At 64.7% G+C, this 48,480-nt stretch carries 49 protein-coding genes and 1 other RNA gene; 46 read left to right on the top strand and 4 right to left on the bottom strand.

The window, feature by feature from the left end; all coding sequences use genetic code 11:
* The first annotated feature begins 221 nt into the window (after positions 1-221).
* The 6 genes from ruvC (at position 222) to U1E26_04375 (ending at position 4,446) form a co-directional block, all read left to right on the top strand.
* A complete protein-coding gene (gene ruvC / locus U1E26_04400; protein MDZ4168882.1) occupies positions 222-731 on the top strand; it encodes a crossover junction endodeoxyribonuclease RuvC in 510 nt (169 codons plus the stop codon).
* The gene (gene ruvA, locus U1E26_04395) at positions 728-1,315 is read left to right on the top strand and encodes a Holliday junction branch migration protein RuvA (GenBank protein ID MDZ4168881.1); all 588 of its coding nucleotides are present in this window, start codon (positions 728-730) and stop codon (positions 1,313-1,315) included. Before ruvC ends, ruvA begins: the two co-directional genes overlap by 4 nt.
* A gap of 31 nt (positions 1,316-1,346) precedes the next feature.
* Positions 1,347-2,414, top strand: a complete 1,068-nt coding sequence (ruvB, locus tag U1E26_04390) for a Holliday junction branch migration DNA helicase RuvB (protein ID MDZ4168880.1) — start codon at positions 1,347-1,349, stop codon at positions 2,412-2,414.
* 157 nt (positions 2,415-2,571) lie between these two features.
* Positions 2,572-2,775: a cold-shock protein gene (locus U1E26_04385; GenBank protein ID MDZ4168879.1), complete on the top strand. Its 204-nt coding sequence runs from the start codon at positions 2,572-2,574 to the stop codon at positions 2,773-2,775.
* 170 nt (positions 2,776-2,945) lie between these two features.
* The gene (locus U1E26_04380) at positions 2,946-4,070 is read left to right on the top strand and encodes a hypothetical protein (GenBank protein MDZ4168878.1); all 1,125 of its coding nucleotides are present in this window, start codon (positions 2,946-2,948) and stop codon (positions 4,068-4,070) included.
* 19 nt (positions 4,071-4,089) lie between these two features.
* Complete coding sequence (locus tag U1E26_04375) at positions 4,090-4,446, top strand: hypothetical protein (GenBank protein ID MDZ4168877.1); 357 nt, start codon at positions 4,090-4,092, stop codon at positions 4,444-4,446.
* Positions 4,447-4,518: 72 nt separating this feature from the next.
* Here the strand turns inward: U1E26_04375 and U1E26_04370 are convergent, their stop codons facing one another.
* A complete protein-coding gene (locus U1E26_04370; protein MDZ4168876.1) occupies positions 4,519-4,869 on the bottom strand; it encodes a desulfoferrodoxin family protein in 351 nt (116 codons plus the stop codon).
* 148 nt (positions 4,870-5,017) lie between these two features.
* Between U1E26_04370 and U1E26_04365 the strand changes: the two genes are divergently transcribed.
* Genes U1E26_04365 through U1E26_04345 form a run of 5 tightly spaced genes read left to right on the top strand, consistent with a single transcriptional unit; the run spans position 5,018 to position 8,011 of the window.
* Positions 5,018-5,614, top strand: coding sequence for an isochorismatase family protein (locus tag U1E26_04365; GenBank protein ID MDZ4168875.1), 597 nt, complete (start codon positions 5,018-5,020; stop codon positions 5,612-5,614).
* A 1-nt stretch (position 5,615) separates the two neighbouring features.
* Positions 5,616-5,789 (top strand): formate--tetrahydrofolate ligase, encoded by a 174-nt coding sequence (locus tag U1E26_04360; GenBank protein ID MDZ4168874.1) that lies wholly within the window; start codon positions 5,616-5,618, stop codon positions 5,787-5,789.
* A gap of 19 nt (positions 5,790-5,808) precedes the next feature.
* Positions 5,809-6,669, top strand: coding sequence for a bifunctional methylenetetrahydrofolate dehydrogenase/methenyltetrahydrofolate cyclohydrolase FolD (folD, locus tag U1E26_04355; protein ID MDZ4168873.1), 861 nt, complete (start codon positions 5,809-5,811; stop codon positions 6,667-6,669).
* A complete protein-coding gene (locus tag U1E26_04350; GenBank protein MDZ4168872.1) occupies positions 6,666-7,400 on the top strand; it encodes a hypothetical protein in 735 nt (244 codons plus the stop codon). Before folD ends, U1E26_04350 begins: the two co-directional genes overlap by 4 nt.
* Complete coding sequence (locus U1E26_04345) at positions 7,397-8,011, top strand: epoxyqueuosine reductase QueH (GenBank protein MDZ4168871.1); 615 nt, start codon at positions 7,397-7,399, stop codon at positions 8,009-8,011. The genes U1E26_04350 and U1E26_04345 overlap by 4 nt, the downstream gene beginning before the upstream one ends.
* Here U1E26_04345 and U1E26_04340 read toward each other — a convergent pair.
* Positions 8,008-8,799, bottom strand: a complete 792-nt coding sequence (locus U1E26_04340; GenBank protein ID MDZ4168870.1) for a CehA/McbA family metallohydrolase — start codon at positions 8,797-8,799, stop codon at positions 8,008-8,010. The two genes, U1E26_04345 and U1E26_04340, sit on opposite strands and share 4 nt — an antisense overlap.
* Before the next feature lie 93 nt (positions 8,800-8,892).
* Here U1E26_04340 and queA point away from each other — a divergent pair, with 93 nt between their 5' ends.
* Entirely contained in the window at positions 8,893-9,924 is a 1,032-nt protein-coding gene (queA, locus tag U1E26_04335; protein MDZ4168869.1) for a tRNA preQ1(34) S-adenosylmethionine ribosyltransferase-isomerase QueA, read from the top strand.
* 11 nt (positions 9,925-9,935) lie between these two features.
* Here queA and U1E26_04330 read toward each other — a convergent pair whose 3' ends face one another.
* Both U1E26_04330 and U1E26_04325 read right to left on the bottom strand, forming a co-directional pair.
* Positions 9,936-10,976 carry a hypothetical protein gene (locus U1E26_04330; GenBank protein ID MDZ4168868.1) on the bottom strand — a complete coding sequence of 347 codons (1,041 nt, stop codon included), beginning with the start codon at positions 10,974-10,976 and terminating at the stop codon, positions 9,936-9,938.
* A complete protein-coding gene (locus tag U1E26_04325; protein MDZ4168867.1) occupies positions 10,973-11,521 on the bottom strand; it encodes an RNA polymerase sigma factor in 549 nt (182 codons plus the stop codon). Before U1E26_04325 ends, U1E26_04330 begins: the two co-directional genes overlap by 4 nt.
* Positions 11,522-11,611: 90 nt before the next feature.
* Between U1E26_04325 and tgt the strand changes: the two genes are divergently transcribed.
* The 34 genes from tgt to U1E26_04155 all read left to right on the top strand — a co-directional run.
* A complete protein-coding gene (tgt, locus tag U1E26_04320; protein ID MDZ4168866.1) occupies positions 11,612-12,733 on the top strand; it encodes a tRNA guanosine(34) transglycosylase Tgt in 1,122 nt (373 codons plus the stop codon).
* A gap of 144 nt (positions 12,734-12,877) precedes the next feature.
* The gene (gene yajC / locus U1E26_04315; protein ID MDZ4168865.1) at positions 12,878-13,261 is read left to right on the top strand and encodes a preprotein translocase subunit YajC; all 384 of its coding nucleotides are present in this window, start codon (positions 12,878-12,880) and stop codon (positions 13,259-13,261) included.
* Positions 13,262-13,314: 53 nt separating this feature from the next.
* Positions 13,315-14,688 (top strand): protein translocase subunit SecD, encoded by a 1,374-nt coding sequence (gene secD / locus U1E26_04310; protein MDZ4168864.1) that lies wholly within the window; start codon positions 13,315-13,317, stop codon positions 14,686-14,688.
* Positions 14,681-15,583, top strand: a complete 903-nt coding sequence (secF, locus tag U1E26_04305) for a protein translocase subunit SecF (GenBank protein MDZ4168863.1) — start codon at positions 14,681-14,683, stop codon at positions 15,581-15,583. The genes secD and secF overlap by 8 nt, the downstream gene beginning before the upstream one ends.
* Positions 15,584-15,661: 78 nt before the next feature.
* Positions 15,662-19,291, top strand: coding sequence for a single-stranded-DNA-specific exonuclease RecJ (recJ, locus tag U1E26_04300; protein MDZ4168862.1), 3,630 nt, complete (start codon positions 15,662-15,664; stop codon positions 19,289-19,291).
* A gap of 28 nt (positions 19,292-19,319) precedes the next feature.
* Entirely contained in the window at positions 19,320-20,423 is a 1,104-nt protein-coding gene (locus U1E26_04295; protein ID MDZ4168861.1) for a RelA/SpoT family protein, read from the top strand.
* A gap of 21 nt (positions 20,424-20,444) precedes the next feature.
* A complete protein-coding gene (locus U1E26_04290) occupies positions 20,445-21,539 on the top strand; it encodes a TGS domain-containing protein (protein MDZ4168860.1) in 1,095 nt (364 codons plus the stop codon).
* Entirely contained in the window at positions 21,536-22,183 is a 648-nt protein-coding gene (locus U1E26_04285) for an MBL fold metallo-hydrolase (protein MDZ4168859.1), read from the top strand. The genes U1E26_04290 and U1E26_04285 overlap by 4 nt, the downstream gene beginning before the upstream one ends.
* A gap of 102 nt (positions 22,184-22,285) precedes the next feature.
* Entirely contained in the window at positions 22,286-23,566 is a 1,281-nt protein-coding gene (gene hisS / locus U1E26_04280; GenBank protein ID MDZ4168858.1) for a histidine--tRNA ligase, read from the top strand.
* A 54-nt stretch (positions 23,567-23,620) separates the two neighbouring features.
* Positions 23,621-25,390 (top strand): aspartate--tRNA ligase, encoded by a 1,770-nt coding sequence (gene aspS, locus U1E26_04275; GenBank protein ID MDZ4168857.1) that lies wholly within the window; start codon positions 23,621-23,623, stop codon positions 25,388-25,390.
* 69 nt (positions 25,391-25,459) lie between these two features.
* Positions 25,460-25,636, top strand: a non-coding RNA gene (ssrS, locus tag U1E26_04270) — 6S RNA.
* A 22-nt stretch (positions 25,637-25,658) separates the two neighbouring features.
* On the top strand, positions 25,659-26,249 hold the full coding sequence (locus U1E26_04265) for a hypothetical protein (GenBank protein ID MDZ4168856.1): 591 nt from the start codon (positions 25,659-25,661) through the stop codon (positions 26,247-26,249).
* 14 nt (positions 26,250-26,263) lie between these two features.
* Complete coding sequence (locus U1E26_04260) at positions 26,264-27,562, top strand: replication-associated recombination protein A (GenBank protein MDZ4168855.1); 1,299 nt, start codon at positions 26,264-26,266, stop codon at positions 27,560-27,562.
* Between the two features lie 121 nt (positions 27,563-27,683).
* Entirely contained in the window at positions 27,684-28,133 is a 450-nt protein-coding gene (locus tag U1E26_04255; GenBank protein ID MDZ4168854.1) for a hypothetical protein, read from the top strand.
* Positions 28,130-28,525, top strand: coding sequence for an ATP-binding protein (locus tag U1E26_04250; GenBank protein MDZ4168853.1), 396 nt, complete (start codon positions 28,130-28,132; stop codon positions 28,523-28,525). The genes U1E26_04255 and U1E26_04250 overlap by 4 nt, the downstream gene beginning before the upstream one ends.
* Positions 28,515-29,300: a SigB/SigF/SigG family RNA polymerase sigma factor gene (locus U1E26_04245; protein ID MDZ4168852.1), complete on the top strand. Its 786-nt coding sequence runs from the start codon at positions 28,515-28,517 to the stop codon at positions 29,298-29,300. Before U1E26_04250 ends, U1E26_04245 begins: the two co-directional genes overlap by 11 nt.
* Before the next feature lie 7 nt (positions 29,301-29,307).
* Positions 29,308-30,531, top strand: a complete 1,224-nt coding sequence (locus tag U1E26_04240; GenBank protein MDZ4168851.1) for an AI-2E family transporter — start codon at positions 29,308-29,310, stop codon at positions 30,529-30,531.
* A complete protein-coding gene (alaS, locus tag U1E26_04235; protein MDZ4168850.1) occupies positions 30,528-33,158 on the top strand; it encodes an alanine--tRNA ligase in 2,631 nt (876 codons plus the stop codon). The genes U1E26_04240 and alaS overlap by 4 nt, the downstream gene beginning before the upstream one ends.
* A 12-nt stretch (positions 33,159-33,170) precedes the next feature.
* Positions 33,171-33,629, top strand: coding sequence for a Holliday junction resolvase RuvX (gene ruvX, locus U1E26_04230; protein ID MDZ4168849.1), 459 nt, complete (start codon positions 33,171-33,173; stop codon positions 33,627-33,629).
* Entirely contained in the window at positions 33,571-34,683 is a 1,113-nt protein-coding gene (mltG, locus tag U1E26_04225) for an endolytic transglycosylase MltG (GenBank protein MDZ4168848.1), read from the top strand. The genes ruvX and mltG overlap by 59 nt, the downstream gene beginning before the upstream one ends.
* Complete coding sequence (locus U1E26_04220; protein MDZ4168847.1) at positions 34,680-35,636, top strand: ABC transporter ATP-binding protein; 957 nt, start codon at positions 34,680-34,682, stop codon at positions 35,634-35,636. Before mltG ends, U1E26_04220 begins: the two co-directional genes overlap by 4 nt.
* The gene (locus U1E26_04215) at positions 35,633-36,367 is read left to right on the top strand and encodes a hypothetical protein (protein MDZ4168846.1); all 735 of its coding nucleotides are present in this window, start codon (positions 35,633-35,635) and stop codon (positions 36,365-36,367) included. Before U1E26_04220 ends, U1E26_04215 begins: the two co-directional genes overlap by 4 nt.
* Complete coding sequence (locus U1E26_04210) at positions 36,367-37,047, top strand: hypothetical protein (protein ID MDZ4168845.1); 681 nt, start codon at positions 36,367-36,369, stop codon at positions 37,045-37,047. Before U1E26_04215 ends, U1E26_04210 begins: the two co-directional genes overlap by 1 nt.
* On the top strand, positions 37,048-37,536 hold the full coding sequence (locus tag U1E26_04205) for a YqeG family HAD IIIA-type phosphatase (protein ID MDZ4168844.1): 489 nt from the start codon (positions 37,048-37,050) through the stop codon (positions 37,534-37,536).
* A gap of 44 nt (positions 37,537-37,580) precedes the next feature.
* Positions 37,581-38,474 (top strand): shikimate dehydrogenase, encoded by an 894-nt coding sequence (aroE, locus tag U1E26_04200; protein ID MDZ4168843.1) that lies wholly within the window; start codon positions 37,581-37,583, stop codon positions 38,472-38,474.
* On the top strand, positions 38,471-40,144 hold the full coding sequence (locus tag U1E26_04195) for an ATPase, T2SS/T4P/T4SS family (GenBank protein MDZ4168842.1): 1,674 nt from the start codon (positions 38,471-38,473) through the stop codon (positions 40,142-40,144). Before aroE ends, U1E26_04195 begins: the two co-directional genes overlap by 4 nt.
* Before the next feature lie 168 nt (positions 40,145-40,312).
* The gene (locus tag U1E26_04190; protein MDZ4168841.1) at positions 40,313-40,900 is read left to right on the top strand and encodes a roadblock/LC7 domain-containing protein; all 588 of its coding nucleotides are present in this window, start codon (positions 40,313-40,315) and stop codon (positions 40,898-40,900) included.
* A gap of 44 nt (positions 40,901-40,944) precedes the next feature.
* Complete coding sequence (locus U1E26_04185) at positions 40,945-42,936, top strand: DUF4388 domain-containing protein (GenBank protein ID MDZ4168840.1); 1,992 nt, start codon at positions 40,945-40,947, stop codon at positions 42,934-42,936.
* 14 nt (positions 42,937-42,950) lie between these two features.
* Positions 42,951-43,478 (top strand): ATP/GTP-binding protein, encoded by a 528-nt coding sequence (locus U1E26_04180; protein ID MDZ4168839.1) that lies wholly within the window; start codon positions 42,951-42,953, stop codon positions 43,476-43,478.
* A 7-nt stretch (positions 43,479-43,485) separates the two neighbouring features.
* Positions 43,486-44,817 (top strand): hypothetical protein, encoded by a 1,332-nt coding sequence (locus tag U1E26_04175; GenBank protein MDZ4168838.1) that lies wholly within the window; start codon positions 43,486-43,488, stop codon positions 44,815-44,817.
* 98 nt (positions 44,818-44,915) lie between these two features.
* Positions 44,916-46,586 carry an ATPase, T2SS/T4P/T4SS family gene (locus tag U1E26_04170; GenBank protein ID MDZ4168837.1) on the top strand — a complete coding sequence of 557 codons (1,671 nt, stop codon included), beginning with the start codon at positions 44,916-44,918 and terminating at the stop codon, positions 46,584-46,586.
* A 31-nt stretch (positions 46,587-46,617) separates the two neighbouring features.
* Complete coding sequence (locus U1E26_04165; protein MDZ4168836.1) at positions 46,618-47,826, top strand: type II secretion system F family protein; 1,209 nt, start codon at positions 46,618-46,620, stop codon at positions 47,824-47,826.
* A gap of 41 nt (positions 47,827-47,867) precedes the next feature.
* A complete protein-coding gene (locus U1E26_04160) occupies positions 47,868-48,200 on the top strand; it encodes a prepilin-type N-terminal cleavage/methylation domain-containing protein (protein MDZ4168835.1) in 333 nt (110 codons plus the stop codon).
* Positions 48,201-48,322: 122 nt separating this feature from the next.
* The coding region (locus U1E26_04155) for a type II secretion system protein (GenBank protein ID MDZ4168834.1) at positions 48,323-48,480 on the top strand (158 nt) is incomplete at its 3' end.

The raw sequence follows: 48,480 nt of genomic DNA, 5'->3' as shown, positions 1-48,480 counted from the left end.
GCTTCTCAGCCATCGTCAAAGGCACCTTTGTCGCGCCTCCTCGTCGTCGAATGACCCGACGAGACCGACGCTACGCTTCGACGACATTCTTATGTGAGGCAACGAATCAATTTGGACGACATTTTAGGTGAGGCAACTCGGTCGCTTTACGGTGTCACCCCTGTGCGCTACCCTGAACATATGTTCGATTGGAGCGCCGTCGCGCACGAGACGCGGGAGGGATGACCCTGATAGTCCTCGGCATCGACCCGGGTCTTGCCAACACCGGCTGGGGTGTCGTGCGAGTCGAGGGTCCGCGCTGTGAGCCGCTCGCCTACGGCTGCATCAAGACCGCCGCGAGCCAAGAGCTCCCCGCGCGCCTGACACTCATTCACGATGAAGTGCGTGCCGTGGTCGGGCGATTCAGGCCCGACGCGTGCGCCATCGAGAGCATCTTCTTCGGCACGAATGCGAAGAGCGCTTTCGCCACGGGGCAGGCCAGAGGTGTGGCGCTGCTCGCGTTGGCGGGCCACGACATCACGCTCGCCGAGTACTCGCCTGTCCAGATCAAGAGCGTCGTGGTCGGCACGGGCACGGCTGACAAGCGCCAGGTCACCTACATGGTGCGCGCGGCGCTCGGACTCGACCACGACCCGAAGCCCGATCATGCCGCTGACGCGCTGGCGGCCGCGCTCACTCATGCCCGGCTTCACGGGTGGGGTATCGCGACCGCAGAAGCGGTGGGCGCATGATCTCCTTCGTCACGGGACGCGTCCATGCGCGGGCGGCGGGGTATGCCGTCATCGAAGTCGGCGGAGTCGGACTCAGGTTGAACATGAGCACCAACTCGCTTGCCGCACTTCCGACGGAGGGGGACACGGCGACGGTTCACACCCATCTTCATGTCCGGGAGGATGAGCTCACCCTGTACGGCTTCGGTTCGGAGGACGAGCGTGAAGCTTTCGGCGCACTACTCACCGTCTCCGGCGTCGGCCCGAAGGTGGCGCTGGCTGTGCTTTCCGCGCTCACGCCCGACGCCCTGGCCGAGGCGGTCGCTACCCAAGACGTCGCCCTCATATCCGGCGTTCCGGGCATCGGCAGCAAGACCGCTCAACGCATCATTCTCGACTTGGCAGACAAGCTCGGCGCCCTGAGCGGGCCGACGTCGCCGGGTGGCGCTCCTCGCGCTGGATCGGCTCCTGCAGCGGACGCACGAGAGGCGTTGCTCGCGATGGGGTTCAGTGCAGCCGAGGTCGCAGTGGCGCTCAAGGGCGCCCGCGGTGATGACTCCGCCGCGTTGGTGCGCACGGCACTGACTCGACTGGGCAGTGCGTGATGACGGCGTGCGGCGCGGGGGGCGAAGTGCGATGAGCACGGTTTGGGAGGCCGGCAGTACGGGCGATCCCGATGAGGTCGAACGCCTGGTCTCTGCCAGCGTGGTCGAGGAAGACCTGGAGATCGAACGCTCGCTCAGGCCGAAGCGACTGGCCGAGTATCTCGGGCAGGCGCGGGTCAAAGACAACCTCGCCGTGCTGATCGAGGCTGCCAAGCAGCGCAATGAACCTCTCGACCACATTCTGCTGTCAGGACCGCCCGGGCTAGGGAAGACGACGCTTGCCGGGGTCATTGCATCGGAGCTCGGGGTCCGGCTCAAGACGACGAGTGGTCCGGCGATAGAGCGGGCCGGTGACCTCGCCGCAATACTGACGAACCTGGAGCCCGACGACGTACTCTTCATCGACGAGATTCATCGATTGAATCGCGTCGTCGAGGAGATTCTCTACCCTGCGATGGAGGACTTCGTACTCGACATCGTCATCGGCAAGGGCCCCGCCGCGCGCTCACTGAGGCTCGAACTCCAGCGTTTCACTCTCATCGGAGCCACAACGCGGACCGGCCTGCTGACGGGTCCGCTACGCGACCGCTTCGGCATGGCGTTCCGACTCGACTACTACAGCACCGATGAACTGCAGGCCATCGTCGAGCGGTCTGCAGGCATTCTTGGCGTCCAGATTGACTCGGAGGGCGCCACGGAGATCGCTCGTAGAGGCAGAGGGACCCCTCGTCTGGCCAACCGTCTGCTCAAGCGCGTTCGTGACTACGCCCAGGTACGGCACTCAGGTGTGATCAGCGAGGATATCGCAGCGGAGGCGCTCGGTTTCTTCGAGGTCGACCACATGGGTCTTGACTGGATGGATGTGCGAATCCTCACCACACTGGCTGAGACGTTCGCCGGTCGGCCGGTCGGGTTGAGCACGCTGGCGAGCGCCACCGGAGAAGACCCCGAGACGCTCGAGGACGTCTACGAACCGTATCTGCTTCAGTTGGGCTTCATTGTGAGGACCCCTAAGGGACGGCAGGCCACGGCGCGCGCCTACGACCATCTGGGCCTCCCGCGGCCTGCATCCGCACCCGAGCAAGAAGGTCTGTTCTAGGTCACTCGACAAGCCCCGTTATGTTCGCCCATAATCTCGGCGGAGCCGAAAGCGGTTCCTTAGGTTTGCGGCGTGCGACTCGCGCTGGCGATCCTGACAGCACGGGGGAGCGCGTCGCTATGTTTTGCCCCAGCAGGGGGCGGAAAGTAGGGTTTGCATGGCTACCGGTACCGTCAAGTGGTTCAACCCGGACAAGGGCTACGGCTTCATCGAGCGTGAGGGCGGAGAGGATCTTTTCGTCCACTTCAGCGAGATCCAGGGCGACGGCTTCAAGACCCTCGACGAGGGTCAGGCCGTTGAGTTCGACGTCACCCAGGGCCGTAACGGCAAGGATCAGGCGAGCAACGTTACTAAATCCTAGTCCTCGAGCTACAAGGGCGTTTGATTGACGAGTGCAAGGGGCGGTCCCGCGAAGGGGCCGCCCCTTGATCGTTGGGTCGGGTCCCCCGTTTCGTCGGCGTGCCGTGCGAGCATGCTGTCTGACGTGGGCCGGCCGCTGATGCTCTAGAATCCATCGTGAGGGGGTGGCACGTGACCGGCGACGAAGCGCGAAGGCTCAGAATCGAACCGTTGTGGCGGCGAGTTGATGCGAATCGCACTAAGATCGCGGTCTTCGTCGTACTGTTCATCCTTGGCTCGGCGGTGTTGCTGGAGTTTGCCATGATCGTGGTCCCCGGGACGCTGTTGTCGCTGCTGGCCAGCGATACCGAGGTGTACTTCTCCCGGCTTGCCATCGTCGTCGCTTCGACGTTTGGTCTTCTCCTTGCCAGCGGAGCGCTTCTTGCCGCGATCCAGCTGTCAAACGCTGAGGATTGGGTTCGTGCTCGATTCAAGGGGCGCGACTTCGCTCCCGGCGAGGCGCCAGCGCTTGAGATGGCGGTGGCCGACATGGCGCTTGCCGCGGGGCTGGCCGAGCCGCCACGCATCGTGCTGCTTGAGGGTCCGGCTGACGGGGTGAACGCTCTCGCACTGGGCACCACGCGCTCCAAGCCGTTGATCGGGGTGACTCCGGGGTTCCTCTCGGCGATGTCGCCTGACGAGCAGCGTGCGGTTGTGGCGACGCTCACCGCGCGTATTCTGGCCGGCGACATCATGTTCGGGACGGCGCTGGCGGCACTCATGGGTCCGATCAAGGCGATCCGGGGGTTCAACCGGGCAGCGGGCGGCGTTGCGGGCGCGGCCGCCGATGCCGGTTGCGCGAACGGAGGATGCGTCGACACCGGCTGCGTGAACTCAGGGTGTGGCGACACGAGTTGCACGGGGTGCATCGACCTCGACGACGCTGACGCCGGAGGATGCTTCGGCATCATCGGCATCGTGCTGTTCCTCGCCGTCGTGGCGGCGATCACCTACGTGGCCGTGCTGACGGCTGCGTGGATAGTGACGCTCTGGGGCCGCGTTCTGCATCGAACCGCCTACGAGAAGGCCGACGCCGAGGGAATGCTGCTGCTCAAGGATCCGTCACCGATGCTCACCGCGCTGTCGAAGGCGAGCAGGACGTCCAACGCCACCGTCGAGGGCGATTCGAGCTACGACGGGATATTCTATGTGGGCACGAGCGGTACTCCTCGTATCGAGAAGGCCGAGCGGCGGCGCTACGATCGGCTTCGAGAGGTGCTTGGCACCGAGGGAATCGCAGCGGCGAAGCTCGAGTAGGTCAGCAGAGAGGCACGACGTGCAGTATCAGTCTGACTACATCTTGCGTCTGATCGAACAGATGGGTTCGCTCATCCGGCAGGCGCTGTCGCGTGTCGGCGTCCGCGACAGCGAAGAGTCACTCGAGCTCATCGATCAGGCGGTCGTCCTCGCGCTCGCTGTCGACCCTGCCGTGGCCCGTCGGCTTGCCCCCGAGTCGCTGGCGGCCCTGATCGAGCTCAACGTCACCGATGACCGAGTCATCGCCCTGCTGGCCGAGGCGCTCCATGCCGAGGCTGAGATCCTCGAGGGGCAGGCCGAACTGATGGAGGCGTCTCTCAGGCGCTCGCAGGCCGAGGCGGTGCAGGCGCTACTCGACCCCGGTCGCGCCAACTGACGCCCCCCGCGTTGCGGTGAGGGGCGTCAGTGGTTGTGGTGGAAGTCAGGCCCTTCGGGATGACCCTGAGTGTCAGGGTGCCACCGTCTCGGCTACCCACACGCCGTGCAGGTTGCAGCTCTCCATCGCGGCCACATGCGTCCCGGGATCGACGTGCAGCACGCACGACACCTCGGGGTCCATCACGACTGCGGACAGGTCGAACCGTGCAACAGGCACGCCAGCGGCGTGAACCGCAATCCACTCGATGAAGTGGTCGGGCATGTTGGGGTGGCCGACGTAGTGGCCCACCTTCACGCGGACGTGTACCGAGTCGCCGTCACGCGTGCACTCGATGAACGGGGTGTGTTTCTTCTCGTAGTCACCGGCTGAATCGATGTCGTCGACCTTGTTGAGGCCGGCGAGGACGGGTGCGTCACTCATGTCTGCTCCTTATCGGTGTCTTTCGCGGATTGCTGCCGGCCGCTCGCCGGCTAGGGAGTTCTTACCCCTCGTCGGACAGGGATACAATCAGTCCACTTGATCGCTCCTCGCGCAGCGGTCGTCGATCTTGGGCAGGAGGCGCACACCCGTGATACCCCCCATGAGCGTGGCCGACCGTGATCAGGCCATGGTGATCGTCATCGACATCCAGGATCGGCTCGCCACGGTGATGCAGCGCCGAGAAGAGGTCGTCGCGTCCTCCGGTCTCGTCATGCGAGCCGCAGGAATCGTCGGGGTTCCGATCGTCGTGACCAGACAGTACCCGCAAGGCCTCGGCGACCTCGTGGTTGAGATCGACGGGGTTCAAAAGGAGATCGAATCGGCGGGAGCGTCGGTGACGCGTGTCGACAAGATGAGCTTTGACTGCTTCGCAGAACCGCACTTCGCCGAGGCGGTCGGTGGTGCCGGGCGTCGCCAACTGGTACTTGTCGGCATGGAGTCACACATCTGCGTCACCCAGACCGCGCTCTCGGGGATCCGCGAGGGCTACGACGTGCACGTCGTCGCAGATGCATGCTGCAGCCGGGATCTCTACGCTCACGCTACGTCGATGGAGCGGCTCGGGCGCGCGGGTGCGGTCATCACCCTGGCTGAGTCCCTTGGCTACGAGTTGGTAGGCGTGGCTGGTACTCCGGAGTTCAAGTCGCTGCTGTCCGCGGTCAAGGCCGCAGACGCGTCGCGCTGAAGTGGTTGCTCAGGCGAGTGATAAACTGTCCGTCTCCGATTCGGATCATGCGAAGGCGCTCGGGTTCCTTTACGCACGGTGTGGCGACATCATGACCTTACCCGGTCTGCCGGCACGACCCGCAGGCGAGAGGATCGATATCGAGCACGACGGTACGATTCGCCGGCTCTTCTAGAGACGAAGGGACTGTGACAGTGACGACGACCATAGATGGGCGCCTGGTGGCCGAAGCAACTAAGGCGCGCGCGGCACGGCTCATCGATCGCGTGCGGCAGGCGGGGGTCGAGCCCGGACTTGCGGTCGTACTGGTGGGCGATGACCCCGCGTCGCACAGCTACGTCCGGATGAAGGAGCAGGACTGCGCGGACGTCGGAATCAGATCAATCGATCATCGGCTGGCAGCTGAGACGACGCAGGAGGAGCTGATCGCACTCATCGATGAGTGCAACGCCGATCCGATGGTGCACGGAATCCTCGTCCAGCTGCCGCTGCCCTCACATCTGGATGAAGAAGCTGTGCTGGCACGCGTCTCGGCCGAGAAGGACGTAGACGGACTGCATCCTGAGAACCTTGGACGCCTGGTGCGAGGGCTGCCCGGCCCGCGGGCCTGTACGCCGTGGGGCGTGATGGCGCTGCTCGACCACTACGGGATCGACGTGGCCGGCAAGCGTGCGGTGGTGATTGGTCGCTCCGCCATCGTCGGCAAGCCCCAGGCGCTGATGCTGCTTGAGCGAAACGCCACCGTGACCATCTGTCACAGCCGTACGGCCGATCTGCCTGCTGTGTGTCGCGAAGCCGACATCCTCGTGGCCGCTGTCGGTCGAGCCGGAATGGTCACCGCTGAGTATGTGAAGGAGGGAGCCGTGGTCATCGACGTCGGCATCAACCGTACGCAAGCCGGGCTCGTGGGCGACGTCGACTACGCGGACGTCTCTGCGGTGGCCTCTGCCATCACTCCGGTACCCGGCGGTGTGGGTCCGATGACGAGGGCGATGCTTGTGATGAACACGGCGCAGGCCGCCGCCAAGGTCGCCTCGGTGGAGGTGTCCTCATGAGGCGCGGTGTCTGGGCAGCCGTCCTGTGCATCGGCTGGGTGCTGCTGGCAGCGCAGGGTGCTCTTGCCGCCGCACCGCTTGCCACCGGTGCGATGCAGGTCCAGGTGTGGCCCGAGGAGGTGCCCGGCGGTGCCGTCGTGATCGCATCGCTGACCGTGCCGGATCGGACGCCGCTGCCCGCAACGGTGCGCATTCCGGTGCCCGAGGGGTTGAAGGTTGACTGGGCGGGTGAGATCTCGGGAGTCAATCCGGAATCAGACGTCGTTCGACCCTTCGTGCTGAAGATGGGCGCAAAGGGACAGTACGCCGAGTTCGAGATCAGCACCACACGCGAAGCGCAGATCGATATGTCGACACTGTCGCTTGTCACCGAGGGTGACACCACGCAGGTCCTACTTCCCTGGGTGCAGAGCGCGCCGGCCAGTGAGACGCTCTTCTCCGTGAGGCTTCCGGCGGGGACCGAGCTCTCAGAATCGTCACCTGAGCAGTTCGGGAAGCCGAGTATGAACGACATCGGCGAGTCGCTGTATGCGCTCGAGACGCAGACGCTTGACGAAGGCGAAGCGCTTCCGGTGACGCTTGAGTATCGCAGGAAGGCGCCCGCGACGGCCTCAAGCGAGGGCGGCGACACGATCATTGCGTGGCTCTTCGTGCTGCTCGGATTGGCGGTCGTCGTTCTGGTCGTCGTCATCATGCGGCAGCGATCGCGTCCGGCACATCTCGAAGAATGACCGGCGAAATCCTGCGGTCGTCGTCAGCCCGCGACACGGTCGCGCTCCATGCGTGCTGTGGCCCGTGCCTGATTGAGCCGCTCGATGCGCTGCGGAGCGAGGGTCACGAGGTGATCGTCGTATTCGCCAATCCCAACATCCAGCCGCTCGAGGAGTATGTGCTGCGCCGGGACACCTTGGAAAGCTACGCGCGCACACACGGGATTCGGACGGTGGAGATCGATGTGGGCCCCGAAACGTGGCGTGACGCGGCGGGTGATGCTTCCCGGCCCGAGCGATGCCGTGCGTGCTATCGCGTGCGGCTCGGGCTCGTGGCGCAATGGGCGGCGCGCAATGGGGTCGATGCGGTGGCGACGACCCTGAGTGTCAGCCCGTACCAGGACGCAGAAGCGATTGCCGAAGAGGGGCGTGCGGTAGCTCAGGAGGCGGGCATCGGCTTCATCGAGAGGGACTACCGGGAGCGTTATCCGGTCGCGACGAGACGCTCGCGCGCCGAGGGCATGTACCGGCAGAACTACTGCGGGTGCCTCCCGAGTCGTGCCGAGGCGGAGGCGGAACGAGAAGCCCGACGACGCACGAAGGAAGCACAGCGGCGATGCCCTGAGGGCTAGGGAGCAGCGGGGCCGACGGGTCTCTCGCGGACTTCCGGCTCGCAAGCCCCACACTCCTCGCAGCCCATGCCGGCTGCACGCTCGCGCGCCTTGCGCTCGGCATCCCGCGCCTGTATCTCGGGGATCTTGCGCGCGTAACGCGCCATGCGAAGCGGCTGGAAGCTCGGGCCCCACCCGGTTGTCGTGCGATTCTCGAGCGCGGCCCGAAGATCGTCCACGCCCTCTCCGGGGTAGTAGGTCCGGCTCGTGCCGACCACGGTGAGCATGTGGGCATCGCTGCCCCCGGTGGCAGCAAGCCGGCCGCGATGCTCGCGCCAGAAACGCCGGGCGTGGAAGTTGGCAAGCATAAGCATCGGAGTGGAGTTGGCCACTTCGATTCCATCGAACGGCGCCGTTTCGTAGACCTCGCGCTCGCCCCTGCACAGACCGTGCTTGTGCCACCACTTCGGTGCAAAGGGGTGTGCGGCGATTGCGAGCCCACCCTGGGCATGGATGGCCGCGATGGTCGAGAGCGCGTCCATTCCCGGGCGTACGTTCGTGGGAGTGAACAGCCCGAGGATATGTCCGTCCGAACTCTCGACCTCTTGACCGACGATCACGTCGACGCGGTAGTCGTGCGCGAGCGACGCGGCCTCGAGGGCGCCTTCGTTGGTGTTGTGGTCGCAGATCGCAATGACCGACAGGTCCGTGGCTTCCGACGCCCATTCAAGCACGTCACGAGGACCGGCCGTCCCATCGGAGGCGGTCGTGTGGACGTGCAGATCGGCTGAGGACTTGGGGCGCTTCATTCGCCGCGTATCGTAGCATCTCGGCGGGGTCCTTCGGGCAGGGTCGTGCGCTACACTCGGGGGGATTCGTCGCCGTACGTGAGGTGGAGCAGCGTGCACACTGAGGACTTCGACTACGAGTTGCCGAGTGGGCTCATCGCCCAGCGTCCCTCCGAGCCGCGCGATTCCTGTCGGCTGCTTGTCGTCGACCGCGGCAGTGGCCAGATGGATCACCGGGTCTTCAGCGACCTGCCGGAGTACCTGGTGCCCGACGACCTGCTGGTGGTCAATGAGACGCGCGTGTTGCCCGCCCGCCTGAACGGAGTCAAAGACGAGACCGGCGCGTCGATAGAGGTGCTGCTGCTCCGTGAGCGCTACGAGGGCGCTTGGGAGTGCTTGGTCAAGCCAGGGAGAAAGGTGCAGCCCGGGGTCCGTCTTCTGTTCGCCGACGGCAGGATGACCGGACTCGTCGTCGACGTGATCGATGACAGGGGAGGGCGCCTCGTGCAGTTCCGCACCGATGGCGCGGCGATGCTCGACATAGTCCATGAGATCGGCGAGATGCCGCTACCTCCCTACATAACGAAGCCGCTCGCGGACCCCGAGTCGTACCAGACGGTATTCGCTCGGGGTGAACGAAGCGCAGCGGCGCCCACGGCCGGCCTTCACTTCACGCCCGCTCTTCTCGAGCGGTGTCGTGAGGCAGGCGCCGAGATTGCCACGGTCGAGCTCGATGTAGGGCTTGACACCTTCCGACCGGTGGTCGAGGAGGACCCGCGCGACCATCAGATCCACTCGGAGCACTACCGGGTCTCGGTAGAGACGGCAGCGGCCGTCGAGAGGGCGCGCTCGCGAGGCGGGCGCATCATCGCGGTGGGGACGACGAGTGTCCGCGCGCTTGAGAGCGCCACGACCGAGAACTCGGTGACGAGTGCGGTGGATGGGTCAACCAGCCTCTTCATCATGCCGGGCTATCGGTTCCATGCCACCGATGCGATCGTGACGAACTTCCACGTGCCGCGATCCACGTTGCTCATGATGGTGAGCGCCTTCGCCGGGCGTGAGCTTCTGATGCGGTCCTACGCAGAAGCGATCGAGCGGCGGTACCGGTTCTTGAGCTTCGGCGATGCGATGCTTATCGTCTGACGAGGTCGGCCCTACTCAGTGGCGGGCGTCCACCAGGTCCAGGCGTCGCCCAGATCGGGCTGTGTGTTCGGGGGTAGCGCTATGCCTTCGGTTGCAGAGCCCGCCGTGCGAACGTACACGGGGGGCTGTATCTCCTCGTCGAAGAGCTTGAAGGTCGGGCTGCCATCGGACGATGAGGGTTCGGTTATGCCGCTGGGGAGTGTCACGCGCTCACCGAAAGCCGTGATGGGACCGCTGCGCAGGACATACGTCCGCCCCTGGAACGTGGTCGTGACCCGATCGAATCCAAGCATCGACTGATCTTCCAGCTGGATGAAGAGTCGCGAGGGTTCGCCTGCTCCGAAGAGCGTGCGGCTCGTGGCGGACCTGCCGGTGTCGAGTGCCGTGCGCGCGGAGCCCTGCTGAGTCAGCGAGCCGCGTGTCACCGAGGAGTCGACGCCGGTCGACCGATAGACCACACCGTCCACCACGATGAATCCCGTGCTGACGGATCCAACGGCCTGCGGCACGCCTGGGACGGCGTCGGCAGTGGGTGAGGTCGCAGCGGTTCCTGCCGCAGACTGATCCTTCTGGTCGTCGTATCCGGCATCGTAGGTGGACTCGAGAACCGTGATGCCGTCGGTAGAGGGCTCAGCCATGATGCTCCGCATGCCGGCGACGGCGCCGAACCCGGCGGCGACGAAGATCATCGCTGCCGCTGTCGTCCAAGCGACGACCGCTTTGCGGTGACGCGGGTCGGACAGTCGCGCCCAGAGCGCCGCACCGTCAGAAGCGGGGGTCCGGTCGGGGAGCCCCGCGGGAAACGGCACCACGTCCGCGGGCAGATCGGCGCGGGCGGCTTGCAGGCGCACGGTGGTCATGATCCGGTCGGCGAGGTCCGCGGGCGGCTCAGGCGTGGGCGCGCTTCTGACCTCCACGAGAGCCCGCACGTAGGCGGCGCATTCCAAGCAGCCGCGGCAGTGGTCCTTGGCGCGTTCGAGTGATCCGGTGTCGGTCCACTCAGAATCCAGCGCCTCGGACACGATCTGCTGGGCCTCCAAACACTCCATCATGCGCTACCTCCCCGCGTGAGTTCGAGTGTTGCGGCAAGGGACTTGCGCGCGCGAAAGACCCGCGATTTGACGGTGCCGACCGGCACGCCGAGCGACTCAGCCGCTTCGGCGTAGCTCAGCTCGAAGAGGGCGACAGCCGAGAGTGCATCACGGTCCTCGGGCGCAAGACTGCGCATCGCGTGTTCCACCGCCGCGCTCAGAACCACCTTGTCTTCAAAGCCGCCATCGACAGCGGGCGCGTCGAAGGGGTCCACCGGTACCGGCCTGCGCCGCCCAGCACGCACTTCGTCGAGACATGCGTTGCGGGTCACCCGGTACAGCCAGGTCGAGAAGCGAGAGCGCTCGTCGAACGTGGCGAGCGATCGGTACACCTTGATGAACACCTCCTGCGTGACGTCATCTGCAGACGTCGGGTCGCCGAAGAAGCGCAGCGCATGCGCGTAGACGGCCCGCGTATGACGCTTCACCAGCGTCTCGAATGCGTCGAGGTCGCCGCTACGTGCCGCCGCGACCAGTGGGGCATCCTCGGCGTGATCGTGGTCCATTTCGCTCCATTGGACGCCTCGTGCTGCAGGATGGTTCTCGCATACTCAAGTCTAGCGCGAACGATCGGCCCCGCGTGTACAATCGCCGCCATGGCCATCTTCGATCTCGAACTCATCGCGCGTGATACGAGCACCGCAGCACGCGCGGGCAGTTTCGCGACCGCGCACGGCGAGATACCCACTCCGCTCTTCATGCCGGTCGGCACGCGGGCGAGCGTGAAGGGTGTCACCCCGGATCAGCTCGAAGCCGTGGGGGCGCACGTCGTTCTCGCCAATACGTACCACCTCTTTCTGCGGCCGGGCGACGAGCTCATCGCTGAAGCCGGTGGGCTGCACTCGTTCATGAACTGGGAGCGTCCGATTCTCACGGATTCGGGGGGCTTTCAGATATTCAGTCTGGCCGACACACTGAAGCTCACCGATGAGGGCGTGCGTTTTCGATCCATCGTCGATGGCTCGTGGCACTCTTGGACGCCGGAAGACAACATGCGGATTCAGCAGAACCTCGGCGCCGACATCATCATGCAGCTCGACCAGTGCCCGCCGTATCCGGCTGAGCGTGAGCTCGTTGAGACGGCTGTCATGCGAAGCGCGGCATGGGCGCAGCGGTGCCGCTCCGCGCACGCGCGTGAGGATCAGGCCCTTTTCGGTATCGTTCAGGGCGGCGTGCACACGGACTTGCGGCTCCGCAGCGTCGAGATGCTCGCCGAGATCGGTTTCCCCGGTTACGGCATCGGAGGCTACTCAGTCGGGGAGCCACACGATCTGATGCTGGAGTCGCTCGCACCCGTCTGCGACGCCTTGCCCGCCGACCGGCCCCGATACCTCATGGGCGTCGGCAATCCGACCACCATGCTCGAGGCGATCGGTCTGGGGGTCGACCTGTTCGACTGCGTGCTTCCGACCCGCACTGCGCGGCTTGGGACGGCCTTCTCAAGCGAGGGCAGGCTCAACATGCGCAATGCGCGCTTCACGCGTGACTTCGGCCCGCTCGACGCGGAGTGCTCCTGCTCCACGTGCTCGAAGTACACGAGGGCGTACCTGCGGCATCTGGTCAACACCAAAGAGATGCTCGGGTCCACTCTGCTCAGCATCCACAACCTTCACTACCTGATCGAGCTGACGAGGCGGGCACGAGCATCGATCGTGCAGGGCGAGTACGGGGAGTTCCTCGCCCGGTGGAGGGATTCGCCCGCCGCCGACGACTTCTGACGCGTGGTCGCGGAGCGAATCGCGTCAGGTCGCCGAAAGAGCTTCTTCCGCATCGCGTGAGGGGCGGGTATTATGGGACGCCGACTGTGCCCGATGGGCGCGGTCGGTATGCGGCTGTAATCGAGATGGAAAGGCCCGGCGAACATGGGACAAAACAGCCAACTGCTGTTCATCATCGGGATGGTCGCCGTGTTCTACCTGCTCGTCTTGCGACCGCAGCAGAAGAGGGCCAAGCAGCAGCGCCAGATGCTTGATGCGTTGTCCGTGGGCGACGAGATCGTGACGATCGGCGGCATCTACGCCATCGTGGTAGAGACCGGCGAGAGGCTTCGAGTACGCGTCGTCGATGGCACTGAGCTCGAAATCGCACGTCAGGCGGTTGGACGAGTGCTGTCGGAAGACGAAACTGGCTCGTCGACCGGTGACGACGCGACGACCGGTGAGCACGATGCCGACGAGGCGCCGGCTCAACTCGCCGAAGAAGCCCCGTCTGACACGTCCGCCGACGCGCCCGCAGCTGACCACTAGGAACCACGCCCCGGATGGGGCTCAGGATACGCGCAAGTACGGAAGGTAGGAGCATGGACCAGAAGCAACAGAATGTGCTGTTGATCGTGGTGACCGTGGTCTTGATGATCGCCTCGTGGGCCATGCTATGGCCTCCGGGAGAGCGAATCACCAAGGGCCTGGACATCCAGGGAGGACTCGCGGTCATTCTCACCGCGCAGGAGACCTCTGATACCCCGGTGACGACGGCGGTCATGGATCGGGCTGAACTCATCGTCATCAATCGGGTCGACGGGCTTGGCGTCAAGGAAGCCACCGTGCAGCGTCAGGGCAACGATTCGCTCCTCATCCAGATCCCCGGCATCAGCGACCCTGATGCAGCTCTCAAGGTACTTGGTGAGACGGGCCGACTCGAGTTCGTCGATGTCGATTCGATCACCGACACTGCTACCGCCGCCGCGGTCAAGGCCAACGACCAGAACGTCGAGCTCAAGGCCGGGACCTACACGCCCATCACGGTGGACGGCGTTCCGCTGACCGGTGCGGTCGTGAAGACCGCAAGCGTGTCCCAGAACCCCCAGACGGCCGAGATCGAGGTCAACCTCTCGATGAGCGCCGAGGGCGGCAAGGCGTGGGGCAGCTACACGACGAGCAGCATCGGCAAGCAGGTGGCCATCGTTCTTGATGGCGTCGTGAAATCCGCGCCGGTGGTGCGCTCCGCGATCACGGACGGTCAGACGGCTATCTCGGGGGGCTTCACGGCCGAAGAAGCCAAGCGGCTCAAGACGGTTCTTGAGGCCGGAGCTCTTCCCGTCTCGCTCGAGCCTTCCGAGTCGCGGGTCGTCGGCCCGACGCTCGGTCAGAATGCGTTTGACCAGGGTGTCACCGCCGCCCTCGTGGGCCTGGGGCTCGTCAGCTTGTACATGCTGGCTTTCTACCGTGGGCTGGGACTGCTCACGGTGGGGGCACTCGTGACGTTCGCCTCCTTCTTCTTGGGAATTCTCGCCTTCATGTCGAGCCTCGGTGTGTTCGCTCTGACGTTGCCGGGCTTGGCAGGTATCGTTCTCACCATCGGCCTGGCCGCCGACTCATCCATCTTGATCCTTGAGCGTTTCCGCGAGGAAGTGCGCATGGGCAAGACCGTCAGGTCGGCTGCGAACTCCGGCTCCAAACACGGCATCATGACAAGCATCGATGCCGACCTCGTGACCCTCGTGTCGGCTGCCTCCCTGTACTTCGTGGCGATCGGCCCGGTCAAGGGCTTCGCGCTGACGCTCATGTTGGGCATCTTCTGCGACATCATCATGATGCTGCTGTTCAAGCGACCGGTGCTGATGCTGCTTGCCGAGAGCGTCATCCCCAAGAACCTCAGCCTGTGGGGCGTGCCTTCTCCGGATGCTGTCGCGCCCTCTGCGAAGGGTACGAAGGGGGGTGTCGCAGGTGCCTAACATCAACTTCCTCGGAAATCGCAAGATCATGTTCGCGATCTCGGGCGTCCTGCTGGCCGTGTCTATCGGCTCGCTCCTCGTGGTCGGCCTGACCTTCGGCGTCGAGTTCCTCGGAGGCACGGCGATCAGCGTGTCCAATACCGGCGACGTCACCTCGGCGCAGATGACCCAGGCGTTCAAAGACGCCGGCGTGGATGCACCGAATGTCCAGACCACCGAGGTCCGTGGTGTCAATGGATTCATCATCAGGACTCCGGTCACCGATCCTACGGAGTCGGCTTCTCAGGTGACCGAGGTGGCCAAGGAGCTCAGTATCCCCCTGGGCACCTTCGAGGTGACCACGATCGGTCCCGGATGGGGCGAGAACATCACGAACCGTGCACTGATGGCACTCGGTATCTCGCTTGCGGCCATCCTCCTCTACATATCGGTCCGGTTCGAGTACAAGATGTCGATCACGTCGGTCGTTGCTGTTGTGCACGACATCCTGATCACGCTTGGCATCTATGCGCTGCTTGGCTATGAGGTCACGCCGAACACGATTGCGGCGCTGCTCACGATCTTGGGCTATTCGCTCTACGACACGATCGTCGTGTTTCACCGCATCAAGGACAACGCGCAGCACCTCCAGAAGCAGTCCTTCATGCAGATGGCGAACACCTCGCTCAACGAGGTCATCGTTCGCTCTATGAACACCACGATCACCTCGCTCATCCCGGTTCTCGCGATGCTGTTCTTCGGTGGCGAGGCGCTGCGTGACTTCGCGCTCGCGCTGTCGATCGGCCTGCTCGTGGGAGCCTATTCGTCCATCGGCGTTGCGTCTCCGCTCTACGCTCTGTGGAAGGAGTCGGAGCCCCGCTACGCCGCGCTTCGCAAGAAGTACGCAGACGCATAGGGCTTCTGCTTCGGTAGATGATGGATTCGACGGGGTCGGCACCGCCAGGGTGTCGGCCCCGTCCGCTAGGATGAGTTGATGAGTATCAGAAGCGATCGCACACCATGGATACTGGCGCCCGTTGATGAAGCGGTCGTCACCTCGCTCGCCGACGGTGTCGGGCTTTCGCGCGTGACCGCACGGGTGTTGGCCGTGCGCGGCGTGACGGGACTCGAGGATGCACGCCGGTTCATGGAGCCCTCCCTTGAGGGTGACTGGCTCGATCCGGCGCTGATACCTGGAATGGACGAGGCATCCGAGCGGGTGGCGCGCGCGGTCGAGGGTGGCGAGCGGATCGTCGTGTTCGGTGACTTCGACCTTGACGGCATCAGCGCGGCTGCGGTGCTCGCTCGCGGACTGCGCGAGTTGGGGGCGGAGTGTGAGGCGGTCGTACCGCACCGCTTCGGCGAGGGGTACGGGCTGTCCGAAGGTGCCATAGAGCGAGCGGTCGCCTGCGATCCATCCCTGCTGGTCACCGTCGATACCGGTGTGTCGAGTTCGCACGAAGTCGAGATGCTGCGTGCGCGCGGCATCGACGTCGTGGTCACCGACCATCACGAGCCCTCCGACAGCGTCCCCTCAGGCGTCCCGGTGGCAAACCCGAAGCTTCGTGCCGACTGTCCGTCCCGTGACCTGTCCGGGTCCGGGGTGGCACTGAAGCTCGTTCATGCCGTCGGGGCCAGGCTCGGGCGCCCGGACGTGTGGCGCGGGCTCGTCGACCTGGCGATGCTGGGCACGGTCGCCGACATCGTCCCTCTGAGCGGCGAGAACCGCGCGCTCGTTCGCGAGGGTGTCAGAGCGGTCGCGGCGAAGCCCCGAGTCGCCCTGGCGGCACTATGCGCGGTCGGTGGGGTGTCGTGTGCGGCCTTGACGGCCGGCACCGTCGCCTATTCTCTGGCCCCTCGTCTGAACGCGGCGGGGCGCATGGCCGATCCGACGGTGGCCCTTGACTTGTTGCTCACCGATGACCCGGTGCGCGCCGAGACGCTTGCCAACGCCCTCGACGAACACAACCGGATCCGCCAATCGGTCGAAGCGGACCTCTACGAGGCCGCCTCGGCGCTCGCGGAACGCACCTACCGGGGTGAACGCGGCCTCGTGCTGGCGGGTGAGGGGTGGCATGAGGGGGTCAAGGGAATCGTCGCTTCGAGGCTGGCTGGCCAGTACGGGGTGCCGACGATCCTGTTCGCCATCGAAGACGGGGTGGCGAAGGGTTCGGGCCGCTCGGTCGGGCGGGTCGATCTGTTCCGGGCCATCGAGGCATGTGCGAGCCTGACTGAGCGCTTCGGAGGACACGCGGCCGCTGCGGGCCTGACGGTAGGAGAGGCGAATCTCGATGCGTTTCGCGAGGCGTTCGTTGCACATCTTGATGCGCTGCCCCCGGAGCTGTTCGAGGTTTCCGTGTCTATCGATGCCGAGGTGGCGCTTGACGAGGTGAGCATCGAACTCGGTGCTGAGCTTTCGCTGCTCGAGCCATTCGGGCAGGCGAACAGGCGCCCGGTCTTGCTGGCGAGCGGCGTATTCATGAACGGGCGCGATCGCGTGGGCCGTGGGGCCGCCCATCTGAAGTTCACCGCGTTCGATGGCGTCGCGTCGGTTCCCGCCATCGCGTTTCGCTGTCGCGATGTCGATTCGTACTGCGTCGAAGAGGGTCCTGTGGACCTTGCGTTCGAACTCGACGTCGATGAGTGGCGCGGTCGTCGCCGGGTTCAATTGATCGTCCGGGACATTCGCCCGTCCGCCAGCGCCCGCCGCGAAGAGCCGGCCGCCGACCTGGTCGCCGACCTGTTCGCGCGTGCCGATGAGCTTCTTGCGCGCGAGGAGTACGCAGGTATAGAGGAAGCGCCGTCGTTTCACACGAAGCTCGCCGGCGTGACCTTCGAAGGCCGCCAAGAGGTCCTCGAGAGACTCTCTGCTGCGGCACCCCTGCGGCTTGTCCGGCAACCGGACAACCCGCATGATGCCAACGCGTGCGCGCTGCTCGACTCCCATGGCGACCAAGTGGGGTTCTTCAATCGGCGGCTGGCCGGAGTGCTCGCGCCCGCAATCGACCGTGGTGTCGAGTACGACGTCGAGGTATCTGAGGTCACGGGGGGCGACGCCGGACGTTCTCGCGGCGTCAACGTGCTCGTGACTCGGCGCGATGCCGCTCTCATCGATGTTGAGCGCGAAGAAGACCGTGCCGCCGCCCGCGCTGCGCTCGCCGTCCTTGACCCGGACGCGTTGAACAACGAGCTCGTGGCCCGATTCATCGGCGATCGCCAGCTTCATGATGCCCAGGCCGAGGCACTGCGACTGCTGGCCGAGGGGCGATCCACCCTCGTGGTCATGGCCACGGGTCGTGGGAAATCACTCATCTTTCACCTCCATGCCGCGCGTACCGCGCTCGCGTCCGGGCGTGCCAGTGTCTTCGTCTACCCGCTGCGCGCACTCGTCGCCGATCAGGCCTACCACCTCACTGAGGCATTCGCCGAGGTGGGACTGTCGGTCAAGGTCGTCACCGGCGAGACGTCGGCCACTGATCGCTCCGAGTCGTTCTCGGCACTGGCAGATGGCTCGCTCGATGTCGTCTTGACGACGCCGGAGTTCCTGCACTTCCATTCGGCACGCTTCGCCGAGTCCGGTCGAATCGGGTTCGTCGTGGTGGACGAGGCGCACCATGTGGGGTTGTCGCGCGCAGGCAACCGGCCCGCATACGCTCGGCTCGGGGACGCCATCGCGTCACTCGGCTCGCCGACCGTCCTGGCCGTCACGGCGACAGCCTCAGATGATGTGGCCGCGCAGATCCGGTCCACATTGGGCATCACGCACGTGGTGCTCGATCCCACGGTGCGGGACAACCTTCTCATCGCTGACCAGCGCGGAGTCGTCGATCGCGACGCCGAACTTCTCAAGATCGTGCAGGCGGGAGACAAGGCGGTCGTCTACGTGAACTCGCGCGACGCATCCGTGCGCTTGGCCCGCTTGGTGCGCAAGGGCGTTCCCGGGCTCGCGTGGAAGACTGCGTTCTACAACGGCGGGCTGTCGCGTTCGGTGCGCCACGCGGTCGAGCGGGCGTTTCGCACGGGCGAGGTACGACTCGTCGTGGCCACGAGCGCTTTCGGCGAGGGCGTCAACATCCCCGACATCCGCAACGTTGTGCTCTACCACTTGCCCTTCAACGACGTCGAGTTCAACCAGATGGCAGGCAGGGGAGGGCGCGATGGCGCCACGGCGCGCGTGCACCTGCTGTTCGGCGAGAAGGACGCGCGCATCAACGAGCTGATACTGTCCACGCTCGCGCCGCCGCGCGACGATCTCGCCACGCTCTACCGTGTCTTGCGCCAGACCGCCGGCCGCGAGGGGGTCGGGTTCGAGATCACCAACGCCGAGCTTGCCGAGGCGTGCGGGCGAGCCGCGCGCGAGTGTCGGCTCGATGACCGCGGGGTGTCCAGTGCGCTCGGGGTCTTTCGTGAGCTTGGGCTGGTGACGGGGGAGGGCCACGGGGCGTACCGCCGCCTGACCCTTGTGGAGCCGGCGGCCAAGGTCGACCTGGCCGCAAGCGTCCGCTACACCGAGGGGCTCGACGAGATCGCCGGCTTCGCCGAGTTCAGGGAGTGGGCGCTTGCCGCTGGCGCTCCCGAGTTGCTGGCGCGCTTCAACCGTCCTATCCTGCCGACAGCCACCTGACCCCTCCCCAAGGAGGCGTGCACTCTCCGTGCCAGCGACGCTCGAACAGATTGAAGCGCAGGTCAGGGCGTACAACCCTGACGCGGATCTGACCGGACTCGATGAGGCCTACGAGTTCGCCGCTGCCGCTCATCACGGACAGTCGCGCAAGAGCGGCGAGGAGTTCGTCAGCCACCCGCTTGAGGTCTCGCTCATTCTCGCGGAGCTGCATCTGGACACAGCCACGCTCAAGGCGGCCCTGCTCCACGACACGGTGGAAGACTCCGACGTCACCCTAGAAGACGTTACGAAGCTGTTCGGCGAAGAGGTCGCAGGGCTCGTCGACGGAGTGACGAAGCTCGGCCGGATCGAGTTCGAGTCAGTCTCCGAGCAGCAGAGCAACAACCTACGCAAGATGCTCATCGCCATGGCCAAGGATATCCGGGTCATTCTGATCAAGCTCGCCGACCGGTTGCACAACATGCGCACGCTCTCCGCACTGCCGGCGGAGCGGCGCATCGACAAGGCGCGCGAGACCATGGAGATCTACGCCCCACTCGCGCATCGGCTTGGGATATCCCAGGTGAAGTGGGAGCTTGAGGACCTCGCCTTCTTCTATCTCGAGCCCCTCAAGTTCCACCAGGTGTCACGTATGGTGGCCGAGAGTCGCGAAGAGCGCGAAGCGTATGCACGGCAGGTCATCGAGACGCTACGCGATGAGCTTGTGCAGGTGGGCATCGACTCCGAGATCGGCGGTCGTCCGAAGCACCTCTACAGCATCTACCAGAAGCTGGTGGGCAAAGGTAAGGACTTCAACGAGATCTACGATCTCATCGCGCTTCGCGTGATCGTGGACTCTGTCAAGGATGTCTACGGGGCGCTTGGCACCGTTCACAGCATCTGGAAGCCGGTACCGGGACGCTTCAAAGACTACGTCGCCATGCCCAAGTTCAACATGTACCAGTCGCTTCACACGACGGTGATCGGGCCGGCCGGCCGACCGCTTGAGATCCAGATCCGGACCGAAGAGATGCACCGGACGGCAGAGTACGGCGTCGCAGCGCACTGGCGCTACAAGGAAGGCCTGCGCGGCGACGAGTCGTTCGACGAGAGACTCGCCTGGCTCCGCCAGATGCTCGAGTGGCAGACGTAGCTCAAGGATCCACGCGAGTTCATGGAAGCACTCAAGATCGATCTGTTCGAGGAAGAGGTCTTCGTCTTCACGCCGAAAGGCGATGTGATCTCGCTCAAGACCGGATCGACGCCCATCGATTTTGCGTACGCGATTCACACCGAGGTCGGGAACAAGACCGTCGGCGCCAAAGTGAACGGCTCGATCGTACCGCTCGCCTACGAGCTGCAGATGGGCGATAGAGTCGACATCCTGACCAACAAGAGCGCCAAGCCAAGCCGCGACTGGCTCAACATCGTGAAGACGTCGTCCGCGCGCAGCAAGATCCGCAACTACTTCTCCAAGGCCACCCGAGGCGACGATCTTCAGCACGGGCGTGATGAACTGGCCAAGGTCATGCGCAAACACGGCGTCGGCATCGGCTCGAAGACCGCGGAGAAAGCACTGGACTCGGTCGCCGGGGAACTCAACTTCGGCAAGTGCGACGACGTGCTCGCGCAGATAGGTGCGGGCAAGCTCTCCGCCAAACTCGTCGGAACGAAGCTCCTCAAGCGCATGAGCAAAGATGGTGATGGGCCCGACGCGTGCAAGACCCCTGCCGAACCACCGCTTCCTCTGGACCAACCCATGGTCGCCCCGAAGCGGGCCCGCAAGCGCGTCGGCGGGGGCGTTGTGGTCAAGGGTATCGACGACGTGCTCGTCCGGCTGGCGCGGTGCTGCAACCCGGTCCCGGGCGATGACATCATCGGATTCGTGACGCGGGGGCGCGGCGTGTCGGTCCATCGGAAAAGCTGCCCTAACGCCGGCGAGCTGCTCAGTAGCCCCGAGCGTATCATCGAGGTCGAGTGGGACACGTGCACCAAGGCGACGTACCAGGTGGAGATCTACGTGGAGGCGCTCGATCGGCTCCGCTTGCTCCAAGAGGTCACGATGGCGATAGCGGAGTCGGGCGTGAACATCCTCTCTTCGGCGACCACCACGCACAAGGACGGCATCGTCGACATGCGGTTCCTTTTCGAGATCGGCGAGATGGACCGGCTCGACGCGCTCCTGCGCGACGTGCGCGGTGTCAATGGTGTGTTCGAGGCCCGGCGCATGCTTCCCGGCGAGGCGACCCAGAAGAAGGGGCGCCCGTGAGAGTCGTACGTATCACCGTCGGAGCACTCGAGACCAACTGCTGGGTGGTCTCCGATGCACTTGGGGGCCCCTCGGTCGTGATCGACCCCGGTGACGATGCCCCTGAGATCCTCCGCGAGTTGGGAAGCGGCGCCTGCGCGGCCGTGATACTGACCCACGCGCATTTCGACCACGTGGGAGCCGTCGCCCAGGTGCTTGCCGCCGTCGACGCTCCGCTGCTGATCCACTCATCCGATGCCGACAGGCTGACGCATGACGCGCCCCACGGAACGGGTGGCGCCGCCTTCGGCTTCGCCGGTGTCACCGCTCCTGCCGCCGACCGGCTTCTGGAAGACGGTGACACCATTGAAGCCGGTGCGCTCGAGCTTCGCGTGCTCCACACGCCCGGCCATACGCAAGGGGGAATCTGCCTGTTTGTCGAAGACCCCGAAGGGGGAGCCGCGCACCTGTTTTCCGGTGACACACTCTTCGCCGGAAGCGTCGGACGGACCGATTTTCCCGGCGGCGACAGCCGCGCCCTGGCGTCGTCCATCGCTTCGCAGCTCACCGCGTTCGAGCCCCAGACCATCGTGCATCCCGGTCACGGCCCCGATACGACCATCGGCCGCGAACAGAGAATCAACCCCTTCTGGCCGAGGGCGTAAGGGCGGGGCAGTCGCCCTACGGCGCGTGGCGCGCCACGCCGCCTCGCGCTACACTTGCTGCTCGCACTGACCCCGCATGCGTCGGAAGGCGTGAGTAGCGCTGTGAGCTCCCCGTTCCAGGCCCCCAAGGGCACCGTCGATCTCATCGGTGACTCCTCCCGTGCGTGGGAGCATCTGTTGCGCACGGCCCAAGAGCTGTTCGCCCGCTACGGCTACGCGCCGATCTATACGCCCGTGTTCGAGCACACCGAGATCTTCAGCCGCGGCATCGGTGAGGCCACCGACATCGTCGGCAAGGAGATGTACACGTTCCGCGACAAGGGCGACCGCTCTATCACGCTGCGTCCCGAGGGCACCGCGAGCGTCGTGCGGGCCGCGCTCGAGCACAACCTGACGGCAAACGGCCAAGGCGCCAAGGTGTACTACGCCGGTCCGATGTTTCGCTACGAGCGGCCGCAGAAGGGGCGCCAGCGTCAGTTCTGGCAGATCGGCGCCGAGGCGCTGAACATGCCCGAGCCGTCTGCGGACGCCGAGCTCATCGTCTTGCTGTGGCGATTCTTCGAGGCCGTCGGCATCCCTGCGGGTAACATGCGGCTACTGATCAACTCCATGGGGGACGAGCAGTGTCGGCCCGCGTATCGCGAGAACGTCGCGGGCTTCATCCGCAGCCATGCCGCCGATCTGTGCGACGAGTGCAACCGCCGCGCTGACACGAATCCTTTGCGTGCGTTCGACTGCAAGAATCCGGGGTGCGCCGAAGTCATGAGCGCGGCACCGCTTCTGCGAGACGAGCTGTGCGACGAGTGTGCCGCACACTACCGCTCGGTGAAGAGCGCCTTGGACGAGCTCGGCGTGCCGTATGCGGAGGAGCCGAAGCTGGTGCGCGGGCTCGACTACTACACGCGCACGGTCTTTGAGGTTCAGGCCGACGCAGGGCTGGGCTCGCAGAATGCGATCGGCGGCGGCGGGCGTTACGACCGCCTCATGGAGCAGTACGGTGGTCCGCCCACGGCAGGGTTGGGCTTCGCACTCGGCTTCGAGCGCACGCTGCTTGCGATGAACGCCGCAGGTGCGACCGTCGCAGCTCCGGCACGGGCCGACGTGTACGTGGCAGCCGTGGACGACGCCGTTCGCGATGAGGCCTTCACGCTCACGGCCAACCTTCGCGACGCCGGTGTCGCAGCTGAATGCGATCACCAGGCCCGCTCACTGAAGTCGCAGTTCAAGCAGGCCGATCGGCTCGGCGCGCGGTTCGTGGTCGTTGTGGGCCCCGATGAGCTCGCGGCCGGGCAGCTCACCTTGCGCGACATGGGAACGAAAGAAGAGACGAGAATCGCCCTCACCGATGCAGCCGCACTCGTGCGGCACGCGGTGGAGGCGTAGGAAGACCACGATCGTCGCGTGCCGCAGCGGCTCGCGCGCCTTGGAGGAAATCGCATGCTCGATGGACGGTACTCGCTTCGCTCGCACACGTGTGGCTCGATCGGCGCGGCTCAGGTCGGCGAAACGGTGCGGCTTGCCGGCTGGATCGGCAAACGTCGCGACCACGGGGGACTGATCTTCGTCGACCTTCGTGACCGCAGCGGAATCCTCCAGTGTGTCTTCGACCCGGACGCGTCCGGCGCGGCATTCGTGACCGCCGAGCAGGTTCGCCCGGAGTGGGTCGTGCTGCTCGACGGCGTGGTGAGACGCCGCCCCGAGGGAACCGAGAACCCTGGCATGCCCACCGGCGAAGTGGAGGTGGTCATCTCATCGGCGACCGTCTTGAATCGTGCCGAGACGCCGCCGTTCGAGATCGAAGCCGGCATCGAGACCGACGAGCTCACGCGCCTCAAGTGGCGCTACCTCGACATCCGGCGTCCTGAGGTGTTCGCCGCACTCGCGCTTCGCGACCGCGTGACCCAGCGGTTCCGCCGTGCGCTCGAGCACCGCGGCTTCATGGAGGTGGAGACGCCGATCCTCACGAAGTCCACGCCCGAGGGCGCGCGCGACTTCATCGTTCCCAGCCGCCTCAACCCCGGCAAGTTCTACGCCCTGCCGCAGTCGCCGCAGCTGTTCAAGCAGCTTCTGATGGTCGCGGGTATCGAGCGCTACTATCAGATCGCGCGGTGCTTCCGCGATGAGGATCTGCGCGCTGACCGTCAGCCGGAGTTCACCCAGGTCGACATCGAGATGTCGTTCGTGGAGATGGACGACGTGCTCCAGATGATGGAGGACGTCATCCGCGAGGTGTTGCATGAGGCCGCCGTCGATGTGCCCATCCCCCTGCCGCGTATCACCTATACGGAGGCGATGGAGCGTTACGGCTCCGACCGGCCGGACACGCGCTTTGGTCTCGAGCTCGCAGACGCGAGTGAGGTGTTTGCCGCCTCGGAGTTCAAGGTCTTCGCGGGAGCGCTGTCCGGTGGCGGAGCGATCAAGGCGCTCAATGCCAAGGGTGCCGGCGACTGGAGCCGCGGGCGCATCGACGCCCTGAACCAAGCTGCGATCGACGCCGGTGCCAAGGGTCTGGCTTGGGTTGCGTTCACTTCCGACGGCGAGTTCAAGAGCCCTGTGGCGAAGTTCTTCACCGATGCCGAGATGGATGCCTTGCGCACGGTGATGGCCGTCGAGCCGGGCGACTTGGTCTGCATGGTTGCCGACGAGCGCTCGCTTGCCAACGAGGTTCTCGGTGTGCTGCGCCTGCGTCTTGCCGACGAACTGCAGATCGAGCGTACCGGCCACGAGCTGTTGTGGGTCATCGACTTCCCGATGTTTAAGTATGACGCGGAGGAGGAGCGCTGGACGGCGAATCATCACCCGTTCACCCGCCCATTCGACGAGCACATCGCCGCCCTCGATAGCGATCCGGGCTCGGTGCTGAGCTATGCCTACGACCTCGTCATGGACGGGTACGAGATAGGCGGGGGCACGCTTCGCATGCACGACCCCGCGCTGCAGATGAAGGTTCTTGAGACCATCGGTCTGAAGCCCGATGAGGCGTCGTCTCAGTTCGGATTCCTGCTGGAGGCCCTTACGTTCGGCGCTCCGCCCCATGGAGGCATCGCGCTCGGACTCGACCGTCTCGTCATGCTGCTTGCGGGTGCATCTTCGATTCGTGACGTCATCGCTTTCCCGAAGACGTCGTCGGGCGCAGACCCCCTCACGAGCGCGCCGGACGTCGTGAGTGCTCGTCAGCTCCGGGACGTTCATCTCAAGGTCGACTAATCGCCGCTTCGCGCTCAAGACCGGTTCGTTGTTGTTGCGCAGGGCTTGCAGGCGCTACACTTCGAGTCAGGCTACGCCTTGTCCGTGGCTCGGCACATACGGTCGAACCAACACTTCTCTAACGGGAGCCTCACATTTCGTGGCGGACAGGGATCCCTTCATTCGAGGGAAGCTGGAAGTCACGGTGCGGGCACCCACCTGCTGAGGCAGGTTCACCCAGCCGGGCTGCGGCAGGGCGGGCCACGTGGTTGCACTGGGAGGCACCAGCATGCGCAGACTAGTCGTAGCACTCACCGCAGTACTCCTTATCGGCCTGGTCGCTGGCTGTGGCGGGGGCGAAGAGCCGCCAGCCGAGACGCCGGCTGAGGCACCACCTCCAGCGGAGGCGGCCCCAGCGGTCGATCTGGCCAATCCGATACCCGATCGCTCAAAGCCTGAGGACGCCACGGTCTTTGAGGAGTTCCCGCAGTACCCGTCGCTGCCTGCGGCCGTTGGCGAGCGTATCGCCGAGAAGCAGCCGATGCTGATTCTGTTCGTGGACGGGTCACAACAGGTTACCAACGAGGTGCGTTCTGCCGTTGACAAGGCGATCGATGCCAACAGCGGACTGGTCGACCTCATCGTCTATGACATCGGCGAGTACACGAGCATCGACGCCTCTGGCCAGGCGGTGGTCGATGCAGAGGGCATCGTCGAGGACAAGGACGCGTCCGAGGCCGCGGTGCTCGCGTCGGCCCTCAAGGTCGTGGTCACGCCCTACATCGTGATGACCGACGATCAGGGGTACCTCGTCTTTCGCAGCCGTGGGCTTATCGACTCCAAGCTTCTCGAGATGCACATGGAGCGCTTGACCAAGTAGGCAGGGCGTACCACGTGGATTCACTCTTCGACGAGAGCGCGCGAGCTTCGCGTGAGGCCGCCGCTCCCCTCGCCGCACGCTTGAGGCCGCGATCCCTCGATGAGTTCGTCGGGCAGGACGCTGTCGTGGGGGAGGGTACCTGGCTGCGCCGTGCCATCGCCACCGACACCCTGTCTTCGGTGATCCTGTACGGGCCCGCCGGCACCGGCAAGACCAGTCTTGCCCGGATCATCGCTCTGGGCACCCACGCCCACTTCGCTGAGGTGTCCGCAGTGAACTCCGGTGTCGCCGATCTGCGGCGCGCCATGGAAGCGGCCACGACGCGTCTCGAGCTGCAGGGCGGCCGCACCATCTTGTTCATCGACGAGATTCATCGGTTCAGCAAATCTCAGCAGGACGCCTTGCTCCACGCGGTCGAAGACCGTGTTGTGGTGCTGGTCGGCGCGACCACGGAGAACCCCCTGTTCGAGGTGAACGCGCCGCTGGTGAGCAGATCTCGCATCGTAGAACTGGCACCGCTCACCGATGAAGCTGTTCGCACACTCGTCGTCCGGGCGCTCGAAGACGAGCGCGGGCTGCGCGGCCGATTCGTTCTGGAGCCCGAAGCTCAAGACGCCATCGTGCTCGCGGCCGGCGGTGATGCTCGTGCCGCGCTCACCACCCTTGAGCTCGCGTCTGAATGTGCCGCCGCGGGGCTGTCCCCCGAGGTGATCGGTCTAGAGGACGTGCGTGACGCCTCGCCTTCGCGCGTGCTTCCGTACGACAAGAGCGGGGACGCGCACTACGACATCATCAGTGCGTTCATCAAGTCGATGCGCGGTTCCGACCCGGATGCCGCTGTGTACTGGCTCGCACGCATGGTGCATGCAGGCGAGGACCCCAAGTTCATAGCGCGACGCATGCTCATTCTGGCATCAGAGGATGTCGGTAACGCCGATCCGCAAGCCATCCTCGTGGCCCACGCTGCGTTCAAGGCGGCGGAGTCCATCGGGTGGCCTGAGTGCCGCATCAACCTTGCGCAGGCCGTCATCTACCTTGCGCTCGCCCCGAAGAGCAACGCATCGTACCTGGCGATCGACGCCGCCTTAGCCGAGGTGCGGACCGGACCGGCACGGTTGGTCCCGGCTCACCTCAGAGACAGGCATCGTCCGGGTAGCGAGGCGTACGGGGCCTACCTGTATCCGCACGACCACCCCGGTGGTGCGGTAGAGCAGCGCTACCTACCGGACGGCATCGAACGGGGGGCATTCTGGCAGCCGACCGAGCGCGGTTGGGAAGGAGAGCGGCGGGCGGCCGAGCCTGGCGAGGACTGAGTGCTGCCCCCTCGGGTCGCTCGACCGGCTGCTCCAGCTCGGGCAATCGCCGCGCGGTCCTATGGTCGGCCGGCCTTTGCTACACTCACGGCTGACCGCACGTCGGCTTGGAAGGCGCCTCATGGACCCCGTGGATGTGATGCTCATCGTGGCGCTTGGTGCGGCTACCGTCGTGTCGGGCGTGGCGGTATGGGCACTTCGGGAGTCGGTCGCATCGATGCGCTCCATCCGCCGGACTTCCGATGAGGTGCGCGAGCGCGCCGTGCCGCTGCTGGACAAGCTGGACGTCACCGTTGATGCAGCAAACGTCGAGCTTCTGCGCATCGACGCGATCATCACGACACTCGAGGATGCGACGGAGCGCGTATCCTCCGCCTCAGGCACGATCAGCGGCATCGTGAACGTCCCGAGTGAAGTGTTCAGCGACGTTCTGTCGCGACTTCGACGGGGTCGGAGTCAACGTCGGCGTACGGAGTCGTCCGTCGACACACCCGACGAAGACCAGACAGTACACACCCCGGACCAGGGCGCCACGCCCGACGTAGTGAGTCGCACCATGGAGGAAGCATGACCGCAGACCGGATCTCTCTCACGCTGCCAGCGAAGGGCGAGTACGCTCGCGCCGTGCGCATGACGGCCACGGCGCTCGCCAGTCGTATGGGCATGACCTACGACGAAGTGGACGACGTACGCATGGCCGCCGAGGAGGCGTTCGTCTACGCCGTCGACAGCTTGAGCCCGACCGACGACGTCGTCTTCACGTTCTCGGTCGGCGAAGAGGTACTCGAGATCGAGGTCGTGCTCGGGGGTTCGGTGACGGATACGGAGGACGAGGTCGACCGCGCGTCGCTCTCCACCTTCATTCTCGGTTCGGTGTGCGATCGGTACGAGTTCTCAAGCGATGAAGACGGAATCCGGACCCTGACGATCGCCAAGCGCACGGGAATGCCCGATGCCGGTTAGTCGCCGTCCAGCCAAGCAGTCCCGCAAGCTCACGTGGGACAAGGCGTACACCCGCGAGCTCTTCCGTCGGTATCGGCTGGAGGCTGACGAGGTCGCGCGCGACGAGCTCATCACGATGTACCTGAACCTCGTGAAGTACCTCGCGAGCCGATTCAGGAACCGCGGGGAGCCCATCGATGATCTCGTGCAGGTCGGCACCATCGGCCTGATCAAGGCGATCGACAGGTTCGACATCGAACGCCAGGTCGAGTTCACGACCTACGCGACGCCCACGATCGTCGGTGAGCTCAAGCGCCACTTCCGCGACAAAGGCTGGGCGATCAAGGTCCCCCGGAGGCTTCAAGAGCTGTCCTTTCGAGTCAACCAGGCTGTTGATGCGCTCACCCAGCGGCTCCAGCGCTCCCCAACGATCGCGGAGATCGGTGAGTACGTCGGGGTCACCTCGGAGGAGGTGCTCGAGGCGATGGAGACGAGCGAGGCGTACAACTTCGTCTCGCTTGAAAGCGATCGCGGAGGCGACGGTTCTGACTCGTTCTCGATCCTGGAGTACGTGGGGAAGGACGACGCGCTGATGCTCGCCGTCGATGACCGCACCACCTTGCAGACGGCTTTCAAGCAGCTCACACCGCAGGAGCAACGCGTGCTGTACCTGCGCTTCTTCGAAGGGCGCACCCAGACCGAGATAGCCAGACAGCTCGAGATCTCGCAGATGCAGGTTTCAAGGCTCCTGCGCCGCACGCTTCGGGTGCTGCGCGAGAACATCGTGAGGGAGTGAGCCACCCATGGAGTTCCCGCAGAGCCGACAGATGAGCTGGCGCACCGTCTACTACGCGACGTGGGCGAGCATAGGGGTCCTGATCCTTGTCGGTGTGGCGCTTTGGGGAATCGGGCGTCTCGCGGGCGCGATCGCGCCTTTCGGGATCGCGTTCCTCTTCGTGTTTCTCATGCAGGGAGCCGTGGCTCGGCTGGTGCAGCGGGGTGTTGGCAGGTCCGCGGCGGTCGCGGCGTGCTTCGCTGTGGGGTTCCTTGTGGTGTCGTTGGCTCTCGTGTTCATCGTCCCGGTCGTGACGCGTCAGCTCGTGTCGTTCGCCAGGGACATCCACCAGTACCGCGCGCAGGTGCAAAGCGTGATCGACCAGGTGCTGGCCAGTCGGCTGTTCGGCGACCTGAGCGATATGACGGTACCAGACATGCTCAAGGACGCCGCCGAGACGCTGTCACTGGCGGGAGCCGACCTGTTCGTGGACGCCGGCAACCTGGTCGCCCGCGGCATCGTATCGACCGGGACGGGGCTGGCGACCATCGTCTTCGACCTCTTTCTCGGTACGGTCATCGCCTATTGGACACTGAGGGACCTCCCCAAGATCCGCGCGGAACTCCGCGTGCTCGCCGGTGATAAGTACGAAGACGACCTCGAGAACCTGCTGAGCACAGTCGGCCGGGTGGTTGGGGGGTACTTGAGGGGTCAGACGGTGGCATCGTTGGTGACCGGTCTGCTTGCCGGAATCGGTTTGGCCATCATCGGCGTCCCCTACGCGCTCGTGCTTGGCCTCATCACCTTCGTGCTCAACTACGTGCCCTACGTCGGACCTATCATCTCAGCTGGTCTGGCTGGCCTCATGGGGCTGTTCATCGGATGGCCTCAGGCCTTGGTGGCGATCGGTATCGTGATCGCAGCGCAGCAGGTGACCGATCTCTTCATCACGCCGCGGGTCATGTCGGACCAGGTCGACCTCCATCCGACGCTCGTGATATTCTCGCTGCTCGTCGGGGGGGTCCTGCTTGGCTTCTGGGGCATGATTCTCGCGATACCGGTGGCGGCGACGACCAAGGGGCTGTTCGTCTACTACTGGGAGGCCAGAACGGATCGTTCGCTGGCCTCAGAGGACGGCGCGCTGTTCCGGGCCGCACCCCAAAGCGACGGCGATGACGATCTTGACGGAGGCGTCACGCCCCAAGAACGGGCTATCGAGGTGCCCAACGACGATGAGGGAGCAGGCACGTGAAGTCGGCTGAGATTCGAGAGAGCTTCCTGACGTTCTTCGAGGGCAAGGGGAGCAGGCGGCTGCCTTCTTCTTCGCTCATCCCCGATGACCCGTCGCTCCTGCTCACCACGGCGGGCATGGTGCAGTTCAAGCCCGTGTTCCTGGGCGTGAAAGAGCTCGGGTTCACGCGTGCGACGACTGTGCAGAAGTGCGTGCGCACGACCGACATCGACATCATCGGCACGACCGGGCGGCATCACAGCTTCTTTGAGATGCTCGGCAACTTCAGTTTCGGCGACTACTTCAAGCGGGAAGCGATTCGCTGGTCGTGGGAGTACTCCGTCGATGTGCTGGGGCTCGATGAGAGCCGGATATGGGCGTCGATCTACGAGGACGATGACGAGGCCGAGGCGCTGTGGCTTCAGGAGTCGCGCGTGCCCGCTGAGCGCATCGTGCGGATGGGAGCGAAGGACAACTTCTGGTCCGCCGGTCCCACGGGTCCGTGTGGACCGTGTTCTGAGCTCTACTACGACCAGGGTCCTGCGCTGGGCTGTGGGTCAAAGACGTGTGCACCCGGGTGCGACTGCGATCGCTATCTGGAGTACTGGAATCTGGTCTTCATGCAGTACGACCGTGGCGAGGACGGGAGCCTGACCCCGCTTCCCAAGCAAAACATCGACACCGGCATGGGTCTGGAGAGGATCGCCGCGATCCTGCAAGGCGTCGACACCAACTTCGAGACCGACATCCTGCGAAACATGATGTCGCTCGCCGAGGAGATCACCCACGTGACGTACGGGGGCGGCGGACGCAACGACACGTCACTGCGCATCCTCGCTGATCACGCGCGCGCCGTCTCGTTCATGATCGCCGATGGCATCCTCCCCGGTAACGAAGGGCGCGGCTATGTCCTGCGCCGACTCCTTCGTCGCGCGGTGCGCCATGGTAGGTTGCTGGGCGTCGAGGACGCGTTCCTCTTCAGGCTCGTCGCCAACGTGATCGAGCAGATGGGCGAAGCCTACCCCGAGCTGGTGGCGCACAAGGAGCTCATCCATCGCATCGTGTCGAGCGAGGAGGAGCGCTTCAGCGCCACCCTCAAGACCGGCGTGGCCTTTCTGGAGGTCGAGCTGTCCACGATGGCTGCGGGTGGCGAGAGCATGCTCGACGGAGGAATCGCCTTCACGCTCCATGACACCTACGGGTTCCCGTACGAACTCACGGCCGAGATCGTCGCTGAGAAGGGCTACACGGTCGACGAGGAGGCCTTCCGCGCCGAGATGACTGCGCAGCGCGACCGTGCACGGGCCGCGGTCAAGGATGACTCATGGTCGGCGTATGGCGGGGCGTTTGCCTCAATCGCCAAGGGCTCGAAGGCCACGGAGTTCTTGGGCTACGAGTCCGACGAAGCGGATGCGACCGTCCTGGCCATACTCGCGGACGGTGTGCTGGTCGAGACGGCCTCTGATGGCGACGCTGTGCAGGTCGTCTTGGACCGCACGCCCTTCTACGGCGAGCAGGGCGGTCAAGTAGGTGACACCGGGGTCCTGACCACCGAGTCGGGTGCGCGGGTTCGCATCGACGACACCAAGATCCCCGAGCCCGGCGTGTACGCTCATAGCGGCGTCGTCGAGTCGGGAACGCTTGCAGTCGGTGAATCGGTGCATGCGGCCATCGACGTCATACGGCGCGAGCGCATTCGGCGCAACCACACTGCGACTCACCTTCTGCACTGGGCGCTGCGCCTCGTGCTCGGTGAGCACGCCACGCAGGCGGGGTCCGCCGTGACACCGGATCGTCTGCGCTTCGATTTCACCCACTTCGAGGGGCTGTCTCGTCAGCAACTCGACAAGATCGAGCGGCTCGTCAACGCCAAGGTGTTTGAGAATCACCCGGTGCTCGCTTACGAGACCTCGCTCGCCACGGCGCGCGAACAGGGTGTCACCGCCCTGTTCGGCGAGAAGTACACCGAGTTCGTACGGGTGCTCGAAGTGGGCAACTTCAGTCGCGAGCTGTGCGGCGGCACCCACATCTCTCGGACCAGTGAGATCGGCTTCGTGAAGGTCATCTCCGAGGGCTCAGTGGGTGCCAACTTGCGCCGCATCGAAGCCGTGACGAGTTTCGACGCCTACGACTTGATTCGCACGGAGGAGGCCGAACTCACCGAGGCGGCCGATGTCATGAAGGTGCCGCCGCGCGACGTTGCCGAGAAGGCTGCCCTGCTCGTGAAGCGCGTCAAGGAGCTCGAATCGGGTGGACAGCGCCTGAAAGACGCGGTCTCCGATGACCTCATCAGCAAGCTGCTGGATACGGCGGTGGACTCCGGTGGCTACCGGCTCGTGGTGACCAAGGCGGTTGAGCTGCGCGCGGCCGGCATGCGCACGCTGTGGGACATCCTCAGGGCACGCGGAGTGGACGCGGTCGTTCTCGTGGCCAGCGACGTGGACACCGACAAGCCGATCTTCCTGGCCGCGGGCAACGACAAAGCCCTCGGTGCAGGCTTCGATGCCGGATCCATCGTACGGGCGATTGCCCCGGTGCTCGACGGGCGGGGCGGTGGCAAGCCCGCCTTGGCTCAGGGCGGTGGCGAGGATGCGACCAAGCTCGATGAAGCACTCATCTTGGTGCGAGGCATGCTGGGTGTTGGCTGAGGCGGCAAGCCGATGAGTCGCCTGCTCGGGCTCGATATCGGCGAGAAGCGCATCGGCGTCGCGGTGTCTGACCCGGGTCGCCGGGTGGCCACACCGCTCACCGTCCTGGATGCGGCTCGCGTGCGCGCGGATGCCCGTGAACTGATTCGGCTGATCGACCAGTACGAGGCCTCAGGGTTGATTGTGGGTCTGCCGTTGACCCTGTCAGGCGAGGAGGGCCCTCAGGCGCGCCGGGTACGCGAGTCGATCGGACGCTTGGCGCAGTTCTTGCCCGTACCCGTCTCGTTCGTCGACGAGCGGCTGACATCCAGCGAGGCTGGCCGCAGGATGCGCGAGGCCGGCCTGACAGAGAAGCAACAGCGTGGCAGCAAGGACATGGTTGCGGCCGCGATTCTACTGCAAGCGTATCTCGATGAATCGCACGAAGAGCATGATGACGCGGAGGCTGACGGTGGCGCGAACACCCGCTGAGAGGCGACGGAGAGCCCGGTTCGCGCGGCGGGCCCTGGTCATCCTCGTCTCAGGTCTACTGGTCTTTGGAGTGTTGATGGCATGGGCTGCCTGGTCGATTCTCTATCGCGTTGAAGAGGTCGTGACCGAAGGCCGACCCGTTCAGATCGAGATCGAGAACGGTTCAACGACCGCCGCTATCGGCGCCCAGCTGGCCGAGGCCGGCGTGATACCCAACCGGACGATGTTTCGGGTTCAGGCGCGTATCGGGAGAGCCGACGGAAAGCTGCGCTCAGGCGTCTACGATCTGGCTACGGGGATGTCATACAGCTCCGTACTCGACCAGCTTCAAGCAGGTCCGCTGATCGAGTACATGAGTGTCACGATTCCCGAGGGTTTCGTGGTCGAGCAGGTCGCGGACCGGCTTGAGAAGCAGGCCGGTATCCCCGCGGATGAGACTCTGGCGCTTGCCAAGGGCGGAGCCCGGGAGTTCGTCGAGGATCATCCGTACCTTGAAGACGCCTACGACGGCTCACTCGAGGGCTACCTGTTCCCGAAGACCTACCGTCTGAAGCAGGGGGCGACGGCCCGCGAGGCGCTCGAGATGATGCTCGACCAGTTCGACCGCGAGATCGTGGAGGTGGATACGGAAGCGGCGAAATCTCGCGGGCTGGGTCTCAACGAACTCGTCGTTCTGGCGTCCATGGTCGAGCGCGAGGCGCAGCTCGATCGCGAGCGCCCGATCGTCGCCTCCGTGATCATGAACCGCCTTGCGAAGAACATGCTGCTTGAGATAGACGCCACGGTCGAGTACGTCCTGCCGGGCAACCGTTTCCGGCTGAGCTACCGTGATACTGAAGTCGACAGTCCGTACAACACGTACCGGAACAAGGGTCTTCCGCCAGGCCCGATCGCAAGTCCGGGGCTGGCATCGCTTCAGGCTGCAGCGACTCCTGCCGACACACGGTTCATCTACTATGTTCTGACGGGCAAGGACGGTACGCACACGTTCACTACGAATCGGGCGGACTTCCTTAAGGCGAAGCAGAAGTCGAAAGAGGTGTTCGGCAAGTGACATCGGGCAACGAGAAGCCGGTGGCGACGCCGGCGATCCTGATCGAGGGCGCGCGCAAAGGCTACGGGGCCGCAGCGGTGGGCAGACCCGAGGCGGTCGTCGAAGTGTCGCTGTCCGTCTCGCCGGGCACCATCCACGGGCTGCTAGGCCCCAACGGCGCCGGAAAGACCACGACCCTCAAGATGCTTCTTGGCCTAGTGAAGCCCTCCGGGGGACGATTCGAGATCCTTGGTGTGGATGCCACGACGCCCGGCGCGCGATCACAGCTGGGATTTCTGGCCGAGCAGCCCTACTTCCCGCCACAACTGCGTGCAGGCGAAGCCCTTCGCTTCTACGGCCGCCTATCGGGCCTTTCCCGCGACAGAATCGATGGTGAGCTCGATGCGCTGCTGAAACGGGTCGGGCTTGAGGGCCGTGGTGATGTGACGCTGTCACGCTTCTCCCGGGGAATGCTACAGCGCCTTGGCCTGGCGCAGGCGCTTCTGGGCGCTCCGCCCGTGGTGGTCTTGGATGAGCCGGCTTCAGGGCTTGATCCGGTAGGCCAGCGTGACGTGCGCAACCTCATGCTGAAGATGAAGTCTCAGGGCACGACCGTCCTGCTGTCTTCGCACCAGCTTTCAGAGGTTGAAGCGGTGTGCGACGAAGTGACCGTGCTTGACAGGGGACGTGTCGCAGGGCGTGGGCACATCGATGATCTACTGAATGTCGCCGGACAGACGTCGATTCGCGCACGCGGAACGGGTGAGCTGCCTGAGCCGGTCGCTCGCGCGGCGAGCGAGGTCGCGTTCAGCGGCGAGGTGACCGAGTTCTCCGTGTCGGATGAGTCCGTGCGCAGGATCGTCGATGTTTTGGACGATGCGGGGTGGCGTGTCGTCTCCGTGGTGCCGAAGCGTGAGAGTCTCGAGGATTACTTCGCGAGGTTGCTCTCCCGAAACGAAGGGGAGGCAGCGTGATGGACACGATGCTTGCCATCGCGACAGCCGTGCTTACGGACGCCATCCGCCGAAAGGTCGTATGGGTCGTCGTCATCTTCGCGGCGATCCTGTCGTTCGTGGCGCCTAGTCTGCCCAGCTACGGAGCGGGGGTTGTCGGATCGGTCTACCGCGAGGTCGCCATCTCCTTGTTGTTCGCGGCCGCTCTCGTGGTCACACTGGGACTCGCATCGACCCGGATTCCCGCAGAGACCGAACGCCGCACGGTCTACAACATTCTCAGCCGAGATGTACGCCGCTGGCAGTATCTGGTGGGCACGTGGCTCGGCCTGTGCGGTGTGGTGGGTGCGGTCATCGCCGCATTCACCGTGGTGGCGGTAGCTGTCGGCGGCATCGCGTACCGCGAGACAATGTGGATCCTGTTCGAAGCGGCGTTCGCCGTCTGGCTCGAGATGGGCGTCATCGCGGCCATCACGATCTTGCTCTCGGCACGGTTCGGGCCGGTCACGAATGTTGTCGGCGCGCTCACCTTCGTCTTCGCGGGACATTCGGTCGGCGGGCTCATCGGAGGCGTGCATGGCGAACCCCCATGGTGGCTGCCGAGCCTCGATGTGTTCAACGTTATCGCACCCGTGGCTCACGGCTCGGGCTATGGGATCGGATATGCGGCCGGGATGGTCGGTGCGTTCGGCGCCCTGTCGGGCCTACTGCTTCTCGGCGCGACGGCCCTGTTCGAGAGGCGTGACCTCTGATGCGCCTCGAAATACGGCACAGCCGCATGATGGTCGCTGCGGTTCTTGTCGGCGTCCTTGTCGCCTCCATGGTGCTGATGTCCGTGAGCGCACCGGACACGGGAATGACCGGGGCAGGCAAGGCCCTCGGGCAGGCTGGTTTCGCGTACGCCAGCGGCCTGCGGAGGTTCGCGGCGGCTGTTCTATGGAATCGACTCGAGCCGTTGTTCCACGACTACTACGAAGACACCGTCCTGACAGACCAGCTCTACATGCTGCCTACGATCCGCATGGTCACGATGCTTGACCCGCAGTTCCAGCAGGGATACTTCGTCTCAGCTTGGATCGTCAGGTCCCGGATGGGCGAAGAGCAAGGCATCGCAGTCGCTCGGGATGGATTGGTCAACAACCCGCAGGCAGGCCTGATGCACGCGAATCTGCTCCAGCTCCTGATGCTGGCCGACAAGGATGCGTATCGCCCCGAGATCGCGCGCCTCACCTATCTGATAGTCGGCGACAGCGTTGAGTGGCATGACGAGGAGGAGCGCTTCGAGGGCCTCGCGATCGCGCGAGATTCCTTGCTGTCTCTGGGCGATGATGCGCGTGCTCAGGCCGTGGCGACCGAACTTGCGCGCTTGCGCGCCGAGGGCATCGGGCTTGGCGACCATGATCATGACGGCGACGGAAAGCAGGATCACTAGGTGCTCTCACCCGACTACTACCACCGCAGCGTCCATGACATCGATCTTGATGCGCTCAAGGGCCGCGGCGTGGACACGTTGCTCGTCGACTTGGACAACACGTTGTTGCCGCGCGACACGAACATCGTGCCCGACGACCTGCATGCGTGGGCCGCTCGAGTCACCCAGTCCGGCTTCACGGTGTGCCTTGTCTCCAACAACTGGCACGACCGCGTATTCGGAGTGGCTGATGAGCTCGGCTTCAAGTTGGTCGCCAAAGCGGTCAAGCCGCTGCCCTTCGCCCTTCTCAAGGGACTGTCGCTCGTCGGCTCGTCCCGATCGCGGGCTGCTGTGGTGGGCGACCAGATGTTCACCGATGTGCTCGGCGGCAAGCTCATCGGCGCTGTGACGGTTCTCGTGGCGCCGCTGTCTGAGTCGGACCTACCTCATACGTTGCTCCTGAGGCGCCTTGAGCGGGCGCTGCTGGCGGACCGCCAGCCTGTGCCCTAGACTCGAGACGTAGCCCGTCTGCACCGGTTGGACGAGGGACGTGCATGAGAAGTATCGACGGACAGACGAAGATCGCGGGTGTCTTGGGGCGGCCCCTTGGCCATTCTCTTTCACCGGCGATGCACAACGCCGTCTACCAGCAGCTGGAGCTCAACTGGGTCTACCTGCCGGTCGAACTCGCTGACGAGGTCGGTCTGCGTCGGTTCATGGCGCTGGCGCCCTCGCTTCGCTGCGTGGGATTCAACGTGACCATGCCCTTCAAGCAGGCTGTCTTGGAGCTCTGCGACGAGGTCGCGACGGCGGCCAGCATGGCGGGAGCGGTCAACACCGTGCACGTCGTGGAGGGACGGCTGGTGGGGTACAACACCGATGGTCGTGGGCTACTCGAGGCCTTGGAAGAGGAGGCGGGCTTCACGCCCGCGGGCAAGGACGTGGTGATACTGGGGGCCGGGGGTGCGGCAGGCGCGGCGTTCGTGGCGTTCCTGCTGGCGCGCGCTGCATCGATCACCGTCGTGAACCGCGACATGGATCGTGCTGACGAACTCATCGATCGCATGCGTGGTCACCTCGGGGCGGCGAAGGCCTCGTCGGTCTCCGTCTACGCGGCCGAGCAACAGATCGGTGCTGCCGACCTGATCGTCAACGCGACGCCTGCAGGGATGAAGCCAGAAGACGAGAGCCCCATCCCCGTCGAGTGGCTGCGACCGGGACAGCTTGTCTACGACATGGTCTACGGGACCCCGGAGCCCACGGCGCTCGTCTCAGGCGCACGCAGCGTCGGCGCGCGTGCGCTCGATGGCCTGGGGATGCTCGTGTGCCAGGGTGCGATCGCGGTGGACATCTGGAACGACAGCAAGCAGGTTCGGACCCCGCGGGAGACGATGAGAGCGGCCGCCGAAGCCGCCCTTTGCGCACGAGGCGCAGGGGGACGACCGTGACCGCACACGCGACCGCACAGCGGCTCGGGCGTATGCTCGTACGCGCAACACTCATCACCGAGGAGCAACTGCGGCAGGCTGGGGAGGAGTCGCAGGGGCGGTCGCTCATCGCCACTATCGACGGGCTCGGCTTCGCGACCGAGACGGCGATCGCCAAAACCGTCGCCGAACAGATGGGGCTGGCCTTCGTCGACGTGGGCTCTTACGACATCGATCCCAACGCCGCGATGCTCATATCCACGGATCTGATGCGCAAGTATCTCGTTCTCCCGATCAAGGAAGAAGACGACGAGCTGATCGTCGCGATGGCCGATCCCGCCAACATATTCGCCGTTGACGACCTGCGAATCGTCACTCGCAAGGAGGTTCGTCCGGTCGTTGCGGCCGAGGGCGAACTCATCATAGCGATCGAGCGATTCACGACGAGTCAGGCCAACGTCAACGACATGCTCGGCGATCTTGAGGATTCTCTCGTCTCGCATGGTGACGAGGAGGGGGAAGATGAGGGTGAGAGCACCGGCGTCGCCAAGCTCATGAACCAGATCGTCACCGACGCGATTCGGCAGGGTGCAGGTGACATCTACATCGAGCCGTACGAGACCCAGATGCGCGTCCGGTACCGCATCGACGGCGTCTGCCGCGAGGTGTTCACGTCTCCCAAGACGATGCACCGGCAGCTCATCAGCCGGCTCAAGATCACTTCCAACATGGACATCTCCGAGCGACGGGTCCCCTTGGACGGCCGATTCGGAGTCGTGTTGGACGGCAAGTCCGTGGACTTCCGCGTTGCCACTCTTCCGCTCGTGCACGGCGAACTGGCGGTTCTGCGACTACTGCGCAAGGACTCGATCATGCTCTCGCTCGCGGACCTCGGTTTCGGCGAGCAGAACATGCGCTTGCTTCTGGACGCGTTGGCGTTGCCGTACGGGGCGATTCTCGTCACCGGCCCGACGGGCTCGGGAAAATCGACGACTCTCTACGCCGCCATCAATGAGACCAACGACCCCAAGACCAACTTGATCACCGTCGAGGACCCGGTCGAGTACCGCCTTCCGGGCCTCTCTCAGGTGCACGTCAACGAGAAGGCCGGGCTGACGTTCGCGGCGGCGCTGCGCTCCATCCTGCGTCAAGACCCCGACAAGGTGATGATCGGTGAGATCCGTGACAAGGAGACCGGCACGATCGCCATCGAGGCGGCGCTCACGGGACACCTTGTGCTGTCGACCCTGCACACCAACGACGCGCCGTCGGCGCTCACGCGGCTGACCGAGATGGGAATCGAACCGTTCCTGACGGCCTCCGCGGTCACGTTGGTGGTAGCCCAGCGTCTCGCGCGTCGGCTCTGCAAGGAGTGCAAGCAGCAGTACACCCCCGAGGAGGTCGCGCTGCAGCGCATCGGGTACCCGTTTGAGGCCGGCAACCCTCCGAAGCTGTTCCGCGCAACAGGCTGCAAGAAGTGTGGCGGGATCGGCTACAAGGGCCGAATGGGCGTGCATGAGGTGATGGCGATGTCCGAGACGATGGAGCGGCTCACCGTCGAGAACGCCTCGTCTGATGAGGTGAAACGTCAGGCGATCGCCGAGGGCATGCTCACCTTGCGTGACGACGGGTTCTCCAAAGTCGGTCAAGGCATCACGTCTCTCGAGGAGATTCTGCGCGTCGTCGTGTGATTCGGCGCACAAGCGTCCGGGTACGCATCGTCGTGCATAACCGCAGGTCGGTTGTGTGGTGTCCGCCTTCGTGAGAACATGGGTTCGCCTGCCGCTCAGCGGCTGGTTTGGCAGCGCGCGCCCACGTGCGGTGCCGGTTTCCGGGCCTGTGGGGAGGTGTTCTACGGAGTGGCAGACAACGCGTTTGGCGACTTCTTCTTGACTGACGTCGACGATGAGCCCCTCGACGAGGACGATGACCTGATCGCCGTTCCTGTCGTGGTACCGACGGCTGCCACTTCTGCAGCGGTCGCACCCGTCGCCCCCGAGCCGGTGGCGACGACGCCCGTCCCGACTCCCGCACCTTCGCCGGCCCCCGCTGCTCGTCCCGCAGCGGGCGTACGCAAAGCCACCCGCGAAGAGCGGTTGGCGGTGGCGCTCAATGAGCTCATGCAAGAGAGTCAGGAGATCCAGGCGGCGGCCCTCGTGTCGCTCGACGGGTTCACCATGGCCTCGGCGCTGCCCGATGGCATGCAGGAGGATCGCGTCGGCGCGATGTCGGCGGCGATCCTCGGGCTCGGCGAACGCGCTGCGGCCGAGCTTGGACGGGGATCCCTTACTCAGGTGTTCATAGAAGGGGAGGGCGGATACGTGATGCTTATCGCGGCGGGGGATCGCGCCGTTCTCACCTGCTTGGCTGACATCGACGCGAAGCTTGGCCTGGTTCTCTACGACATGCGTGCCGCTGCGGATGCCATCGCCGGCATCCTTGGCTAGTTCCCGTAACGGCTTCGACCCCCAGAACGGATGCGGAACGCTCGATGGCGCTGCGCGGTAACCTCAGAGACTTCAGTCTCCCGGATGTCTTCCAGCTGGTGACGTTCAGCCGGAAGACGGGTGTGCTGCGTATCGAGCGCGAAGACGGTGCAGCGGGGGGCGTGTGGTTTCGGGACGGTGAGGTCTTCTTCGCCAGTTCGAACTGGCACTCGGAGCCGCTCGGCGAACGCCTTGTCAAGGCGCATCGAATCACACCACAGGCCCTGAAGCGAGGGCTTGAGATGAGAGCCGAGGAGCCCGCCCATGGGCGACGGCTCGGGCAGATACTCACCGACGAGGGATACATCACGGAGGCCGTTCTCGAGACGTTCGTCTCCGAGCAGATCCAAGACACCATCTTCGACCTCATGCGCTGGGAAGAAGGCGAGTTCGATTTCGAGAGCATGCCCGAGGTCGTCGAGGAGGACATCGGGCTCACCGTCTCTATTGAGAACGTCGTCATGGAGGGCTCCCGCCGCCTCGAAGAGTGGGGCCGCATCAAGAAGAAGATCCCGTCGACAGACGTGGTCTTCAAGATGGCCACGGCGCCTGGCGAGGGCACGTTCGAGATATCTCTCAAGCCGACCGAGTGGCAGCTACTGCTCCTGATCGACGGCACGCGGTCGGTCGCCGAGTTGGCCACTGCTACCGGGCGGACCGACTTCGAGGTCGCTCGAGTCATCTACGGCCTCTTCTCGGCCGGACTGCTCGAGTTCGCTACGGAAGAGGAGATCGAGCACAACCGCGCCGAGCGGGCCGAGCGAGAAGCGAAACTGGCCGAGATCGAGGCCAAGCGCCTCAAGGCCGAGCAGGCCGAGCAGAAGGCGGCGCTCGAGCGTGAGGCCAAGCTCGAGGCCGAGTCCGAGAAGCGCCGCGAGGCCGAGAAGCCCGAAGTGCCCGCTCACACCGAAGCCCATAAGACGAACGAGCCGGTCGAGGAGCCCGAGTTCTTGGGCCACCCGGCGGCCGCGACGAGCGCCGACGACCAAGCCGTGCTCGACGAGTTCATGGGCGCCATCCTGAGCGCTCCGCCGGCGCCCTATGCTGAGGCGAGCGATGAGCAAGCCCCGGCGGTGCCGAAGCAGCCCTACGTGCCCGCCGAAGAGCCAGCGTTCATGAGCGTCGACCGTGACGAGGAATCCGACGCGGCATTCGTGCCCGTGTCATCGGTGGAGGAGTTGCTTCCGGGTTTCGGTGCCCCCGCTGAGGTCGATGCCGCCATAGATGCGATCGCAGCATCGTTCGAGATCCCTTCGGAGCCTGAGCCCGAGCCAGAACCAGAGCCCGAGCCTGAGCCAGAACCAGAGCCCGAGCTGCTGCCAGAGCCAGAGCCTGCGACCTCTCCCGGCGCTGATTTCGAGCGTGATCTCATGGCCCTCGGACTGGGCGAGATGCCCCTCGACCTACTAGAGCCGATCGTGGTTCAAGCTGAACCCGAGCTGCTGCTGCCCGAGCCGGCTGAACCCATGTCTCAGCTGGCAGATTCCACCGTCGGGGCCGCGGAAGGACCCGATTCAGACGATGCTTTCCGCGTGACCCCGGTGGATTTCGGCACGATCATCGACCTGGATATGGTCTCAGGTGAAGTCCCGGCACCGGCGCCCATCGACCAGGACGAACCAGTTCTGGTGCTTCCGGAGGTTGAACCTGACTTCAGCGCGCTTCTTGAGTCGCTCGATGTGGATGCCGAGGAGCCTGCTGCAGATGGTGCCACGAGCGCTGACTTCGACGCCGAACTGCTGCGGGATGAGGCCCCCGCACCCGCCGGGGGCGTCATCTCGACCGATGCGTTCCTCGAGGACATCGGCATGGATGACCTTGGATTCTCGGGGGGGCTTACTGATGAGCTCTCGGCGCTGACGGGCGCCGATCGGAGGCAACCGGCGCGGCCGCAAGTCAGCGTCAACGCCATCCCCGACGCGGGGATGCTGCACCGTGATGCGCGCGTGGACAAGGATACTGTCATGAAGATCATCGAGGGCATCAAGGGCCTGTAAGGGAGAAGCGCGAAATGCAGTCGGTCAAGGTCGTCGTCACCGGTCCGTTCAACGCCGGCAAGACGACGTTCATCAAAGCAGTCAGCGAGATAACGGTGCTCTCGACTGAGCGTCAGGTGAGTGACGCTTCCGGAGAAGGTAGCGGCGAAACCACCGTCGCTATGGACTTCGGTCGCATCACGGTCTCTGACGACGTGGTCCTGTATCTGTTCGGTACCCCGGGCCAGGCCAGATTCTCCTTCATGTGGGAGACGCTCTCTGAGGGAATGCTGGGATTCGTGCTGCTGGTGGACACGACCGAACCCGGCACGTTCGCCGATGCCAAGGAGATGATCGAGTTCTTCACCCAGATGTCGGATGTGCCTTTCGTCGTCGCGGCGAACAAGGTGGACGCTGACGACACCGAAACGATTCGACGGGTTCGCACCGAACTGGCACTGGCCGACGCCATCCCGCTCTTGCCGGTGGATGCCCGCGAGCGGGATTCGGTCAAAGCCGTGCTGCTTGGCCTGCTGTACGAGATTCTCGAAAGCATGGGGTAGGTTCGTGATGGACGTTGGGCTCATCATCCTGGCCTCAACGTTCGTTCTGTTCGTCATCGCTGCGGTCTCGTTCGTCTCATCGCTCGTGCGCCATCGGCGCCAACGGCGGTTTGCCGGGGCTTTGCAGGAAGTCCACGTGACGTCGCCGGGCGGGGGCGGCCCGATGGATACGAACCTTGAGGGATTGACGGTAGAGGTGGCCGCGGACTCTCTGAGCGCCTCGCTCCTGACCCCACTGCGCGCTGGCGAGTGGATGCCACCAGCGGATCCGGCACCTGCGGCGAGCCTTGACGAGGCATCGCTTGCCGGGAGAATCGCCACGTTCGAACCGCTTCCCAGCATCTCAGAGCCTCAGTTCGCCGTGGAGCAGTACGAGCCTTGGGAGGTTGAGCCGACCACCCCCGGCCTTCCGGTGAGGCAGGCTGCCGCACCCATGGCGGGCGTTCCGCTCGCCCTGCAGGTCCCCGAGGTCACCGCTCCCTCGGACCCCGTTGCCGCCGATACCGCGACCGACAGCGACCTTGACAGGGAACTCGCCGCCCTCATGCCCACTGCGGTCTTCGAGCCGGTGGCTGAACAGGCCGTGACGGTTGTCGCAACGGTACCGGCGCCCGTCTCGGTCCCGGTGCAGGCAGCCGCGGCACCTGTCACTGTGCCTCCTTTGCCGACCACCTCCGCTCCGGCGCCATCGGTGCCCGCGCTACCTGTGGCCCCGGTGGTCGCACCGATGCCCGAGCCTGTCGCCGTACCGATGCCCGAGCCCGTCGCCGCACCGACCCCCGCACCGACGCCCGCACCTGTCGCCGTCCCCGCGCCGATTCCGGCACCCGTCGCCGTGCCCGAGCCGATTCCGGCACCTGTCGTCGTGCCCGTGCCCGTGCCCGTCGCCGAGCCGCCCGCTCCGACCCCTGCACTTCAGGCTGCAGCCAAAGAGGAGTACTGGGAGGACATGCTGCGGGGCCAGCAGCCTCCGGAGACGCCCCGGGCGCAGGTGCGGGCCGCCGAGGCGCGCCCCGAGGTTCACGTCTCCGCCTCAGAGCCGCCCGCCGTGCCGCAGTCTGTGCCTGTCGCTCAGTCGCGTCCGGCCCGCGTCAGACCGGTCGCCCGCGTGCGGTCTGCCGAAGGTCTGCTGGTGGAGTTCGCTCCCGCCGCCGCGGTAGGCGAGGGGCCGGACTCGCGTCGCGGGGCAGTGCCTGAGCTTGTCATGGAGGCGCCGGTCGAGATGTGGTTCGGTGAGGCCCGGGTCGGAGTGAAGGCCGGCACGGCCACGTACGACCGATTCAGAAAGTACGCTGACGTCCTCCTGCAGGACCTGCGCGCCACCAAGATGCGCGTGTGAAATGCGGCGCGTGTGCCGCACGCTGTATGATGCAGCTGACTCGGTGCGATGACGTAGGCAGTTCATCGTGCTCCGCACGGGCGCAAAGGACATCGTAGGTGGCGGAAGCCGGACAGAGACTCGGTCAGCTCCTCATGCGGGCCGGTGTGATCACCGATAAGCAGCTCAACGACGCGCTTGAGGTGCATCGCGCTACCGGTAGTCCGCTCGGTCGGGTGCTCGTCGACCTCGGCTACGCCACGCAAGGCGCGATCCTGTCGGTGATGGCGAAGCAGATCGGGATCGAGTATGTGAACTTCGCCGAGCGCCCGCCTGAGGCCAATGCGGTGACCGCCGTGCCGAAGGAACTCGCGCAGCGCTACACGCTCATGCCCGTCGCAGTGCTCGACAACACGCTGCTCGTGGCGATGGCTGACCCACAGAACGTGCTCGCCTTGGACGACCTTCGGATCATCACCGGCTATGAGATCAAGCCCGCGATCTCGACTCGCGACGACATCGTGGCGGCGATCGACGAGTACTACAAGGTCGCCGAACACACGACTGACGATGAGTTCGTCTCCACCGAGGACATCGGAGACGACGAGCTCGCTCAGCTCACGGACGTCGAAGCCGAGGCCCCGGCCGTCAAGCTTGTGAACTACATCATCCAAAAGGCCGTGGCTGATCGAGCCTCGGACATACACATCGAGCCCCAGGAGAACGATCTGAGGGTCCGCTTCCGGGTCGATGGCGTGCTGCATGAAGTCATGCGCAGCCCGAAGTCGACCCAGCAAGCGATGATCTCTCGCTTCAAGATCATGGCCGAGATGGATATCTCCGACTCTCGCCGACCGCAGGACGGCCACTGCGCGGTGACCGTGGGTCCTCACAAGTTGGATTTCCGCGTCTCATCGCTGCCGACCGTCTATGGCGAGCGCATCGTGCTCCGAATCCTGCGCAAGGACTCGATTCTGCTCAAGCTCTCTGACCTCGGGTTCCTGCCCTCGTCACTCGATCGTTTTGAGTCCTCGTTCACCAAGCCGTATGGCGCGATCCTGGTAACAGGGCCTACCGGTTCGGGTAAGTCGACGTCGCTCTATGCGGCCATCAACGTTCTGAACGATCCGGGCCGTCACATCGTCACCGCTGAGGACCCGGTCGAGTACCGGCTTCCCGGGGTGAACCAGTGCCAGATGAACCACAAGGCGGGGCTGGATTTCGCGCGGGCGTTGCGGTCGTTCCTGCGATGCTCGCCGGATGTCATTCTGGTGGGCGAGATCCGCGACCAGGAAACGGCGCAGATCGCCATCGAATCGGCCCTCACCGGTCACCTCGTTCTGTCGACACTCCACACCAACGACGCGGCGAGCGCCGTCACGCGGCTCATAGAGATGGGCGTGGAGCCCTTCCTCGTCTCGTCGGCCGTGGGCTGCATCCTCGGGCAGCGCCTTGCCCGTAAGCTCTGTCCGGAGTGCAAGCAGGAGTGGCGCCCCAAGCCAGAAGTGCTAATCGAAGCGGGTTACCGTGCCGATAACCTCCCTGAGATCGTCTTCAAGGCCGGCGGCTGCCGCAAGTGCGGTGGCACCGGCTACCGTGGTCGAATCGGCGTGCACGAGGTGCTCCTCATGTCCGAGGAGATTTCGCGCCTGTGCGTCGAGGAGGCGACGGCCGAAGAGGTGAAGAAGGTTGCCGTGCAGCAGGGCATGCTCACGTTGCGAGAGGACGGGCTGGAGAAGGTCCGTATGGGCAACACGTCGATCGAGGAGATCGTTCGGGTCATCGTCTGACGAACGGACGAGTGCAGTTTAGGAGCAGCAGATGGCATCGTTCAGTTACACGGTCAGGGATAAGGCCGGCAAGGTAGCCAAGGGTAAGCTCGAGGGCGAGAGCAAAGAGGCCGTGCAGGCCAAGCTCACCCAGATGGGCTACATCATCCTTGAGCTCGATCAGCAGGGTGGCCTGTCCCTACTCAACGGCGTCACGTTCGGGACGGGTGTGAAGGTCAAGGACGTGACGATCTTCTCGCGTCAGTTCTCGACGATGATCAACGCCGGTCTATCGCTGACCAAGTGCCTGAGCATTCTGGGCGGCCAAACTGAGAACCGCTACCTTCGTGAAACCATCGCCCAGGTCGGCAAGGACGTTGAGGCTGGCCAATCGCTGTCCGATTCCCTCGGTCGGCACCCTAAGATCTTCCCGCCCATATTCATCAACATGGTGCGCGCCGGCGAGACCGGTGGTGTACTCGACGAGGTCTTGAACCGTCTGGCTGATCACTTCGAGCAAGAGGCCGCCCTCAAGGGCAAGATCAAGTCCGCAATGGCGTATCCCGTGGCGATGGGCGGCATGGTCCTCGCGATCCTCGCGGCCATGATGGTGTTCGTCGTGCCCACGTTCGAGAAGATGTTCTCTGATATGGAGAGCGATCTGCCCGCGATGACCCAGCTCTTGGTGGACCTGTCTGATTTCGTTGCCGGCTTTGGCGGGGTCGCCGTCGTTGTGGGGTTCGCGGCCGTTATCTACGCCTTCAAGTGGTGGTCGAAAGGCCCCGGTCTGCTCATCTGGGATAGTGCCAAGCTCCGTATGCCGGTGTTCGGGACGCTTACTCGCAAGATCGCGCTCGCGCGGTTCACCCGTACCTTCGGAACGCTCGTCTCCGCCGGCGTGCCGATTCTGTCGGCCCTCGACATCGTGGGCGACACCGCAGGCAACGAAGAGGTGGCACAGGCGGTCAAGAAGGTAAGGGCCGCTATCAAAGAGGGCGAGACCATCGCCAAACCGCTTGGCGAGAGCAAGGTCTTCCCGTCGATGCTCGTCCAGATGATCGCGGTCGGCGAGGAGACCGGCGCGCTGGACGCCATGCTCAACAAGATCGCTGACTTCTACGACGAGGAGGTCGGGGCCGCGGTCGACGGTCTCACCTCGCTGATCGAACCGCTCATGATGGCACTGCTCGGCGTCGTGGTCGGCGGCATGGTCATCGCCCTGTACCTGCCGATGTTCAACGTCATCTCGCTCGTCAAGTAGAGCCAATGGGGGCACGTGCTCCAGTTGGGGGGTGAACTGACATGAAGGTGTGGCGCACGGAACACGGATTCACCCTGGTGGAACTGATGGTCGTGGTTCTCATTATCGGCATTCTCATCGCACTCGCTGTTCCCGTATTCAACGCCGCCTCGGCTAACGCCGAGGAGAAGACATGCGCTGCCAACCGACGAATCGTCGACGGCGCCATCAATACCTACGTTTCCGCGGACCCCGATCACACATCTGCGGACATAACAGCGGTGGACGACGCTGACTTGGTTCCAGACTATCTGAAATGGGCCCCGCAGTGCCCGGCTGGCGGTGTCTACTCCGTCAGCGGGGGATCGACTGGTTGCACGTGGCCTAGCCACTAGGACCTGCTTGAGAATCCCTCTAAAGTCCGTCGTTCTGCGCTCCGATACAGGGTGTGTCGGAAGTTGAGGTGGCCAGACAGGCCACCCACGAACCCCGCAAGGGGGAAGGAGGTGCGGAACTCATGAAGATGCTCCGCAAGCAGGAGGGCTTCACCCTCGTCGAGCTCATGGTCGTCGTTCTCATTATCGGTATCCTCATCGCAGTCGCAATCCCGGTCTTCAACGCCGCCTCGGCCAACGCTGAGACCAAGACGTGCCAGGCCAACGAGCGTACGCTCAG

It is taken from the genome of Coriobacteriia bacterium (genome assembly GCA_034370385.1).
Lineage (GTDB): Bacteria > Actinomycetota > Coriobacteriia > Anaerosomatales > PHET01 > JAXMKZ01.
The sequence above is the reverse complement of the archived record's forward strand: the minus strand, read 5'-3'. Positions and strand labels throughout refer to the sequence as shown.

Coding starts and splice junctions, on each gene's coding strand:
- U1E26_04345 (MDZ4168871.1), top strand. CDS start 7,397: ATGACCGGCGAAATCCTGCGGTCGTCGTCAGCCCGCGACACGGTCGCG.
- aspS (MDZ4168857.1), top strand. CDS start 23,621: ATGCTCGATGGACGGTACTCGCTTCGCTCGCACACGTGTGGCTCGATC.
- U1E26_04240 (MDZ4168851.1), top strand. CDS start 29,308: ATGGAGTTCCCGCAGAGCCGACAGATGAGCTGGCGCACCGTCTACTAC.
- tgt (MDZ4168866.1), top strand. CDS start 11,612: ATGGCCATCTTCGATCTCGAACTCATCGCGCGTGATACGAGCACCGCA.
- ruvC (MDZ4168882.1), top strand. CDS start 222: ATGACCCTGATAGTCCTCGGCATCGACCCGGGTCTTGCCAACACCGGC.
- U1E26_04325 (MDZ4168867.1), bottom strand. CDS start 11,521: ATGGACCACGATCACGCCGAGGATGCCCCACTGGTCGCGGCGGCACGT.
- U1E26_04245 (MDZ4168852.1), top strand. CDS start 28,515: ATGCCGGTTAGTCGCCGTCCAGCCAAGCAGTCCCGCAAGCTCACGTGG.
- U1E26_04370 (MDZ4168876.1), bottom strand. CDS start 4,869: ATGAGTGACGCACCCGTCCTCGCCGGCCTCAACAAGGTCGACGACATC.
- ruvA (MDZ4168881.1), top strand. CDS start 728: ATGATCTCCTTCGTCACGGGACGCGTCCATGCGCGGGCGGCGGGGTAT.
- U1E26_04350 (MDZ4168872.1), top strand. CDS start 6,666: ATGAGGCGCGGTGTCTGGGCAGCCGTCCTGTGCATCGGCTGGGTGCTG.
- U1E26_04180 (MDZ4168839.1), top strand. CDS start 42,951: ATGCAGTCGGTCAAGGTCGTCGTCACCGGTCCGTTCAACGCCGGCAAG.
- U1E26_04385 (MDZ4168879.1), top strand. CDS start 2,572: ATGGCTACCGGTACCGTCAAGTGGTTCAACCCGGACAAGGGCTACGGC.
- recJ (MDZ4168862.1), top strand. CDS start 15,662: ATGAGTATCAGAAGCGATCGCACACCATGGATACTGGCGCCCGTTGAT.
- U1E26_04265 (MDZ4168856.1), top strand. CDS start 25,659: ATGCGCAGACTAGTCGTAGCACTCACCGCAGTACTCCTTATCGGCCTG.
- U1E26_04330 (MDZ4168868.1), bottom strand. CDS start 10,976: ATGATGGAGTGTTTGGAGGCCCAGCAGATCGTGTCCGAGGCGCTGGAT.
- U1E26_04210 (MDZ4168845.1), top strand. CDS start 36,367: ATGCGCCTCGAAATACGGCACAGCCGCATGATGGTCGCTGCGGTTCTT.
- U1E26_04340 (MDZ4168870.1), bottom strand. CDS start 8,799: ATGAAGCGCCCCAAGTCCTCAGCCGATCTGCACGTCCACACGACCGCC.
- secD (MDZ4168864.1), top strand. CDS start 13,315: ATGGACCAGAAGCAACAGAATGTGCTGTTGATCGTGGTGACCGTGGTC.
- ruvB (MDZ4168880.1), top strand. CDS start 1,347: ATGAGCACGGTTTGGGAGGCCGGCAGTACGGGCGATCCCGATGAGGTC.
- U1E26_04165 (MDZ4168836.1), top strand. CDS start 46,618: ATGGCATCGTTCAGTTACACGGTCAGGGATAAGGCCGGCAAGGTAGCC.
- ruvX (MDZ4168849.1), top strand. CDS start 33,171: ATGAGTCGCCTGCTCGGGCTCGATATCGGCGAGAAGCGCATCGGCGTC.
- mltG (MDZ4168848.1), top strand. CDS start 33,571: ATGAATCGCACGAAGAGCATGATGACGCGGAGGCTGACGGTGGCGCGA.
- U1E26_04250 (MDZ4168853.1), top strand. CDS start 28,130: ATGACCGCAGACCGGATCTCTCTCACGCTGCCAGCGAAGGGCGAGTAC.
- yajC (MDZ4168865.1), top strand. CDS start 12,878: ATGGGACAAAACAGCCAACTGCTGTTCATCATCGGGATGGTCGCCGTG.
- U1E26_04185 (MDZ4168840.1), top strand. CDS start 40,945: ATGGCGCTGCGCGGTAACCTCAGAGACTTCAGTCTCCCGGATGTCTTC.
- U1E26_04160 (MDZ4168835.1), top strand. CDS start 47,868: ATGAAGGTGTGGCGCACGGAACACGGATTCACCCTGGTGGAACTGATG.
- U1E26_04255 (MDZ4168854.1), top strand. CDS start 27,684: ATGGACCCCGTGGATGTGATGCTCATCGTGGCGCTTGGTGCGGCTACC.
- aroE (MDZ4168843.1), top strand. CDS start 37,581: ATGAGAAGTATCGACGGACAGACGAAGATCGCGGGTGTCTTGGGGCGG.
- U1E26_04175 (MDZ4168838.1), top strand. CDS start 43,486: ATGGACGTTGGGCTCATCATCCTGGCCTCAACGTTCGTTCTGTTCGTC.
- U1E26_04290 (MDZ4168860.1), top strand. CDS start 20,445: ATGGAAGCACTCAAGATCGATCTGTTCGAGGAAGAGGTCTTCGTCTTC.